The organism is Allobosea lupini (genome assembly GCF_900109525.1).
Taxonomy (GTDB): domain Bacteria; phylum Pseudomonadota; class Alphaproteobacteria; order Rhizobiales; family Beijerinckiaceae; genus Allobosea; species Allobosea lupini.
This window is the reverse complement of record NZ_FOAN01000002.1, coordinates 1-54182: the sequence shown is the minus strand read 5'-3', so window position 1 is coordinate 54182 and position 54182 is coordinate 1. Positions and strand designations below refer to the sequence as shown.

Here is a 54182-nt window from a genome sequence, read left to right as displayed (position 1 = left end):
CGTGCGCCTTGTCGCATGCACCTTGCCGAGTGCCGGCGGCAACACGCGCTCACGGCTCATGCCATAGACCAGCCGGCTCGCCATCAGCATGTTGATCAGGGCGCTGTTGGCGACCGCGAACATGGTGATGAAGCCGAAGATCCAGATCGGGAAGTTCGGCGCGCCGGCTGCAACGACCTTGAGCAATGGCGTCTCGCCCTCGCCAAGCTGCTCGGGCGCGACCAGTGTGATCGCCGAGATCGAGACCAGCACGTAGATCACGCCGGTGATGACGAGGCCGGCAAGCAGGATCTTCGGGAAAATCCGTGTCGGGTTCTTTGTCTCCTCGGCCATGTTCACCGAGTCCTCGAAGCCGACCATGGCGAAGAAGGCGAGGGTGGTCGCCGCGATCACCGGCCAGAACATGCCGCCGTCCCCTGCCGGCTTGAACTGCGTGATCCGCGAGACGTCGCCCTGGCCCGCAGCGATCGCCCACAGGCCGACGAAGATCACGATCAGCAGGCCGGTCAGCTCGACACAGGTCAGCACGACATTGGCCTTCACGCTCTCGCCCACGCCGCGGAAGTTCACGGCTGCGACGATCGCCATGAAAGCGAGGCCGATGAGGGTGATGCCCATACCGCCAGTGAGGTTCAGCCCGAAAGCCTGGGACATATTGGCGGCGAAGGCGCGCGAGGCCGTTGAGGCCGAGGTTATCCCTGAGCACATCACAGCGAAGGCGACGATGAAGGTGATGAAATGGACGCCGAAGGCCTTGTGCGCATAAAGCGCGGCGCCGGCGGCGCGTGGATATTTGGTGACCAGTTCGAGATAGCTGAAGGCCGTGATCATCGCGACGACGAACGCGACGAGGAAGGGCAGCCAGACGACGCCCCCGACCTGCTTCGCCACCTGGCCGGTGAGCGCATAGATGCCAGTGCCGAGAATGTCGCCGACGATGAAGAGCAGCAGCAGCCAAGGCCCCATCACGCGATGGAGACTGGGCTCGGCGGCGTCGGCTTGCGGTAAGGCGGAAGAGGATAGCGTAGCGTCGCTCATAGGTCGTTCTCGCTCGACAGGCCGCAGGCCCGGTAACGAGAAGAACACAGTCGCGCCATATTTGTTCACGCGCAGCCGAGGCGTACGGCCCCGGCTGCGGCTGGCAGGTCAGTCCTCTGCCGCCTTGAACTTGTTCAGCCCGTTCATCACGAAGGGCGCGACGAGGGCGATGAAGGCGATGCCGAGCAGGGTGGCCGAGATCGGGTTCTCCAGCAGGATCATCGGGTCGCCCAGGCTGATCTGCAGGGCTCGGCGCAATTGCTGTTCCGCCATCGGCCCGAGGATCAGCCCGACCACCATCGGCGCGACCGGATAGTCGTAGCGCCGCATCAGGTAGCCGAGATAGCCGAAGGCGAAGAGCATCATGAGCTCGACCGGTGAGCCGTTGACCGCGAGCGTGCCCATGGTCGCGAAGACCAGGATGCCGGCATAGAGCCAGGGCTGCGGCACGGCGAGCAGCTTCACCCACAGCCCGATCAGCGGCAGGTTCAGGATCACCAGCAGGACGTTGGCGACGAAGAGCGAGGCGATCAGGCCCCAGACCAGGTCGGGCTTCTCGGCGAAGAGCAGCGGGCCGGGGTTGAGCCCGTATTGCTGGAAGCCGGCGAGCATGATCGCGGCGGTCGCCGAGGTCGGCAGGCCGAGGGTCAGGAGCGGCACCAGCGTGCCGGCGGCCGAGGCGTTGTTGGCGGCCTCGGGACCGGCGACGCCCTCGATCGCGCCCTTGCCGAACTCCTCCGGGTATTTGCACAGCCTCTTCTCGGTCGAATAGCTGAGGAAGGTCGGCACCTCGGCGCCGCCGGCCGGCAGCGCGCCGATCGGGAAGCCGAAGGCGGTGCCGCGCAGCCAGGGCGCCCAGGAGCGCTTCCAGTCCTCCTTGCTCATCCAGAGCGACCCCTTGATCGGGATGATCTCCTCAGGCTCGCGGAGGCGCTTGGAGGCGACGTAGAAGGCTTCGCCGACCGCGAACAGGCCGACGGCGAGCGTCGTCACCTCGATGCCGTTGAGCAGCTCCGGCACGCCGAAGGTCAGGCGCGCCTGGCCGGTCAGCTTGTCGATGCCGACCAGGCCGAGCGTGATGCCGAGGAACAGGCTGGTCAGGCCGCGCAGGGGCGAGTCGCCGAAGGTCGCCGATACCGTGACGAAGGCGACGATCATCAGCGCGAAATAGTCCCAAGGCCCGAATTTGACCGCGACCTCGACCAGCCAGGGCGCCAGGAAGGCGAGGCCGATCGTGGCGATCAGGCCGGCGACGAAGGAGCCGATCGCCGACGTTGCGAGCGCCGGACCGCCGCGGCCGGCCTTCGCCATCTTCGAGCCTTCGAGCGCGGTCGCGAGCGAGGCGCTCTCGCCCGGGGCGTTGAGCAGGATCGCCGTGGTCGAGCCGCCATACATGCCGCCATAATAGATGCCGGCGAACATGATCAGCGAGCCGGCGGGGTCGAGCTTGAAGGTGACCGGCAGCAGCAGCGCGACAGTCAGCGCCGGGCCAATGCCGGGGAGCACGCCGACGGCGGTGCCGAGGAAGACGCCGACCAGGCAGAACAGCAGCTTCGAGGGCGCGAGAGCGACGGAAAAGCCGTTCAGCAGGGAGAGGAGAGTGTCCATGATTGACCCGCCTTCGGCGTCAGAGGAAGAGCTGCTCGAACGGCCCTGACGGCAGGATCAGCGTCAGGAGCTTGGCGAAGACCAGGAAAATGATGAGCCCGAGCACGAAGCCGATGGCCGCATCGACGAGGAAGGCGCGGCGGCCGAAGCCGCGGGCGGTGCAGGCGAAGATCAGCGTGGTCGCCAGCACGAAGCCGCCGCCGAGGCCGATCGAGGCGATCAGGCCGACAAGGCCCGCCGCGATCCAGAGCAGGGCGCTCTTGTCGGCCGCTTCCGGCTTGGGCAGGCCCTCCCGGAAGGCGACGAACAGATGCGCCAGACCGAGAAGCACGAGCCCTCCGCAGATCACATAGGGCATCGCCGTCGGCCCAAGGCCGTAATTCGAGGTGATCGTCTGGGTGGAGGCGTCATGGCCGACGATCGCCGCGACGGCGAGCAGCAGCACGCCGACCAGGAGGGCCGGTTTGTCCGGTCGGTGCGCGAGAGGCTCCTGGCTCATCGGATGATCCGTCGTTGCCCGGCATGTCCGGAGCCGGGGAGGGCGAGTGGTAACGAGAGGAAAAAAGGGGGCCGGTTTCCCGGCCCCGCACTCAGCTGTGCCGTGGCCGGCTCACTTGACCAGGCCGACCTCGGTCATGACCTTGGAGACGCGGGCGATCTCTTCCTTCAGGAAGCTGTCGAACGCCGGGCCGGCGAGATAGGCGTCGTCCCAGCCGCGGGCCTTGAGAATGTCCTGCCACTCCTTCGACTTGACCATCTTCTCGGTCGCGTCGATCAGCGCCTTGGTCTGGTCGGCCGACAGGCCCGGAGGGGCGACGACCGAGCGCCAGTTCAGCAGCTCGAGATCGATGCCCTGCTCCTTCAGCGTCGGCGCGTCCGGCGCATTGTCGAGGCGCTTGGCCGAGGAGACGGCGAGCACGCGCAGCTTGCCGGCCTTGATCTGGCCTTCGAACTCGCCATAGCCGGAGACGCCGGCGGTGACGCGCCCGCCGAGCATCGCGGCCAGCGCCTCGCCGCCGCCCGAGAACGGGATGTAGTTGATCTTCTTGGCGTCTGCGCCGACAGCCTGGGCGAACAGAGCCGCCAGGATGTGGTCGGTGCCACCGGCCGAGCCGCCGGCCCAGGTCACCTTGGCCGGGTCGGCCTTGAGGCGCTCGGCGAGGTCCTTCGCCGACTTCAGCGGGGAATCGGTCGGAACGACGATGACCTCTGCTTCGGCGGTCAGGCGCGCGATCGGTGTCACCTGGGTCAGGTTCACCGGCGACTTGTTGAGCAGGATGGCGCCGACCATGACGAAGCCGTTGACCATCAGCTGGTGGCCGTCGCCCTTGGCGCCGATGAGCTGGGCGAGGCCGATCGTGCCGCCGGCGCCGGTGACGTTGTTGACCTGGACGCTCTTGGAGATGCCTGCAGCCATCAGCGCCTGCTGCATCGAGCGCGCCGTGCCGTCCCAGCCGCCGCCGGGCGCGGCCGGGGCCATGATCTTCAGTTCCATCTGCGCGAAGGCGGCCGTGGTGAGGCCGGCGAGGGCGACGGCGGCCACGGCCCCGCGCTTGAAGAAGGACGTGAGCATTGTTACCTCCCGAGTGGCGTGTTTGGCACGCCGATTGTCGACGCTCGCCCTGTGGCACCGCATCGGACCACGGATCAATTGCGCCTGATTGCATAATCACAAGTCAAGATGTTTCGCTTCCGGGGCGTGTGCACGCAGGAAAATTCGACGAGAGGCAGCTGGTGAGATCGCCTAAGGTCGTAGGTCCTGGTGGGGCTGGACCAGCTCGGGACGGGTTCGGACGATCTCGTTCGGAGCATGTCCGGCTTCCCTTCTGCCTCTAGGCGACACTTCCCGCATCGCGTAAGCCGCAGCGCATGAGTCAGATCTTTCCGTCAGCCAGCTCGACTGCCTCGAATGCTCTGCGCGATGCTCCGTCGGCACGGGCGAGCGAGCCCGCGGCGGTTCGGGCTCTTCGTATCGCCGGTGTGGTCTGCCTGGTCTTGCTGCCGCTCGCCATGTGGCTGGCGAACCGCTCGGCTCCGCTGATGCTGGGCCTTGCCGCCGCGGCTTTCCTGGGGGCGGGACTGCTGGCCGAGCCGGCCGCGGCGAGCATCGCCCGCCTGCGTGCCCTGTTGGCCACGCCTTTGGCCCTGGCGATCGCCGCATTCCTCGCCTGGGCGCTGGTTTCGATCGGCTGGAGCAACAAAGCCTCCGTCTCCCTGCAGGCCTGGGCGGAATTGGTCCTGCCGATCGTGTTCGCGCTGGCGATCGCGACCTCCGGGCAATGGCGGCCGACGCCGCTGTTCCTACGCGCGCTCGCCCTGATGATCCTCGCTGCGGCCATCCTTTCGATGATCGAGCTCGCCTCGGGCCTCTCGCAGCGTGCCGCGCTGGGCACCGGCAAGATGATGGCCTTCGTCTTCAATCGTCCGGCGATCACCTGCTTCCTCCTCGCAGTGCCGACGGTCTACGCGCTCTGGTCGCGACCGGGCGCTCATTGGTCAGACCGGCTGCTGGCCGTGCTGCTCGCGGTTGTGGTCGCCGTCTTCGCCGTTCGTTCAGAGAGCGCCTCGGTGCGGCTCGGCCTCGCGGTCCTGGTGCTGTGCTGGGCTTGCGCCGCGCTCGCCCCGCGCTTTGCGCTGACGGCGGTGGCGCTCGCCTTCGTTACCACCATGGCGCTCGCTCCCGTGCTGGGCGTGACGGCGCAGCGCTGGCTGCCTTCCATGATCCTCGATCGCTTCAATAGCATGACCGGACAGGCGCGCATCGACATCTGGCAGAGCTTCGGCGAGGTCGTCTGGGTCCGCCCGGTTGCCGGCACCGGCTTCGGTACGTCCGCCGTCATGCGTGAGCACCCCGTCGCGGCTGAGGTTCCCGCTGCGGAGCGGGAGCTGCTGGGTGTCGGCCATCCGCACGATATGCCGCTGCAGGCCTGGGCCGAAACCGGCGTGATCGGGGCGGGGGTGCTGACGCTCGCCGGGCTGCTGCTGCTCGCGCGACTGCGGCGCCTGCCGCCGGCCGAGCTGGCGCCGCGCTTGGCCCTGTTCACCGCGGCCTTCTCGATCGCCGTTGTCGGGCATGGCGCCTGGCAGGGCTGGTGGATCGCCGCGCTCGGCGCTGCCATTCTCTGGTTTGGGACAGATGCCGCCTCGCGGCGGGGGGATGATCATGGCTGAGTTCGACGTCGACCTCTTCGTCATCGGAGCCGGTTCGGGTGGCACGCGCGCCGCCCGCATCGCCGCAGGCCATGGTGCCCGCGTGATGATCGCCGAGGAGGACCGCATCGGCGGCACCTGCGTCATCCGCGGCTGCGTGCCCAAGAAGCTCTTCGTCTATGCCAGCCGCTTCGCCGACGAGTTCGAGGACGCCACCGGCTTCGGCTGGAGCGTCGGCAAGCCGGAGTTCGACTGGCCGACCCTGCGCGATGCCGTCGCCGGAGAGGTGACGCGGCTCTCCGGCCTCTATCGCAAGGGCCTGGACGGCGCCGGCGTCGAAATCCGCGAGGAGCGCGCAGTCGTCACCGCGCCGCACGAGGTCAGGCTGCTAAAGAGCGGTCAGACGATCCGGGCCCGCCACATCCTTGTTGCGACTGGCGGCCATCCCGCCTTCGATCCGCCGATCCCTGGCGGCGAGCTCGGCATCTCCTCGAACGAGGTCTTCCATCTGCCGAGCCTGCCCGGGCGCATGCTGGTTATCGGCGGCGGCTATATCGCGCTCGAATTCGCCAGCGTCTTTGCCCGGCTCGGTGTCGCCGTCACGCTGCTGCATCGCGGCGACAATGTCCTGCGCGGCTTCGACGAGGATTTGCGCACCCGGCTGCGCGATGCGCTCGGCCATGCCGGCATCACCTTGCGCCTCGGCTGCACGGTCGATCGCATCGAATTGCTGCCGGATGGCACGCGCCGGGCCCATTGCGCCCATGGCGCGCCGATCGATGCCGATGTCGTGCTGGTCGCGACCGGCCGCCGCCCGAACACGGCTGGGCTTGGCCTCGAAGCCGCCGGCGTCAAGCTCGGCCCGATCGGCCAGGTCCTGGTCGATGCCGGCTCGCTCTCCAATGTCCGGTCGATCGCGGCTGTGGGCGACGTCACCGATCGCGTCAACCTGACCCCGGTGGCGATCCGCGAGGGCCATGCCTTCGCCGACTCGACCTTTGGCGGCAAGCCGTGGACGGTCGATCACGCCCTCGTCGCCTCCGCCGTGTTCACGACGCCGGAGCTCGGCAGCGTCGGCCTCACCGAGCAGCAGGCGCTGGCGACAGGCCGCGAGCTGCGCATCTTCGAGACCGGCTTCCGGCCGATGAAGGCGACCATCTCCGGCCGCGACGAGCGCATCTACATGAAGCTGGTCGTCGACGCGGAGACCGACAAGGTGCTCGGCGTCCACATCCTCGGCCACGATGCCGGCGAGATCATCCAGTCGGTGGCGATCGCCGTCACCATGGGCGCGACCAAGGCCGATTTCGACCGCACCGTCGCCTTGCACCCGAGCGCGGCCGAAGAACTCGTCACCATGCGCACGCCGCGCAAGAGCGCTCTCTGACGGGCATCAGCCGCCGCGATCGGAGCGGCGGCTGTCATAAATCAGGCTTGCGTCACTGAGCCCGATGTCGCGCGCCATATGGGTGCTGAGGCCCTCCTGGTCGAGGCGGTCGTCGAGTGCGACCACGCGATTGCGCTGGAACCGGCGAATGCGCGCGAGAACCGCACGCAGCGCTGGCATCAGGCTGACATATCCATTATTTCTGCTGACTTCGGCCGACATGATGCGGCTCCCGAGGTGGATGTCGATTGCGCCAAGGGATGCTCTCGATCGGCCTTGCGGACAAACTGGATTCGACGCGACATACATAAGGTCAGCTGATGAATGATCTGGCGACGGGCCTGCCGCCGCTCAGCGCGATCCGCGCTTTCGAGGCGGCGGCGCGCCATGGCAGCTTCACCCGCGCCGCGGCCGAGCTCGGCATGACGCAGGCTGCGGTGAGCTATCAGATCAAGCTGCTGGAGGAGCGGCTCGGCCTGCCGCTGTTCCAGCGCCAGGCGCGACGCGTCGTCTTGACCGAGGCGGGCGAGCGCCTTGCGTCGTCGGTGATGGATTCCTTTGACGGCCTGCGCGCGGCCTTTGCCGCGGTCACGCAGACGGCGGAAGGCGTGCTCTCGATCCAGGCGCTGCCGACCATCGCGTCGAATTGGCTGGTGCCGCGCCTAGGCCTGTTCCAATGCGCCAATCCGGGGCTGGCGGTGCGGATGACCACGAAGGTCGGACTCAGTGACCCGCAGGCCGACGACTGCGACGTAGCCATCCGGCGCGGCAGCGGCCAATGGCCGGGGCTGGAGGCGCACTGGGTGATGAAGAGCGAGTTCACGCCGCTGTGCGGGCCGAATCTGTTCCGCGATCTTGGCCGGCCTCCGCAACCCTCGGACCTTTTGCACGTGAAGCGCATCGGCAAGACCGAGGCGTGGGATCGCTGGTTCGCTGCCGCGGGGGTCAATTCCGAGGCGACCCCGGTGGAGGCGGGCTTCGACCTCGCCGTACAGCAGCTTGAAGTCACGGCCGCGCTCGCCGGCAATGGCGCGGCCATGTGCTCGCCGATCTTCTTCCGGCGCGAGCTTTGCGAAGGGCTGCTGGTCCAGCCCTTCGACCTGATGCTTCCCGGCGGCTACGACTACTGGCTGACCTACCCGGCAAGGCGCCGGACCGCGCGCAAGATCAGCCTGTTCCGCGACTGGCTGCTGGAGCAGGCGCGCGAGCCCGCGCCTATTTCGTCAGCCCCTTCTTCGCCAGCCAGTCCTGGATCAGCTGCGCGACATCCAGATTATTCTTGTCCATCATGAGCATGTGCGAGTTGCCGGTGATGCCGACGGCGGGCAGGTTGACGACATCGACCGAGCCACCGGCCGCGGTGATCTTGTCGCCGAAATCGGTCGCGGTCTTGCGGATGGTCGGCCAGCGCGCGTCCTGCTCGATATAGTCGCCGAAGACCATCAGCACCGGGATGTCCTTCAGCGCCGCCGCCTTGGCCGGATCGCCGATGCCGGCAGGCTCGACCGCGATCAGCGCCTTGACCTTGTCGGGCCGTGCCTGCGCCACCTTGAAGCCGAACTGGCCGGACTGGCTGTGGAACGAGATCACGCAGGGGCAGACCTTGTCGACCTCGGCGATATAGGCGTCGATGATCATCTGGTCGGTCGAGGTCCAGCGCGGCACGATCTGCTTGACGAAATTGTCGTAGCCCTCGGCCGGGAACTGGCTGCCCGGCAGGTATTTGCGCTTGGCCGGGTCGGCGTCGTAGCCGCCGCCTGCGCCGATGCGGAAGCGCTCGAACGGGTTCGCCGTGGTCAGGAACAGAGGCTCGCCGGGGATGACGTCGGGGTACATCGCCCAGCTCGAGCGTCCGCGCTCGACCGCGTCGGAATTGTAGACCGACCAGCCCTTGCGCAGGAAGAATTCGAGCCAGCCCTGACGGCCGTCCGGCGTCGTCTCGTAATTGACGCCGGTCATGCCGCCGCCATGCCAGAGCAGGAGCGGGACGGAGCCCTTCTCGTTCTGCGGCAGGAAGTACTGCACATACATCTGCCCGGTCTGGTAGGTGCCGTTCGGGTCGACGCGGGCGGGCGTGCCGCCGGGAGTGAACACCACGTCCTTGACCGGCCGGCCCGAGATCTCGACCAGCTTGCCGCCGACATGGAAGGAGCCCATGCCGCGCAGCGTGATCGGCTCCTGCACCTGCTGGGCCTGCGCTGCACCGAGGCCGCAGGCCAGGCCGAAAGCGGCCGCCAGAATGTGACGTCTCATGGTTCCTCCCATCGCCGCGACCGGCGTTGTTGATTGCACGGCCATCTTCGGACACGCCGCGCGAGGCAGACAATGGCCTTTGCCGCCAGGTGTGAAATGCAAATGCCGGGGAGATTGATGCGGTTAGCGGATCAAATAGAGCATGATTGCGACTTGCAGGGCAGAAGGGTGAAGCCTAAATTCTAGAAAGCTTGGCTGCGGTTCTAGAATGAGGCGGGCTGTCAGCCCGGATGGGTATGGGGTTGAGCATCAAGAACGATGCCGTCGAGATGTTGGCGCGTGATCTCGCTCGGCGCCACGGCACGGGGGTGACCGAGATCATCCACCGGGCGCTGAAGGAGAAGGCCGAGCGGGACGCGGCGGGGCCGACGCTGTGGGAAAAGCTCCGGCCACTCCACGAGAAGTTGCGAGCCTTGCCGGACAGTGGGCCGGCGCCCGACAGGGATTTCTATGACGAGCTGAGCGGCGAACGGCGGTGATCGTCCTCGATGCGTCCGCGATCGTCTCCATCATGCTGGAGGAGGCCGACGCTTCGATGCTGTCGGAGCGGCTCGACACGTACGAGACGATGCGTTTCGCCTCGGCCGTGACGATCTGGGAAGCTGCTTGCGCGGTCGCACGGAGAAAGGCGGTGGCGCGAACGAGAGGTCTGGCTCTCGTTCAAGAGTTTGTGCAGACGGCTGGCATCGAGCCCGTCGCGCCCGATATGGGGATCACCGCTCTCGCCATCGAGGCCGCCGACCGCTACGGTATCGGTCCTGGCTATCCCGGCATCCTCAATCTCGGCGACTGCTTCTCCTATGCGACGGCGAAGTATCTTCGTGCCGCTCTGCTGTTCAAGGGTGACGATTTCGGCCGGACCGACGTCACGCCGGCCTGAACGTAAAGCGTGGCCGCCGCTTCGCATGATTCAAAATCTGAGCCGGCTGAATCGCTAGTGCAGGGTCTTGAATCGGCGTCTTAACGCCTGGAATCCGTTTGACAGCCGACCATGCCAAGCGCTTGACGGGATTCGTGCTTTCGGGCCGCGGCCTCTCGTCCTTGCCGTAACGGTGGCCAGAGGCAGCTTGCGGGTGTATAGGCCGCCGTTCGCGCCAAGATGAGGTTAACGCAGGCGCGATGCGTGAAATCAGGAGCAAGACCCATGTCCGAGCGGTGGACGCCCGAGAGCTGGAGGGCAAAGCCCGTCCAGCAGATGCCGGAATATCCGGATCAGGCAGCCTTGAAGGCGGTCGAGCAGCAGCTCGCCGGCTTTCCGCCGCTGGTTTTTGCGGGCGAGGCGCGCAAGCTCAAGCGGGCGTTGAGCAAGGTCGCGGCCGGCGAGGCCTTCCTGCTTCAGGGCGGCGATTGCGCTGAGAGTTTCGCCGAGCATTCGGCCGACAACATCCGTGATTTCTTCCGGCTTTTCCTGCAGATGGCGGTGGTGCTGACCTTCGCCGGTGGCTCGCCGGTGGTGAAAGTCGGCCGCATCGCCGGCCAGTTCGCCAAGCCGCGCTCGGCGCCGAACGAGAAGATCGGCGATGTCGAACTGCCGAGCTACAAGGGCGACATCATCAACGACAACGAGTTCACGGCGGAGTCGCGGATTCCCGACCCGCGCCGGCAGATCGAGGCTTACCGGCAGTCGGCGGCGACGCTCAACCTGATCCGCGCCTTCGCCACCGGCGGCTACGCCAATCTCGACAACGCGCATCGCTGGATGCTCGGCTTCGTCAAGGACAGCCCTCAGTCGCATCGCTACCAGGAGCTGGGCGACCGTATCACCGAGTCGCTCGACTTCATGCGCGCCATCGGCGTCGATCCCGAGACGCATCCCGAGATGCGCACGACGGATTTCTACACCAGCCACGAGGCGCTGCTGCTCGGCTACGAGCAGGCGCTGACCCGCGTCGACTCGACCACCGGCGACTGGTACGCCACCTCCGGCCACATGGTCTGGATCGGTGACCGCACCCGCCAGCTCGACCACGCCCATGTCGAATACTTCCGCGGCATCAAGAACCCGATCGGCCTGAAATGCGGCCCGTCGCTCAAGCCGGACGAGCTGCTCAAGCTGATCGACGCGCTCGATCCGCAGAACCAGGCCGGCCGCCTCGTCCTGATCGGCCGCTTCGGCGCCGACAAGGTCTTCGACCACCTGCCGGCTCTGGTGCGCGCCACCAAGCGGGAAGGGCGCAACGTCGTCTGGTCCTGCGATCCGATGCACGGCAACACGGTCAAGGCGGCGAGCGGCTACAAGACCCGGCCGTTCGACCTGATCCTGACCGAGGTGAAGAACTTCTTCGCCGTCCATCAGGCTGAAGGCACGCATGCCGGCGGCCTGCATCTCGAGATGACCGGCAAGAACGTCACCGAGTGCACCGGGGGCGCCCGCGGCATGACCGACGCCGATCTCAACGACCGCTACCACACGGTCTGCGATCCGCGCCTCAATGCCGAGCAGGCGCTGGAGCTCGCCTTCCTCGTCGCCGAGCTGGTCAAGCGCGAGCGCGCCGGCCGGGCCCGGCCCGAGGTCGAAGCGGCCGAGTGATCCCGGCAGCACCGCCAAAGAAACAGGGCCGCAGCAGCGCTGCGGCCCTTGCCGTTTGGAGGATCGCGGTCGTCAGAACTTCAGCGCGGCGGCGATGCGGCCGGTGTTGACCGTCGTCGTCGTGCCCTCGACCTCGGCGAAGCGGACGATCTGGTACTCGGCCCGCAGGAACAGATTGTCGGTCAGGGCCCAGTCGACGCCGACGCCGCCGGACAGGCCGAAGGCGTAGGTGTTCTTGCGGATGCTCCCGACGCGCAGCGGATAACCGTCGGCGCGATTGCGGGTTTCATTGGCTTGGTTGGCATTGTTGACGATCAGGATATCTGCGTCGATCGTCGAGGTCGTGTTGAAACGGCCGAGCGCCGCGCCGATCGTCGCGAAAGGCATGATCCGGCCATAGGCCCAGCCCATGCGCAGGCGCAGCGTGGCATAGTCGTTGAGCTTGGCCGCCTGGTCGGTCGCCATCGCCCAATCATAGACGCGGCCGCTCGACATGGTGCTGCGCCGGGAGATGTAGTCGGTCACCCGGTATTCGTGTCCCGAGCGGGTGTAGTCCGCCTCGAGGCCGAGGACGACATCGTCGAAGAGATAATTGTAGCCGGCGATGCCGAAGAACTGCGTGCCGCTGTCGCGCTTGTCCGGCAGGTCGTTGATGAACGAGCCCATGTCGCGTTCGGCGACGAGATCGGTGTTGCGGAAGGCGGAATTCGCCAGGGCGCGCAGGCCTTCGCCCGGCTTGAACTTGGTCTCGCTCACGCCCGCGCCGCCGCCGAAATAGAAGCCGGACCAGTCGAAGCGGCCTCCGCCGAACATCGGCGGTGCTTCCACTGGCTGCTCGATCTGCGAGCCCCTGAGATAGTCGGCGCCCAGCGCCGCCTGCGGCAGCGCCAGCGTGCAGGCCATCGCGACGACGGGGGCGAGGGCGGCGATTGATGCAGCACGCATCGCGTGTCTCTCCGAGCAGCGGCCGAAGCAGCAGTTGCAACGGCCCGGAGACGATTCATGCGCGGTTAACCCTAATGTCGGGTTAATGCGACTGCCGATCCCGCCGGCTTCTGAAGAGATCGCCCGCGTCGAAGGCCGGGCAGGGTAGCCGGAGGAGCACGGATGATCCGGCATATCGCTTTCTTGACGGTCAAGCACGCCGAGGATTTCGACAGGACCAGGCGCCTGCTGAACCGGCTGTGCGAAATCCCGCATGCGCTCGCCTTCGAGGTCGCTGCCAACGCCAGGATCGATCCGATCGGCGATGCCGCCGACATCGTCGTCTACGGCGAGTGCGCCGACGAGGCCGCGCTCACCGCCTGGAAGGCAAATCCGATCTACGACGAGACGACGCAGGTCGTGCGCCCCTTGCGCGAACGGCGCTGGTCCGCCGATTTCCGCTCGGCGCTGAGCTGACCCGACCTTGCGAAAACGCAGGGGCGGGCAGGACGCCGGCCCGTTGCTGGCGCGCGGGCCGCAAGCTACATCCAGAGCATGACCGCAACCTCTCTCCGCCTGGCGCTCGCCCAGCTCAACCCGATCGTCGGCGACGTCGCCGGCAATGCGCAGAAGGTGCGCGCCGCCCGCCGCGAGGCGGCTGCCGGCGGCGCCGAGCTCGTGATGTTCCCGGAGCTCTTCCTCTCGGCCTATCCGCCGGAGGACCTGGTGCTGAAGCCGGCCTTCCAGGACGCCTGCCGCAAGGCCTGCGAAGACCTCGCCCGCGAGACTGCCGATGGCGGCCCGGCCGTGCTCGTCGGACTGCCCTGGCTCGAGGACGGCAAGCTCTACAACGCCTATGCGCTGCTCGACGGCGGCCTGATCCAGTCGGTGCGCTTCAAGGTCGATCTGCCCAATTACGGCGTCTTCGACGAGAAGCGCGTGTTCGAGCCGGGGCCGCTGCCCGGCCCGGTCGTCTTCCGCAACCATGTCCGCCTGGGCATTCCGATCTGCGAGGACATCTGGGGCGAGGAGGTCGTCGAGTGCATCGCCGAGACCGGCGGCGAGATCCTGCTGGTCCCGAATGGCTCGCCCTTCCGTCGCGGCGTGATCGAGGAGCGGCTCAACGTCGCCGTCGCCCGCGTCGTCGAGAGCGGCCTGCCCATGGTCTATCTCAACCAGCTCGGCGGCCAGGACGAGCTCGTCTTCGAGGGCGCCTCCTTCGTCCTCAATGCCGACCGCAGCTTTGCCCACCAGCTTCCAGCCTTCCGCGAAGCCATCCGCATCACGGATTGGGAGCGCGGGCCCGATGGCTGGCGCTGCCTGCCGGGCGAGGTCGCCCCGGTCGAGGCCGGCGACGAGGCCGACTACGCCGCGTGCGTGCTGGGCCTGCGCGACTATGTCGAGAAGAACCGCTTTCCTGGCGTCGTGCTCGGCCTCTCCGGCGGCATCGACTCCGCGATCTGCGCCGCCATGGCGGTCGATGCGCTGGGCGCCGAGCGCGTGCGCTGCGTGATGATGCCCTATCGCTTCACCTCGCAGGAGAGCCTCGACGACGCCAAGACATGCGCCGACGCGCTTGGCGTACGCTATGAGATCGTGCCGATCGCCGATCCCGTTGAGGGTTTCGAGGCGGCGCTGGCCGAGCTCTTCGCCGGCACCAATCGCGGCATCACCGAGGAGAACCTTCAGAGCCGGGTGCGCGGCACGCTGCTGATGTCGATCTCGAACAAGTTCGGGCCGATGGTGGTGACGACCGGCAACAAGTCGGAGATGTCCTGCGGCTACGCCACGCTCTATGGCGACATGAACGGCGGCTACAACCCGATCAAGGACCTCTACAAGACCGAGGTCTTCAGGCTGAGCGCCTTGCGCAATCGCTGGAAGCCGGCGGGCGCGCTCGGGCCGGACGGCGAGGTGATTCCCGAGAACATCATCGTCAAGCCGCCCTCGGCGGAGCTGCGCGAGAACCAGAAAGATCAGGATTCGCTGCCGCCCTATGACGTGCTCGACGACATCCTCGCCTGCCTGATCGAGCACGAGATGCGCCTGTCCGACATCGTCGCCCGCGGCCACGACCTCGAGACGGTCCAGAAGGTCGAGCGGCTGCTCTATCTCGCCGAGTACAAGCGCCGGCAGGCTGCGCCGGGCGTCAAGGTCACCCGCAAGAACTTCGGCCGCGACCGGCGCTACCCGATCGTCAACCGCTTCCGCGATCCCGGCGAGCCGGCGCATGAGCCGGACCGGTCACTGGTCAAGGGCGTCGGCAAGGCCGGGGCTGAGAGCTTCGATTTCTAGAGCCAGAACCCGCCGATCTGGTTCGCTGTCGGATTGGCGATGCAGGCCGTCATCCGGTCGAGCCAGATGCGCTGGTATTTGGCATTGGCGCCATGCTGGGTGTCGACGTCGTAACGGCGCTGGATCAGCTTGACGCGGCGCTTGATGTGCAGGTCGACGAGGCTGTTGAGCTGCGTGATCAGCCCGCCGATCGTCGGAGCGCGCGCGATGGTGAGCTGGTGCGCCAGCGCGCGGCAGACGACGAAGCCGACATCGTAGTGGAACTGTTCGTGAGCGAGCAGGCCCGGGTCCAGCGTCACGCCGATCCGGACCTGCGCATTCGGCCAGACTTCGATGTCATTGGGCACTCCGAAGGCAAAATCGGTCCCGACCATGCGGGCGCCCTTGTCGAAAATCTCGTATTCGAAGGCGGTGTAGGCGTCCTGCACCGTCCCGTCGGCCGGGTCCATCACCACCGGCACCTGCAGGAAGTCGCTGGCCTTGAGCTTGATCGGCAGGCGCGAGGCGCTGACCACCACGTCCGCCGGCGCCGGATTATTGGCCATGTGCAGGACAGTCTTGCCGCCCGGGTCGACGCGCGAATCCGGGCTCGTCATCTTGAGGAAGACCTGCTGGTAGCGCTTGATCGCGCCCCGGGTGAGCGGTCCGCATTTGCCGTCGACCTCAAGCAGATCGATGCCCAGCGCCTTGAAATGCGGGTTGATGCTCGCCTGGATCAGGCGCGTATCCACAACGGTGTTCTTGCCTCCCAGACCGACTGAAGCCGTGATGCTCATCCTCGCCTCCCAGCGCAGAGATCGACATCCCCGTCGCCATCTAACCTTGCGTCAATCCGAGCGCTTGTCGATCTCCTTCAGCCCAGCTTCTGCGATGCCCTTGCCCTCGCGCCGTTCCCGCGCGACAAGCGGCCGGTCATGACCACTCCTTTCGTCCGCACCGCCCCGTCGCCGACCGGCTATCTCCACATCGGCAATGCCCGCTCGCTGATGTTCAACTGGCTGTTCGCCAAGCGGCATGTCGGGCGCTTCCTGCTGCGCTATGACGATACCGACCAGGCGCGCTCGAAGCCGGAATTCGCTGACGCCATCGCCGAGGACCTTGCCTGGCTCGGCGTCGTTCCCGACGCCAGCGTCAAGCAGTCTGAACGGATCGCGCTCTACGATGGCGCGGCAGACAAGCTGCGCGCCGCCGGGCGCCTCTACCCCTGCTATGAGAGCGCCGACGAGCTCGATCGCAAGCGCAAGCGCCAGCTCGCCCGCGGTCTGCCCCCCGTCTACGACCGCACCGGCCTGAAGCTGACGGCCGAGGAGCGCGCCAGGCTCGAAGCGGAAGGCCGCAAGCCGCATTGGCGCTTTCTGCTCGACTGGGAGGAGGTCGGCTGGGACGATCTCGTCCGCGGCCCCTCGCATGTCGACTGCGCCTCGCTCTCCGATCCCGTGCTCGTGCGCGAGGACGGCACCTATCCCTATACGCTGCCCTCGGTCGTCGACGATCTCGACATGGGCATCACCCATGTCATCCGCGGCGAGGACCACGTCACCAACACCGCCGTGCAGATCCAGATCATGCAGGCATTGGGCGGGGCGCTGCCGGCCTTCGGCCATCACAACCTGCTGACCACCGCGAGCGGCGAGGGGCTGTCGAAGCGCCTCGGCCATCTCTCGCTGCGGGGCCTGCGCGAATCCGGCATCGAATCGCTGGCGGTGGCGGCGCTCGCGGTGCTCACAGGCTCGTCGGAGGCGGTTCGGCCGGTGTCGAGCCTCGACGAACTCGCCGGGCTGGTGGATCTCGCCCATGTCTCGCGTGCGCCGGCCAAGTTCGACGAGCACGAGCTGGAGACGCTGTCCGCCCGCACCCTGCACCAGCTCGACTTCGCCACCGTCGAGGAGCGGCTGAAAGATCTCGGCATTCCCGCCAGCGAGCCGTTCTGGCTCGCCGTGCGCGGCAATCTCGCCCGGCTGTCGGACGCCAGGGACTGGTGGACGATCGTCGAGGGGCCGATCGAGACGCAGGTTGCCGATCCGTCATTCGCTGCGGCTGCGGCTTCGCTGCTGCCGGCGGAACCGTTCGATCACACGACCTGGAAGAGCTGGACGCAGGCCGTGGCGGCTGAGACCGGCGCAAAGGGCAAGGCGCTGTTCATGCCGCTACGCCAGGCGCTGACCGGCCGCGATCATGGCCCGGAACTCGCGGCGCTGCTGCCGCTGATCGGGCGCGAGAAGGCGCTGAAGCGACTCGCAGGCGAAGCGGCGTAGGCTGTACCGCCATCGCGAAGGCTCGTGAGCCGAGCCCCTCACGCGTGCCGGTCCATCGCCGTCTCGTGTTTGGTGTCGCGCATGGTCGAATAGACCAGCAGCGAGATGAAGATCACCGCCGAGAGGTAGTAGTAGAACCACTGCTCGTGGCCCTGCTGCTTGAAGAACAGGGCGATTGCCGGCGCGGTGCCGCCGAAGATCGAGACGGTCAGGGCATAGGGCACGGCGACGCCGGTGGCGCGGATCGAGGTCGGGAACAGTTCCGCCTTCACCACCGCGTTGATCGAGGTGTAGCCGGCGACGAAGAGCCAGGCGCCGGAGATCAGCAGGAAGGCGACCCATGGCGACTTGGTCTGCGCCAGCGTCGTCAGGATCGGCACGGTGAGCAAGGTCCCGGCGAGGCCGAAGAAGATCAGCAGCGGCTTGCGGCCGATCCGGTCGGAGATCAGCCCGTAGATCGGCTGCAGGATCGAGGCGAAGATCAGCGATCCCGCGATCACATAGGTGGTGGTGATGTCGGAAAGGCCGACGGTCTGCTTCACGAAGGTCTGCATATAGGTGGTGAAGGTATAGAACGCGGCGGTGCCGCCGGCGGTCAGCCCGACCACGATAGCGACCTCGCGCGGATATTTCAGCAGGCCGCGCAGCGAGCTTTCCTGTTTCTTGATCTTGTTGGCCTCGGCGAAGGCCTCTGTCTCGTGCATGTGCCGGCGCATGAACATGGCGGTGACGGCCAGCATCGCGCCGATCACGAAGGGGATGCGCCAGCCCCAGTCGACCAGTTGCTCATGCGTCAGGAAGACGTTCTGCAGGAGCAGCAGCACCAGAATGGCAGTGAGCTGCCCGCCGATCAGCGTCACATACTGGAAGCTCGAATAGAAGCCGCGATGGTCGGGATGGGCGATCTCGGTGAGATAGGTCGCGCTCGCCCCGTATTCGCCGCCGAGGCTCAGCCCCTCAATGATCCGGGCCAGCGCCAGCAGCACCGGCGCGGCGAAACCGATCGTCTCATAGGTCGGCGTCAGGGCGATGATCAGCGAGCCGAAGCACATCATCAGCACCGAGACGGTCAGTGACAGCCGCCGCCCGTAGCGGTCGGCGATATGGCCGAAGAGCCAGCCGCCGATCGGACGCACGATGAAGCCGGCGGCGAAAAGTGTCGCTGCGTTGAGCTGCACCACCACCGGGTCATGCGAGGGGAAGAACTTCGGCGCGAAATAGAGCGCGAAGGCGGTGTAGGCGTAGAAATCATACCATTCGACGAGGTTGCCGACCGAGCCGATGAAGATCGCCTTCAGGCGTCGCGCCGTATCGGCGACGTCGAGGCCCTGAGGGGCAGGCGTTGCGGTTGCTGGATTGGACATGGCTCGCTCCGCTTTCGAGGGCGGCGCGAGCAGCAGCGGGCGCCGGCAGCAGAACTCAGGTCTACGCCTTGCGTTCCTGGCCTGTCAGCGACGGAAGATTTGAGCAGGCTTGCTTCCAGCGCATGACGGCACTGTTCCGCTGGCCAGTTCTGACAACCTCAGCCCTCATCCTGAGGAGCCGCCAAGCGGCGCCTCGAAGGATGCTTGAGGAGGTGCCGGAACAGGCTGGCGCATCCTTCGAGACGCAGGCCGTTGCCGGCTCCTCGGGGTGAGAGCCGAGGAACTTTCAGCTTGCCGCGCTACGGCCGTGCGGTTGCTCCGACGCCTAGATTGGGCGCGAGGTTCGGCGCGACGATCCGCACGGTGCGGCGCTCGCCGGTGACGCTCTTGCTCTCGCGCTTCAGCCCGTCGCCCTGCTGCAAGGTCTTCTCGCCGTCGATCCGCTGTGGGCCGACGCCGGCGGATTCGGTGCTGGCAGTCGGGACATTGGCATCCGGCGTCGGCTCGTCGCCGGGTGCGGCCTGAAGCGTGGTCGGCGCCGGGGTGGCCGGCTTGGCCTCAGCCGCAGGCGCATTGGCAGCACCCTTCTTGCCGCGCTGCGGCTGCTCGGGCTTGGGCCGCGACATCTCCTGCGAGCGCTGCTCGGTGACGATGATGTCGCCTTTGCGCTGCTCGAGCATCTGCTCGGCGTTCGCCAGCGCCTGGGCCCAGCTCTGGCCGGGGCCCCGGCAGGTGCAGGCGGCGTCGAAGCTGCGGGTGTACTTCAGCGCGTTCGGCAGAGAGGTATAGGGCTGCCCGGTCGAGCGTGCCACGGCGTTCTGGATGTCGCCGCCGCTGCTCATGCCATAGGCGCGCGTCTCGGTGCCGGGGCAGAGCGACTGGCACATCTCGTCCTGCCCTTCGCGTCCGCTCGGGCTGTTGGCGAGCGGGAAGAAGAAGCCGTCGCAGCTGCGTACGCAGACCGTATAAGGCCCGCCCTGGCGTCCACCGCCTTCCGTCGGCTCGGACGGCTGATCCGGGTCGAGCTCGGGCAAGGTGGAATCGATCTCGCCGCGGCGCGGCTCGATGCCGAAGATCGTCTCGAAGAAGCCGCGCTGCTGCGGCGCCCGGCAATTATTGTTGATCAGCGCGGCGAGCTGGGCACGGCGCTGCTCGATGCCGCCGCCCTGGGCCTGCTGTTGAAGCTGGGCATATTGCTGCTGGAGCGCGCCCAACTGGGCGCGGATGCCGCCGCATTGCGGCGGGGGGGCGTCGCCGAAGAAGAGGAAGCCGCCGCGATCGCAGCCCATCGCCCGATATTGGTTGGAGAGCTGCCCCAGCTGGCCGGCGACGCGCTGCGCCGCCTGGGCGGCGCGGGGATCGCCGCCGCGCTGGCCCTGCAGGCTGGAGAGCTCGGCGCGCCAGTTGTCGCAAGCCGGCGACTGCGCCACGGCTGCGCTCGTCAGCGCGGCGAAAGCCAGCGCCGGAGCGAGAACGCGTCGGAGCGAAGCGAAAATCATCGAAGGCAGAGTGCTATCCCTGTAACTCGTCCGGTGCAGGCCGTGATCGCCCGCACAGACAGAGCACATGCTAGAAACGCGACGGAACTAAGGAGGCGCGCGTCAGCCGGGTCGAAACGGCGATTCGACGCACCGTCTATTCGCCTCAGCGCATCGCATATCGCGCCCCGGGCGGCAAATCAGCTCTCGATAACGCTTGCGCGATCAGGCTTCCTCTGTCTGGTACGCGCCGGCGAGATGGCGACCGCGCTCGGTCAGCACTGCCAGAACGCGCTCGAAGACGCGCAGCTCTTCCGGCGCGATCCCCTCGATCCAGCGTTCTTCGAAAGCGAGTGCCAGCGGCACGATCTGGGCGTAGAGGCGTTGGCCGGCGGCCGTGAGGGCGACGAAGGCCTCGCGCCGGTCGGCCCGATTCTCGGCTCGCGTCACCAGCCCGCGCTTGTCTAGCTCCGAGACGGCCCGCGAGACCTTGGTCTTGTGCATCTGCGAGAGCTCGCCGATGTCGCGCGAGGTCAATTGCCCAAATTCGCCGAGCTGCGCGATCACTCGCCATTCCGGGATGCCGATGCCGAAGCGCGTGCCGTAGACGCGGCCGAGCGCGCGGCTGGCGAAAAAGCCGACGACGTTGAGCCGATAGGGCAGGAACTGCTCGAGATGCAGGGCGCGGTCTTCAGGCTTTTGCTTCGTTGACATTAGTTGCGCTTGTAACTAACTGGGGTGAGAGAATGCCGCAGCGGCTGCGGCACGCATCATTACCGAACGGCAGCACCTGTCAAAGCCGCCGCCATGGGAGGGACGACGATGAGCTTGCAGCCCGCGGTTCGTCCAGGTTTCCGCCGGCGGATCGGGACTGTGCCTGTCCATGCGTGAGCCGGGCGTCTCCCGGCGAGGCCATCGGCCCCGGAGGCGCGCCGTCGGCACGCTCCGGAGCGATGGTTGTCGGTCAGCGCGAGCGCAGCCGGTTCATGAAGGCGTCGTAGGAGAGCTCCGCCACCTGCCACCAGAGCAGGTTCTCGCCGCGGAAGGCGACCATCGACTCGTAGCCTTTCTTGAAGGCTTCGCTCTTGGCCGAGGTCTCGGCGTAGTACTCCTCCGCCGCCTTGAGCGAGGCTTCCATGATCGGCTGCGGGAAGGCCTTGAGCTGCGCGCCCTGGGCGATCAGCTTGCGCAGGCCGCCCGGATTGACGAAGTCGTACTTCGCCAGCATCCAGTTGTTGGCCGCTTCGCAGGCATTCTGCACGATCGCCTGGTAGTGCTTGGGCAGCTTGTTCCACTGATCCTGATTGATCACGAGGTGCAGCATGGCGCCGCCCTCCCACCAGCCGGGATAGTAGTAATAGGGCGCGACCTTCACGAAGCCGAGCTTCTCGTCGTCATAGGGGCCGACGAACTCGGCCGCGTCGATGGTGCCGCGCTCCAGCGCCGGATAGACGTCGCCGGCCGCGATCTGGGTCGGCACCACGCCGAGCTTGGCCAGCACTGCCCCGCCCATGCCGCCGATGCGGAACTTCAGGCCCTTGAGGTCGTCGAGCGTCTTGAGCTCCTTGCGGAAGAAGCCGCCCATCTGGCAGCCGGAATTGCCGCAAGGGATCGAGTAGGCGTTGAACTTGGCCAGCGCGGCGTTGACGATCTGCTCGCCGCCGCCGAAATACCACCAGCTATGCTGCTGGCGGGCGTTGAGGCCGAAGGGGATGCCGGTGCCGAGCCCGAGCGCCGGCTCCTTGCCGACGTAGAAATAAGTCGGCGTGTGGGCGCATTCGACAGTGCCGGAGGTGACGGCGTCGAGCGCCTGCAGGCCGGGCACGATCTCGCCGGCCGAGAAGGTCTGGATCTGGAACTTGCCGTCCGTGGCGTCGGACATGAACTTCGCGAACTGCTGGGCGGTGCCGTAGATCGTGTCGAGCTGCTTGGGGAAGCTCGACGTCAACCGCCATTTCACTTCGGGCATCGATTGCGCGATCGCGGGCATCGCGATCGGCGCGGCGGCTGCGGCGAGCGCGCCCGTCTTCAAAAACATACGGCGTTGCATGGACTTTCCTCCCGGGGACAGATTTGCTGCCATCATCACTGTTCGGCGAGGATTGAAAAGAGATGAAACTAGCATCCCTCATGCACGGCCGGGATGGCCGCCTCGTCATCGTCTCCGGCGACCTGACCCGCGCCACCGATGCCTTCCCGGTCGTCGCGACGCTGCAGGGCGCGCTCGACGACTGGGATCGCTGCGCGCCGCGCCTCGCCGATCTCGCCGAGAGCCTGGAGCACGGCTCGGTACCGTCCTTCCGTTTCCACGAGCATGACTGCGCCTCGCCGCTGCCGCGTGCCTATCAGTGGGTCGATGGCTCGGCCTATGTGAACCATGTCGAGCTGGTCCGGAAGGCGAGGGGCGCCGAGATGCCCGAGAGCTTCTGGACCGACCCGCTGATGTATCAGGGCGGCTCCGATTCCTTCCTCGGTCCGCGTGAGGCAGTGAAGCTCGCGAGCGAGGATTACGGCATCGATCTCGAAGCCGAGATCGCGGTCGTCACCGGCGACGTGCCGATGGGCGTCATGCCCGAGGAGGCGAGGGGGCTGATCCGCCTCGTCATGCTCGTCAATGACGTGAGCTTGCGGAATCTGATTCCGAACGAATTGGCGAAAGGCTTTGGTTTCCTTCAATCAAAGCCGTCCTCGGCCTTCTCGCCGGCGGCGGTGACGCCGGACGAACTCGGCCCGGCCTGGAAGGACGGCAAGCTCAACCTGCCGCTGCTCGCCCAGGTCAACGGCAAGCCCTTCGGCAAGCCGCAGGCCGGCGTCGACATGACCTTCGATTTCGGCGTGCTGATCGCCCATGCCGCCAAGACCCGCCCGCTCGTCGCCGGCACCATCGTCGGCTCCGGCACGGTTTCGAACCGCGATGCCGACGGCGGCCCTGGCCGGCCGGTCGCGGAAGGCGGGCTCGGTTACGCCTGCATCGCCGAGCAGCGCATGGTCGAGACGATCCGGCACGGCGCGCCGAAGACGCCGTTCCTGCGCTTCGGAGACAGTGTCCGCATCGAGATGAAAGACGCTGCCGGCCATTCGATCTTCGGCGCGATCGAGCAGGAGATCCTGCCGTATGCGTAGCCCGCACCGTCATTCTCGGGCGAAGCGAAGCGCCGATCCGAGAATCTCCTGGCGAGTAGGGCCCGGACTGGAGCCTCTCGCGGCCTGAGATGCTCGGGTCAAGCCCGAGCATGACGTCAGTATCAACACGTTTACGAGGTTGCCCAATGTCCTCCCCCGCTTTCGCCTCCACCGCCGATCTCGGCGAAAAGACCGTATCGTTCGAGGAGATCGGCAAGGGCGTTTACGCCTATACCGCCGAGGGCGACCCCAATAGCGGCATCGTCGTCGGCGACGACAGCGTGCTCGTCTTCGACGCGCAGGCGACGCCGACCATGGCCGAGCGCGTCATCGGAAAAGTGCGCGAGGTCACCGACAAGCCGGTCAGCCATGTCGTGCTATCGCATTACCACGCCGTGCGCGTCCTCGGTGCGCCCGCCTATGGCGCGAAGGAGATCGTCTGCTCGGACGCGGCACGGGCGATGATCGTCGAGCGCGGCGAGGAGGACAAGGCGAGCGAGATCGGCCGCTTCCCGCGGCTGTTCCAGGGCGCCGATTCGATCCGCCCCGGCTTGACCTGGCCGACCACGACCTTCTCGCACAACGCCTCGATCTGGCTCGGCAAGCGCGAGGTCCGGCTGATGAAGCTCGGCCGCGGCCACACCGCCGGCGACATCGTCGCCTGGATGCCCGACACCAATGTGATCTTCGCCGGCGACCTCGTCGAATACGGCGCTACGCCCTATTGCGGCGACGCTCATTTCACCGACTGGCCGACGACGCTGGACGCGCTCGCCGCCTTCGCTCCCGCTGCGATGGTGCCGGGCCGCGGCGCGGCGCTGACCAACCGGGCGATGGTCGCCGACGGCATCAAGGGCACGCGCGCCTTCCTCACCGACCTGTACGAGGCGGTGAAGAGCCATGTCGCCGCCGGCCGCTCGCTGCGCGAAACCTTCGAGCGGGTCCACGAAACGCTGAAGCCGGCCTATGGCGACTGGGTGATCTTCGAGCACTGCCTGCCCTTCAACGTCACCCGCGCCTATGACGAGGCAGGCGGCCTCGACCATCCGCGCATCTGGACCGACGAGCGCGACCGCCAGATGTGGTTGGACCTCAGGGGCTGAGGCGTCAGCGCATGCAGCCGTTCCGCCAGTTCGCCTATCGCCGCAGCGCGGATCAGGACGCGGCAACGCCCGCCCGGCATCCGGTCGTCATCGTCGGTGCCGGCCCGGTCGGGCTGACCTTGGCGCTCGATCTGGCACGCCGGCAGGTCCCGGTCGTGCTGATCGACGATGCCGATCGGATCGGCGAGGGCTCGCGCGCCATCTGCTTCGCCAAGCGCACGCTCGAGATCTTCGATCGGCTCGGACTGGCGCAGGCGATGGTCGAAAAGGGTGTCACCTGGCAGAAGGGCAGGGTCTTCCGCGGGCAGGCCGAGCTCTACGAGTTCGACCTCCTGCCCGAGGGCGGCCACAAGCAGCCGGCCTTCATCAATCTCCAGCAATTCTACGTCGAGGCGGCACTGGTCGACGCCGTTCTGGCGGAACCGCTGGTCGATCTGCGCTGGAGCAACCGCCTGGCCGGCCTCGACAACCGCGAGGACGGGGCGCGGATCACCATCGCCACCCCGGAAGGCGATTATTCCCTGCACGCCGACTGGCTCGTCGCCTGCGACGGCGCGCGCTCGCCGACGCGCGGCCTGCTCGGCCTGGAATTCCGCGGCGAGGCTTTCGAGGACCGCTTCCTCATCGCCGATGTGAAGATGACCGCGCCGTTCCCGACAGAGCGCTGGTTCTGGTTCGATCCGCCCTTTCATTCCGGCCAGTCGGCGCTGCTGCACAAGCAGCCTGACGATATCTGGCGCATCGACCTCCAGCTCGGCCCCGATGCCGACCCGGATCATGAGAAGCAGCCGGAGATCGTGCGGCCCCGGATCGAGCGCATGCTCGGCCATGCCGATTTCGCGCTGGAATGGGTCTCGGTCTACCGCTTCCAGTGCCGCCGGCTCGACAGATTCCTGCACGGCCGCGTGGTCTTCGCCGGCGACGCCGCCCATCAGGTCTCGCCCTTCGGCGCGCGCGGTGCCAATTCCGGCATCCAGGACGCCGATAATCTCGGCTGGAAGCTCGCGCTGATCGTGCAGGGCAGCAGCCCTACCTCGTTGCTCGACAGCTATGACAGCGAGCGCGTCGCCGCCGCCGACGAGAACATCCTGAACTCGACGCGGGCGACCGACTTCATCGCGCCGCGCTCCCCCGGCGAGCGGCTGCTGCGCGAGGCGGCGCTTTCGCTCGCGCCCCTGACCGGCTTCGCCAAGCGCTTCGTCAATTCCGGCCGGCTTTCCGTGGCCAGCGCCTATGCCGGCTCGGCACTGTCGAGTGACGAAGAGGACTGGGACGACGGCCTGCTGCCGGGTGCGCCCTTCCTCGATGCGCCGCTGGCCGATGGTTCCCATACTTGGCTGAGCGAGGCCTTTGCGGCCGGGCAGGCGATCCTGATCGGTGAGGGCGCGGCAGAGATTGCGCCCGCCAGGGTCCTCGCGATCGAGCCGGCTGCCAGCGATGGCACCCTGCGCCAGCGCTATGCCCTGGAGCAGGGTGCAGCCGCGCTGCTGCGGCCGGACGGGCATGTCGCTGCTCGGTTCCGCGAGCCGAATCGGGCCGCGATCGAAGCCGCGCTCGCGCGGATGGAGGGCAGGGGATGAATGCAGCGGCCACCATGGCGCCAGCGAGCAGGCTCGCGCGCGAATCGCGCTTCGCCGATCCCGACGCCGCCTTTCGCCTGCTCGCCCAGGCGCATCGCGACCTCGATGAGCGTGCAAGCGCCGCGCTCAATGCCCGCCTCGTCCTGATCCTTGCCAACCAGATCGGCGACGAGCAGGTGCTGCGCGAAGCCGTGGCGCTGGCGCGCGAGGCGAGCTAGGTTGGGCGCACGACGCCGGAGCGAGCCATGATGGAAGACCTTCCGACCTTCTACTCCACCCTGATTCCGCTCGGCTTCTTCTTCTGGGGGCCGGCGCTGGTGGTGCTGACGCTGCTGCTCTCCTGGCTCTGGGCGCGCAGCCTCAAGGTCGACCGGGCGCTGGAGAGCGATCTCGACGGTTTCACCAAGGACGACGTCGAGAAGCTGTTCTCGCTCTATGGTCCCGAGCGCCGCGCCATTTATCGCAACAAGCTGCTCCCGGCCGACCTTGCCTTCGCGCTTGTCTATACGGTCGTCGGCGCGTTGATCATCACCGGCCTGTCGATGCGCGGCTATCCCTGGTGGGTGGCGGCGCTGTGCGGCGGCGGCTGGCTCTTCGGCGGGCTCTGCGACATCGTCGAAAACCTCGCCATTGCGCGCCTCCTCGATCGGTTTCCGACCCTCGACGACGGCACCGTTGCCATCGCCAGCGGCTTCACCCGGCTGAAGCTCGTCCTGACAGGGCTTGGCTTCATCGGCGCGATCGCGGCCTACTACCTGGCGTTCAGGCCGATCGTGGCCTGAGCGGCTTTTCGCCAGGCGGCCCGATCCTGGCGGAAGCAGGCGGCCGATACCGCTGGATCGCCGATGCTCGGCGCGTCCCGCGTCTTGTCGGCTTCGAAGCCGAGCCGAGCGGCGAGTTGCAGCGAAGCGACGTTCTGCGGATGCGTGACCACGAGGGTCTCGGGCAGCTCGAGCGTCTCGAAGGCATGGCGGAGCAGCCGGCTGACTGCCTCCCGGGCGAAACCCTGTCCCCAATGGCGCGTGGCGAAACGATAGCTGACCTGCGCCTGCTCCGGGTCGTCGCCATCTGGAATGAGCCCGACATAGCCGAGCGGTCCGCTTTCGTCGGTACGGGCGAACACTGTCCAGTAGCCGAGCCCGCGCTCGATATGCAGGAAGCTGCGCGCTGCGACACCCTCGCGCCCCATCGCGGGGTCCCCGATTGCCGCGATATGGCGCATCACCTGAGGGTCGGCGTTGAGCGCGGCGATGAAGTCGAGATCGGTCGCGGTTCGCGGCTTCAGCAGGAGGCGCTCCGTTTCCAGCACCGGCAGCATGGTGGTCGCCCTGTCGTGTGGTTCGAGGATTGCTGACGCCTGCACTGGTGCGGGACCGCGCGCCATCCCATATCCTGCCCGCCGTCCCTCGGGAACGCTCTGGGAGAATCTGGATGAGCTTTCGTCATTGTCTTCTCGCCCTCTCGTCTCTTCTCGCGCTCGCCGGCGTCGCTGCGCCGGCCGTGGCGCAGGAGGACCTGATCTTCAGGAAGTCGACGGTCTGGAAGATGCTGACCCCGGACGACAAGCTCGCGGTCTACGGCGTCGACGACCCGGTCGTCGAGGGCGTCGCCTGCCATTACACCGTTCCTGAGAAGGGCGGCGTTTCCGGCATGTTCGGCGTTGCCGAGGAGGTCTCGGAGGTCTCGCTCGCCTGCCGCCAGGTCGGTCCGGTGAAGATCAAGGAGAAGTTCTCGCAGGGCGACGTCGTCTTCCGCGAGCGCCGCTCGCTGATCTGGAAGAAGATGCAGATCGTGCGTGGATGCGATACCAAGCGCAACGTGCTGATCTACATGGTCTACACCGACAAGCTGATCGACGGCTCGCCGCAGAACTCGACCTCGAGCGTGCCGATCATGCCCTGGGGCGGGATGGGCGACGTACCGAAATGCTCCGAATGGGTGAAGTGAGGCGGGTTTGACCCGTCTAAACTAACGAGGCGTGTAGGTGCCGGTGTAGTTGCAGTTCGCGCCGTGGAACGGTGTGCAGGCGCCGCTTTCCGTCACCGTGAGGGCGCGGCCCCTGCGGCGAATCTCGAGGCGGCAGATCTCACCATATTCCGTTGCTTCGGCGACGAGCCGGTCACCCTGGGGCCGGCCGCGAGCCGAGATGACGCCGACGCAGCTCCGGCTGCCGATCTCGGCATCGACCTTGAGCATGCCGGCGCCGGCCGGGCGGATCGTCATGCTGCCGCCAAGCATCCGATAGCGGCCTTCGAAAGCTTCGGCCGGCAGCAGTGTCGCCAAGGCGAAGATGGCGATGAGCGCTGGACGGATCATGGGCCGGTGATCCCCGATGCAGCCGGGGAACATCCACGGCGGCCAAGCATACGGCTTGCGTCAATCCGGGAAAATCTCGCCCGTCGGGGTTAGCCCCCGCAGGTGATCGCCAGCGGCTGCTCGGCCACGGGCGCGCTGGCTTGGCGCGGCGTCGAGCCGGTGAAGTCTTCCGGCTTGGCGAGACCATAGGCGGTGGCGGCACGATGACCTTGCGACTCGCACCAGGCGTCGGCGACGATCTGGCCGCATTCGGACTTGCTGGAAATGCAATCGGCGACGCCGTAGCCGTCTCCGGCCGGGATCAGATAGGTGCGCTCGGCCTTGGGGGCGGCGACGGTTCCGGTCGCAGGCAGCAGCGCCAGCGACATCCCCGCACCGATGATTCCGAAGAGCCCGACCAGAGCGACGGCGCGGCGCATGATATTGTCCCTGAGACCCGACCGGGGCTGAACCTTCGACATGTCAAATAGGTTCCAAATGGTTAAGACTGCGTGAACCTCGGCAATCTTGGTTGCGCGCAAACCGTCTTCCGCTTGTGGCGGCATTGCGGCGATGAGGGCAGGAATCGCGGGAGGGCAGGGCGATGGCGCGCAGGCGTTGCCAAGCTGCCACTTGACGTAAGCGTACATGACAGGCATCACGGCAGGATGACGCGAGCCCTCGCCATTACCTGCATTATTTGCCGCTAGCTTTCGCTGGCCGGCTGCTCACGTCCTCGTCCCCACGAAAAGACAGACAGCGCCCCGGCCAGCGGCCAGGATAAGCCGTTTTTGTCGCCTTCTCGTCAGGATACCACTTCGATGCAGCCGCCCCTCAGGCTCTACAACACGCTCACGCGGACGAAGGAGGTCTTTACCCCCGTCGATCCCCAGAACGTGCGCATGTATGTCTGCGGCCCGACGGTCTATGACTATGCTCATATCGGCAATGCCCGGCCGGTCATCGTCTTCGACGTGCTCTACCGGCTGCTGCGGCACGTCTATGGCGAGGGTCATGTCCGCTATGCGCGCAACCTCACCGACGTCGATGACAAGATCAACGCCCGCGCCGCGCGCGATTTTCCCGACCTGCCGCTGAACGAGGCGATCGCGAAGGTCACGCAGACGACGACGGCGCAGTTTCACGCCGATGTCGATGCGCTCGGCAACCTGCGCCCCGACGACGAGCCGCGCGCCACCGGCCATATTGAGGAGATGAAGGCGATCATCGAGCGCCTGATCGCCCGCGGTGTCGCCTATGTCGCCGAGGAGCATGTGCTCTTCCATGTCCCGGCCGTCGCCGGGCTGAAGGACGCGCCGCGCTACGGCTCGCTCGCCCGCCGCTCGCTCGACGAGATGGTGGCTGGAGCACGAGTGGATGTCGCTCCCTACAAAAGGGATCCGATGGATTTCGTGCTGTGGAAGCCCAGCCGCGCCGGCATTGATCCGGGCTGGCCATCGCCGGCCGGCATCGCCACACCCGGCCGCCCCGGCTGGCACATCGAGTGCTCGGCCATGTCGATGAAGGCGCTGCTCGAGCCGTTCGGCGGCGGCCTGCAATGCGACGATCCCGCCCGGAACGTCTTCGACATCCATGGCGGCGGGATCGATCTCGTCTTCCCGCATCACGAGAACGAGCTCGCCCAGAGCTGCTGCGCTTTCGGTGCGGCCGGCGGTGCTGCGCGCATGGCAAACTACTGGATGCACAACGGCTTCCTGCAGGTCGAAGGCGAGAAGATGTCGAAGTCGCTCGGCAACTTCGTCACCATCAACGAGCTGCTGGCGACCGAGAGCTTCGGCGGGCGGACATGGCCCGGCGAGGTGCTGCGTCTCGCCATGCTCAAGACCCATTACCGCCAGCCGATCGACTGGACGGTGAAGGCGCTGGAGGAGGCGGAAAGGACGCTGGCCGACTGGGCCGTGGCTGCAGGAGACGCTGAAGCAGGGCAGGTTCCTGCCGGCGTGATCGAAGCGCTGGCGGATGATCTCAACACCTCGCAGGTGCTCGCCGAACTGCATGCCCTGCGCAAGGCCGGTGATCACGCCAGCCTGAAAGCGAGCCTCGCGCTGCTCGGCATCGGCTTGCCGGAGCTGCCCGTGGCCGCGATCGATGATGCCTTGCGCACGAAGGTCGAGGCCTTGATCGCCGCCCGCCTCGCTGCCCGCAAGGCGAAGAACTTCGCCGAATCCGATCGCCTTCGCGACGAGCTTGTGGCGATGGGCATCGTGCTCATGGACGGCAAGGACCCGGCGACCGGCGAGTTGACGACCAGCTGGGAGGTGAAGCGGTGATGACTCCCGCCTCACGTGAGCCGATCATCATTGCCGATGCGGGGCCGGTCCTGCGTCTGGCTGCGGCTGGGCTGCTCGCCATGCTGCCGCGGCTGAACCGCCGCATCGTGCTGGTCGATCGTGTCGAGGACGAGCTGGTCGGCGATGAGACCAAACCCTTCGCGATCGAGATCCGCAACTGGATCGAGAGCGAAGGCATGGCACTCCTGCGCGTGCCGACCGTGATCGGCGAAGGCATCCGTTCGCTCAGGGCGCGCGAGCGCTCGCTCGAGGAGGAGGCACGTCTAAAGGCGAGCCTGCGCAATTCCGGCGAGCTTGCGCTGCGCGAATTCGTCGACTTCTGGCGGCCCGACGAAACCTCCTCGGCGATCGTGCTCTACGAGGATCGCAAGGTCCCGAACCTGTTCCTTGAAGTCGACTACCCGGTCACCTTGATGACGACCCGCGCCTTTGCACGGACCATGGCGTTATGGGGCGTCCATCTCGATGCCCCGGCCGCGCTCGAAGCCATTGCCGGCATCTATGATCTCAAGCCGGCGATGATCGGCGAGATCGACCCCGATACGCCTGTCGACCTGCGACCCCTGCCGGCTGTTTTGAAAGAAGACCAAGAACAATGACCACCGAGGCTCCGAAGATCCGCAAGCGTGGTTCGCTCTCGATCGCGATGAAGCTCGTCATGCTCGCCATGGTGATGCCGAAGGTGTTGCGTTACCGGTTGCGGGTGAGGCGATGAGCGCCGCAGCCCCCGCTCCAGTAGCCGAAGCCGCGCCGCGCAAGGCTGGCGAGGCGACGCTCGCCCGCATCCACCTTTTCGACACGACGCTGCGCGACGGCGCCCAGACCACGGGCGTCGACTTCTCGCTCGACGACAAGCGCGCCGTCGCGGCGATGCTCGACAAGCTCGGCATCGACTATGTCGAGGGTGGTTACCCCGGCGCCAACCCGCTCGACACGGCCTTCTTCGCGAACAAGCCGACGAAGCACGCGAAATTTGCCGCCTTCGGCATGACCAAGCGGGCAGGGCGCTCGGCCTCCAACGATCCCGGCATCGCCGCGCTGCTAGAGGCCAAGGCCGACGCGATCGTCTTCGTCGCCAAGAGCTGGGACTATCACGTCCATGTCGCGCTCGAGATCTCCTTGGAGGACAATCTCGACGGCATCCGCGACAGCGTCGCCACCGCGAGGGCGGCCGGCCGCGAGGTGATGCTCGATTGCGAGCACTTCTTCGACGGCTACAAGGCCAATCCCGACTATGCGCTCGCCTGCGCCCGCACGGCCTATGAGGCCGGCGCGCGCTGGGTCGTGCTCTGCGACACCAATGGCGGCACGCTGCCGGACGAGGTCGGACGGATCGTCGCCGAGGTCGCGAAGGTTGTTCCAGGCGATCATCTCGGCATCCACGCCCATGACGATTGCGGCTGCGCCGTCGCCAACTCGCTCGCTGCGGTCGAGGCCGGCGTTCGCCAGATCCAGGGCACACTGAACGGGCTCGGCGAGCGCTGCGGCAACGCCAATCTCGTCACGCTGATCGGCGCGCTGAAGCTAAAGGAGCGCTACAACCGCCGCTTCGCGCTCGGTGTCGGCGAGGCCGAGCTCGGCGAGCTCACCCATGTCTCGCGCGCCCTCGACGAGATGCTGAACCGCGCGCCCAACCGCCATGCCCCCTTCGTCGGCGCCTCGGCCTTCGCCACCAAGGCCGGCATCCACGCCTCGGCCGTGTTGAAGGACCCGCGCACCTACGAGCATGTCGCGCCCGATCTGGTCGGCAATGTCCGGAAAGTCCTGGTTTCCGACCAGGGCGGCAAGTCGAACCTCGTCGCCGAGCTGGAGCGCATCGGCGTCACCATCGGCCGCGACGATCCGCGCCTGTCGCGCGTGCTGGAGGAGCTGAAGGAGAAGGAGGCACAGGGTTATGCCTTCGAGGGCGCCGACGCCTCGTTCTACCTGCTTGCCAAGCGCATCCTCGGCGAATTGCCTGATTATTTCGAGATCGAGCGCTTCACCGCCAATGTCGAGCGCCGCTACAACGCGCTGGGCGAGCTCGTCACCTTCTCGGAGGCGATCGTCAAGGTGAAGGTCGGCGAGGAATCGCTGATCTCGGTCGCCGAAAGCGCGCTCGGCCCGGTCAACGCGCTCGACCTCGCCTTGCGCAAGGATCTCGGCCGCTACCAGTCGCTGATCGGTGGCCTGAGGCTGGTCGACTACAAGGTCCGCGTCTTTCAGGGCGGCACCGACGCTGTCACCCGCGTCCTGATCGAATCCGCCGACGAGACCGGCGAGCGCTGGACCACGGTCGGCGTCAGCGCCAACATCATCGATGCCTCGTTCCAGGCACTGGTCGATTCGATCACTTACAAGCTGATGCGCGAAGGCGCGACGGCGTAGTCAGCCTCCTTCTGCCCCCGGGGGAGAAGGTCCGGCAGGGGATGAGGGCGGTTCGACTGGGTGAGCCGGTTGTCGACCGGCCCTTTCCTTCCCTCATCCGTCAGCGCTTCGCGCTGCCACCTTCTCCCCCGAGGGAGAAGGTGAAGGGTCACTCCGTCAGGCGCAGCGACTTCTCCTTGCAGAGGTCGATGCCGTCATTGTCGCTCTCGCTCTCGTCGCTGAACTTGCCGAGCAGATAGTAGCTGCAGCCGGCCGGCTTGTTGAGCTTGACCATGGCGCTCTTGCCGGGAGCCAGCGGCTTGGCGAGCTTGCCGACGAGCCGGGCCTGCTCACCCGTGGTGGTGATCTCCAGCGACTCGAGCGGCACGGTACGGGCATTGGTGATCTTGATCTGTGCCGGCGGGCGCGATTGCGCCAGCGCCGGCACGATCGGCAGCAGCGCGAATGCGCAAGCGGCGGGAAGAATGCGTCGAAGCATCATGGGCGTCTTCTCCAGGCTTCAGCCCTTAAAGGCTTTAGGCCAGTCTGACATCGCAGTTGCGACGAGAACAAGGCCTGATCGGTGCCTGTTCATGGCGCCGGCGTCCGGTTGCAGACGGCGCGGACGTCGCCGATCCTGCGGCGGGGGAGCGGAGATTCCGGGCTTGTGACCATGCAAACTGCCGAAGATGTCGCTGCCAGGATCGTCGAGCGGGCCGGTGACCGGCGCCGCGTCGTCGTTGGGCTCGCCGGTGCTCCGGGGGCTGGCAAGTCGACGTTGAGCGAGCGTCTGCTCGCAGCGCTGCCAGCCGGCGAAGCGGCGCTGGTGCCGATGGACGGCTTTCATTTCGACAATGCCGTGCTCGACGCGATGGGATTGCGCCAGCGCAAGGGCGCGCCTGAAACCTTCGACTGCGCCGGGCTTGCGGCGACGCTCCGGCGCATTCGCTCGGGCGAGGGGGATGTGGCGGTGCCGGTCTTCGATCGCCAGGCCGATCTTGCCCGCGCTGGCGCGGCCATCATTCCGGCCGATGCGCGTTTCGTACTGGTCGAGGGCAACTACCTTCTGGTCGACCGAGCGCCATGGTCGGAGCTCGCGCCGCTCTTCGAGCTGACCATCTTCATCGACGTGCCGATCGCCGAACTAGAGCGCCGTCTGCTCGCGCGCTGGACCGATCTCGGTCGCAGCGAGGAAGCCGCGCGCGCCTGGGTCGAGGGCAACGACCTGCCCAATGCGCGGCTGGTTGTCGAAGGCAGTCGCTCAGCCGATATCATCTGGAAGAATGGCTTCGCCACACGCTGATCGGCTTCAAGATCAAGCGCTGGTCGTCCCGGACGCAGCGAAGCGGAGATCCGGGGCGACAGCATCATCGCAAAAGCGACTTCGGTAATTTCATCTCCCGCCCCCTGCATTCCCCGGAGAATCCGCCTATATCGGCGGTTCCATTTGGAAGCATTTCAATGTCCTCGCCTGCTACGCCGGTTCCGGCGCCCCTCGCGCGCCAAGCCGTGCTCCAGCCCGGCTCCGGCTTCATCGCAACGTTCCAGGCGCTCTGGCCCTATCTCTGGCCGCCGGAGCGGGCCGATCTGCGCCAGCGCGTCGTCGCTGCCTTCGTGCTGCTGGTGATCGGTCGGCTCGTGCTGATGGGCGTGCCCTTCACCTTCAAGTGGGCGACGGATGCGCTCGCCAACAACCCGACCTCGCTGTCGAACTGGCTGCCCTTCCTCGTCGGCGCACCGCTGGCGCTGACGGTGATCTACGGTTTTGCCCGCGTCGGCTCGGCCGCCTTCGTGCAGCTGCGCGACGCGATCTTCGCGCCGGTCTTCATGCATGCGGTGCGAACGCTGGCGCTGCAGACCTTCGGCCATCTCCACCATCTCTCGCTGCGCTTCCATCTCGAGCGCAAGACCGGCGGCCTGACGCGGGTGCTCGAGCGCGGCCGCAACGGCATCGAGGAGATGGTCCGCCTCGGCCTGAACCAGCTCGTGCCGGTGATCATCGAGGTCACGCTGATCATCACCGTACTGCTCTGGCTGTTCGACTGGCGCTATGTCGTCGTGCTGGTCGTGATGGTGGTGGGCTACATGGCCTACACCATCAAGGCCACCGAATGGCGCATCGCCATCCGCGCCCAGATGAACGAGTCCGATACCGACGCCAACGCCAAGGCGATCGACTCGCTGCTCAACTACGAGACGGTGAAGTATTTCGGCGCCGAGGCGCGCGAGACGGCGCGCTACGATCTCTCCATGGCGCGCTATGAGCGCAACTCGATCAAGGCCTACACCTCGCTCGCCTGGCTGAACTTCGGCCAGGCCGCGATCTTCGCGGCGGGCCTCACCATCTCGATGGTGATGTGCGTGCGCGGCTTCCAGGCCGGCACCAACACGGTCGGCGATTTCGTGCTGATCAACGCCATGCTGATCCAGCTCTATATACCCCTGAATTTCATGGGCACCGTCTACCGCGAGATCAAGCAGGCGACGCTCGACATCGAGCAGATGTTCTCGCTGATCGGCCGCGATCCGGAGATCCAGGATCGGCCGGGGGCTCCGGCGCTCGACGTCCACGCCGGCACCGTCACCTTCGAGGATGTCCATTTCGCCTATGTGCCGGAGCGGCCGATCCTGCGCGGGGTCTCCTTCGAGGTGCCCGCCGGCAAGACCATCGCGATCGTCGGCCCCTCGGGCGCCGGCAAGTCGACGATCTCGCGCCTGCTGTTCCGCTTCTACGAGCCGCAACGCGGCCGCATCCTCATCGACGGCCAGGACATCGCCGCGGTGCAGCAGGTCAGCCTGCGCTCGGCGATCGGCATGGTCCCTCAGGACACGGTGCTGTTCAACGACACTATCGAATACAATCTGCGCTATGGCCGGCCCGAAGCGACTCAAGGCGAGATCGAGGAGGCCGCGCGCCTCGCCCAGATTGACCGCTTCATCAAGTCGCTGCCGGAAGGCTACCAGACCTCGGTCGGCGAGCGCGGCCTCAAGCTCTCGGGCGGCGAGAAGCAGCGCGTCGCCATCGCCCGCACCATCCTGAAAGGGCCTCCGGTGCTGGTGCTCGACGAGGCGACCTCGGCGCTCGATTCCTTCACCGAAAAGGAGATCCAGGACGCGCTCGACCGGGTCAGCGAGGGCCGCACCACGCTGGTGATCGCCCACCGGCTCTCGACCGTGGTCAACGCCGACGAGATCATCGTCCTCGACAAGGGCGTGATCGTCGAGCGCGGCCATCACCGCGACCTGCTCGCCGCCGACGGCGTCTACGCCGCGCTTTGGAACCGCCAGCGCCAGGTGGACGAGGCCAAGGCGACGCTGCAGCGCGCGACCCAGGAAGAGGGCGAGAGCGTCCGGGTCAGCCTGACGCAGTGAGGTTCTAACGCCGCGCGAAGGAAATTTGCGCGGCGTCGTTGATTCCTGCCCAGAATGACGCATATCGAATTTACGACGCTAGCATAGGCCGGGGCGCCCCGGCCGAGGTGGCCTTCGGGTCGTCGCTTGCTTCTTTCCGGCGTGCACGCCGCTACGGCGTCGCAGCTCCTTTCTCCGTCCCATTCCGCAATCCAGGCGCACGCAGCGCCCGACATACGAGGCGCGCGGCCCCAATCCCGGAGCCCGACCATGATCATCGCCGGCTACGCCCTTCTGGCGCTCGGCTACACGCTTCTGGCCATCGCCACCCTGAGCGGCATCGGCCACTGAAGAAGACCCCGCCCCGGAGCTAAGGCTCCGGGGCGGCGGCTTCCGGAAAGAGCGCTGTCGGTTGTGGACGATCGATCAAGCGACCGGCTGAAGCCGATGATATGCACGGGACTTTCGCGGGAGGAGCCGGGGCATGTCGCTTGCCGACAAGGCGCTTTGGGTGATGGAGCGCAATTCCAGCCGGGAACTGACGCTGGGCTCGATCGCGGCGGCTTGCAACGTCTCGCGCTCGCACCTCGCCAATGCCTTCGGGACGGCGAGCGGCTGGCCGGTGATGGCCTATCTGCGGGCCCGGCGATTGAGCGAGGCCGCCAAGCGCCTTGCCGCTGGCGCGCCCGACATCCTCTCGGTCGCACTTGAGTTCGGCTATGGCTCGCACGAGGCTTTCACCCGCGCTTTTCGTGACCAGTTCGGCACCACGCCGGAGGAGATTCGCAACACTGGCAGCACCGAGCGGATCGACCTCGTCGCACCGCTGCGGTTGACCAACGGACGCGCCAGGACTCCGGTCCCGACTGTTCGGGAGCTGGGTCGGCTGCGCCTCGTCGGCCTGTCAGCCCCGTGCTCCTATGAATCGGCGATCGGGATACCGGCGCAATGGCAGTCATTCATGTGCGACCACTATGCCGATATCCCCGACAAGGCTCCGGGCATACCGATCGGCGTCTGCCGCGCGCCCGATGAGGATGGCTGCTTCGAGTACATGTGCGCCACGGAGGTGAGCTCGGCCGCTCCGCCGCGAAAGCCGCTGGCCTATCTGGAGACCGAGCCCCGAACCTATGCCGTTTTCGAGCATCGCGACCACGTCTCGACGATCTTCGACACCTACACGGCGATCTGGAACGAGGCGCTGCCCGCCGCCGGGCTCAATGCGGCGAACGGCCCCGTCCTAGAATTCCACAACGACGCCTTCGATCCGAGCACCGGGCTCGGCGGCCTGCAGATCTGGATCCCCCTGGAGCGCGAGGGAGGTGGGAGATGAGTGCGCCGGAAACGGTCAAGGAGGCGGTACAAGCGAGCCGCACGGCTTCCAACAGCTCGACCCTCGCCGGCTATGAAGGCTGTGCCGACGACTACGCGGCAACAACGGCGCCCAAGCCGCGGGCTGACGACCAGCCGGCGCTTGTCGAACTGCTGAAGCTCGTCCCGCCGGGCAGCCATCTGCTCGAGATCGGCTCAGGTCCGGGCTGGGATGCCGACTGGCTCGAGGAGCGGGAGCTTGCCGTCAGGCGCACCGATGGAGCGCAGTCCTTCGTGCAGTTGCAGGCGGGGCGCGGCCGCCGAGCCGATCTCCTCGACGTTATCCGCGATCCACTCGGCGGCCCTTATGACGGCGTCGTGGCGCTGTACGTGCTCCAGCACGTCGAGCGCGAGATCCTGCCTTCGGTCCTCGCCAGGATCGCGGAGGCGATCCGCGAGGGCGGCGTCTTCCTGCTCGCGCTTCGGGAAGGGCAGGGCGAGAGCGTCGAAATCGGCACGAAGGGCAACGCGTATTACGTCGCCCTGTGGCCGCGTTCCGAGATCATCGCGATTCTCGCAGCACTCGGGCTCGGCTTGCACTGGTCGCACTCGTTCGAGGGCCGCGACGGCCGCTGGCTGACTGCGCTGTTCTGGAAAGGCACGCTGGCATGAGCCGGAAAGCCTGGCTGCTGTTCCTCGCCCTCGGCGTGATCTGGGGCGTGCCCTATCTGCTGATCCGGATCGCCGTCGCCGATTACCACCCGGTCATCGTCGCCTTCGGCCGCGCTGCCATCGGCGCGCTGGTGCTGCTGCCCTTCGCGCTGCGCGGCAAGGGCATCATGTCGGGCTTCCGCCGGCCCGGCTGGCTGATCCTCTACACGCTCGTCGAGATCAGCGGCCCGTGGTTCCTGATCGGCTTCGCCGAGACGCGGGTGACGAGCTCGCTGGCAGGCCTGATCATCGCGCTGACGCCGATCATCGCCGCGGTCCTGGGCGTCGTGCTCTCGCAGGAGCGGCTCGGGATCGGGCGGCTTGCCGGGCTCGGCCTCGGCCTGGCCGGTGTCGTCGCACTGCTCGGCTTCGACGAGCAGCCGGTCGAGCTCTGGCCGGCGCTGGCGCTGGGGCTGAGCGCGCTCGGCTATGCCATCGGCCCGATCATTGTCGTGCGCAAGCTCGCCGAGGCGGAGGCGAGCGCGGTGGTGGTCGTTTCACTGATCGTCGCTGCGATCCTCTATCTCCCTTTCGTTCCGGCTCTTTGGCCTGCCCGGATCACGCTCGATGCGAGCCTTGCGGTGGTAGCCCTCGCCGTCGTCTGCACGGCGCTGGCCTTCCAGCTGTTGTTTGCGCTCATCGCCGAGGTCGGCGCGGCCCGAGCGACCGTGATCGCCTATCTCAATCCCGCGGTGGCGGTGCTGCTCGGAGTGCTTGTGCTAGGCGAGCCACTGTCCGCCGCCTTATTGGTCGGGTTCCTGCTGATCCTCGCCGGTTCTTACTTCGCCACGGCCCGCCAACAGCGCACCAGTGCGCCTGCTGTGGCTGCGGAGCCATTCAGTTGAGAACTTTTCCATAAGCCTCTCGCCAGCACGCCCCACGATTGGCAGTATGGCTTGCAGAGCCTGGCTGTGGGCTCGCTGCGGTTGAAGCGGGGGGCTTTGCCATGTTCGTGCTCGATCCAACCACGCTGGTGGGCTTCCATACCTGGCTCAGCCTGATCGCGATCGTCGCCGGGTTCCCGATGACGGCCGCCCTGCTGAAGGGCCATCTCAGCCCGCGCTGGAATGGCATCTATCTCTCGACTGCCTTCGCGTGCAGTGCCACCGGCTACGCCTTCCCCTTCGACAGGGTGCTGCCCTCGCATATCGTCGGCGCGGTGTCGCTTGTGCTGATCGTGCTTGCGGGGCTGGCGCTCTACGCCTTCGCCCTGCGCGATGTCTGGCGGCGGATTTACGCGATCACCGCGGTGCTCTCGTTCTATCTGCTGATCTTCGTGCTGATCGCCCAGCTCTTCCTCAAGGTGAACGTCTTGCACGATATGGCGCCGACGCAGAGCGAGCCGCCCTTCGCGATCGCCCAGGTGCTGGCGCTGATCGTCTTCCTGATCCTGACCCTGCTCGCGGCGCGCCGTTTCGGCGCGGGCGTGGCTGCGGCGAGAACGGCATAAAAAAGGGCGGCCCGGAGGCCGCCCAAGTTCTCACCATGCTGGTCTTCTGATGCTGCCTCAGTTGCGGTCGACGTCGACGATCTCGCCGCGCGCGTTGATTTCGACTCGCAACTCTTCGCCGCGCCTGTCGGAGCCGTCGATGACCCAGACATTGCCGCTCCAGCGGGCCTGGTCGATCTCGGAAACGCCGTTGCGGCGCGCGATCCTGATCGCCTCGCGTTGCGAGATCATTTCGTAGCGCGCGCTACCATAGCTGCCCCGGTCATAGCCTTGGCGATAATCGTCCGGCTTGTACGTGCCGCCCCGATGGGGTGCATTGTCGTAGCTTGTCGGCCCGCGCTCATATTTCGGAACGCTGTTCTCCGGCCTCAGGTCGACACCTTGCGCCATCGCCGCGACAGACGATAGCGCCAACGCGCCAGCCACCAATCCAGTCTTCAGAGGTTTCATACTCATCCTCCACGGGTCGATGATGTGTACTGATATAGAAACCGCCGTGCTTGTCAGACGTTCCAAGATCTTTCGTGACGTTTCTGAGGCAAATATTTAATCCGCCCGATAAACTAGCCATGCCCGCCGATGATCGGCAGGATTTCGCCGGTGATGTAGCTCGAGCAGTGTGGTGAGGCGAGGAAGACATAGGCCGGGGCGATCTCCTCGGGCTGGGCCGGCCGCTTCATCGGCACTTTCGAACCGAATTCTGCCACGGCGTCGGCCGGCCGATCCGACGGGTTGAGCGGCGTCCATACCGGGCCGGGCGCGACGGCGTTGACCCTGATCCCGCGCGGCAGCAGATGCGCCGCCAGCGACCGGGTGAAGGCATGAATGCCACCCTTGGTCGTGGCGTAGTCGATCAACTCCTTGCTCCCCTCCAGCCCGACGACCGAGCCGGTGTTGACGATGGCGCAGCCCTTGCCGAGATGCGGCAATGCCGCCTGCGTCAGATGGAAATAGCCGTGCAGATTCGTGCGGATCGTCGTGTCGAAATGCTCTTCGCTTAAGTCCTCGAAGCGGGGGGAGTGCACTTGGAAAGCAGCGTTGTTGACGAGGATATCGAGCCCGCCGAGCGCCTTCACCGTCTTCGCCACGGCATCGCGGCAGAAGGCTGAATCGCGGATGTCGCCGGAGATGGCGATGCCCTTGCGGCCCTCCTTCTCGATCGCGGCGAGCGTTTCTCTCGCATCGGCGTTCTCGCCAAGATGCAGGATCGCGACATCGGCGCCCTCGCGGGCGAACAGCACTGCCACCGCCCGGCCGATGCCGGAATCGCCGCCGCTGATCAGCGCGACCTTGCCGTCGAGCTTTCCAGAGCCCTTGTAGAAGGGCGCATCGTACATCGGTGCCGGATCGAGCGCCGACTCCGAGCCGGGCTTGGCCTGGTGCTGGGGCTTGAACGGCGGCGCGGGATAGACTCTGGCGCCGGCTTGCACCGCGCCATCCTTCTGCTTCGATGGCCGAGCGTCGGCGCGGGCGATGTCCTTCTGGATTCGCCGCTGCTGCTTGGCGGCGGTTTTCACCGATTTGGGCGCCTTGTCGTCTTTGCGCTTCGCGGCGGTCTTGGCCATCCGAGCCTCCTTGCGTGCTTTCCCTGTTGCTTTGGGCAACGTGTCGCTGCCGGCTCTGTTCCGCGCGCCGCGGCATCCAACGCCCTTGCGGCCAAGCGACTTCTGGGCAAGCTCGACCGCAACCGGAATCCGGCGGCAGGGAGGGGGCATGGCGCTCGAGGCGGATGTGGTCATTGTCGGGGCCGGCCTTGCCGGCCTCGTCGCCGCGGCCGAATTGGCGGATGCCGGCCGCAGGGTCGTCATCGTCGACCAGGAGCCGCGGGCCTCGCTCGGCGGCCAGGCGCACTGGTCCTTCGGCGGGCTCTTCCTGATCGATTCGCCCGAGCAGCGGCGCCTGCGGATCAGGGATTCGCTCGACCTCGCCCGTCAGGACTGGTTCGGCTCGGCCGGCTTCGATCGCGACGACGACCATTGGCCGAAGCAATGGGCGGACGCCTATCTCGACTTCGCCGCCGGCGAGAAGCGCAGCTGGCTGCACCGGCAGGGCATGCGTTGGTTCCCGGTCGTCGGCTGGGCCGAGCGCGGCGGCTATCTCGCCACCGGCCATGGCAACTCCGTGCCGCGCTTCCACGTCACCTGGGGTACGGGCCCGGGCGTGCTCGAGCCCTTCCTGCGCCGCGTCGCGGATGCTGAGAAGAACGGGCTGATCAAGCTTTGCTTCCGCCACCGCGTCACCGGCCTGACGCACAGCGGCGGCGCCATCGACGGCGTCGAGGGCGAGGTGCTGGAGGAGAGCGCGGTCGAACGCGGGCAGGCGAGCTCCCGGACGGTGACCGGCACTTTCGCGATCAAAACGCAGGCCGTGATCGTCGCCTCCGGCGGCATCGGCGGCAATCACGATCTCGTCCGCCGCAACTGGCCGCAACGCCTTGGCGAGCCGCCAAAACACATGCTCTCCGGCGTGCCTGCCCATGTCGACGGCAAGATGCTCGGTGTGGCCGAGGCGGCTGGCGGCCGCCTGATCAATGGCGACCGGATGTGGCATTATGTCGAGGGCATCGCCAACTGGGCGCCGATCTGGCCGGCGCATGCGATCCGCATCCTGCCCGGCCCGTCCTCGCTCTGGTTCGATGCCCGGGGAAACCGCCTGCCGGCGCCGCTCTTCCCGGGCTTCGACACGCTCGGCACGCTGGAGCATCTGCGTCGGACCGGCTTCGACCATTCCTGGTTCGTCACCAGCCGCAGCATCGTCGCCAAGGAGTTCGCGCTCTCGGGCTCGGAGCAGAACCCGGACCTCACCGGGAAGAGCTGGCGCCAGGTGATCCAGCGTGCCCGGGCCGGCATGCCGGCGCCGGTCCAGGCCTTCCTCGACAAGGGCGAGGACTTCATCGTCGAGGCCGACTTCTCGCGACTGGTCTCCAGGATAAACGATCTCGGTGGCGCCGGGCTGATCGACGAGACGCATCTGCGGGCACAGATCGAGGCGCGCGACCGCGATGCGCAGAACCCCTATGGCAAGGATCTGCAGGTCACGGCGTTGCGGGGCGCCCGCGCCTATCTCGGCGATCGGCTGATCCGCACGGCAAAACCGCATCGCATCCTCGACCCGGCCCACGGCCCGCTGGTCGCGGTCCGCCTCAACATCCTGACGCGCAAATCGCTGGGCGGGCTGATGACCGATCTCTCGGCGCGCGTGCTGGGGCAGGGCGGCGAGCCGGTGCCGGGACTCTACGCGGTCGGCGAAGCCGCCGGCTTCGGCGGCGGCGGCCTGCACGGCTATCGCGCGCTGGAGGGCACCTTCCTCGGCGGCTGCATCTTCTCGGGACGCGTGGCGGGGAGGGCGGCGGCGAAGGCGGTTGGATAGGATCGATTGTCGCGCGGTCCCCGCGCCTCTTTCGCAAAAGCCCGCAAAAGCCTAAACAGCTACGCCGTCTTGCGGCCTCAACCCCGCCGCGAAGGCGCTGCCAGATGCGCGCGCCGCGCCAACAAGAGCAACAGGACTTTACGCCCATGTCTCTCGTCGACTCCGTCCGCCGGACGATCGTGCCGATCCACAAGGAAGGCTATGTCTTCATCGCCATCGGCGTGGTGGCGACGCTGGTGCTCGGCCAGCTCTGGGGACCCTTCGGCTGGATCGGCACGCTGATCACGCTGTGGATCTGCTATTTCTTCCGCGACCCCGTCCGCATTGTGCCTCAACGCGAGGGGCTGGTGATCTCGCCGGCCGATGGCCGCATCAGCCAGATCGCCACCGCGGTGCCGCCGCCGGAGCTGGAGCTGCCGGCCGAGCCGATGACGCGCATCTCGGTGTTCATGAACGTCTTCGACTGCCATGTGAACCGCAGCCCCGTCGCCGGCCGCCTCACCAAGATGGCCTATACGCCCGGCCTCTTCCTCAATGCCGAGCTCGACAAGGCGAGCGAGGACAATGAGCGCAACGCGCTGGCGATCGAGACGCCAGCCGGCACCATCGCGGTCGTCCAGATCGCCGGGCTTATCGCCCGCCGCATCGTCCCCTTCGTCAAGGAAGGCGACCCGCTCGGCCAGGGCGAGCGCTTCGGCCTGATTCGCTTCGGCTCGCGCGTCGACGTCTATCTGCCGCAGGGCGTCGTCCCGCTGGTCGGCGAGGGCCAGACCGCGATCGCCGGCGAGACCGTGCTGGCGGATTTCTCGGGCAACGACATCGGCCGGGCGTTCCGGGGTATTTGAGTTTCGAGGAAGGGCGCGGGAAGCCCTCTCTCGTGTGGGAGAAGGGTAGGGATGAGGGCCTGCCCCAGCCGTAGAAATTGCGGCGGCAGCCACCTCACCCTGACAGTCAGCGGTGGTCCCTCACCCGTACCCCTCTCCCACACGGGAGAGGGAAACCCGCGCCTGCCCATTCCCTCTCACCTTAAAACCGCGTATTCCCGCTGATATGAGCGACCTCTTTCCGCCTTTCGAACCCGAGCGCGTCGAATCGAAGCGGACCCGCTTCAAGGCGATCCCGTTCCGGCTGATCGCGCCCAATGTCGTGACGCTGATCGCCCTTTGCCTGGGCCTGACCGCAATGCGTCTCGCCGTCGACGGCAAGTTCGAATCGGCGACAATCTGCATCCTGGTCGCGGCCCTGCTCGATGGCATCGACGGGCGCCTTGCGCGCCTGCTCAAGGGCACGTCGCGCTTCGGTGCCGAGCTCGATTCGCTCTCGGACTTCGTCTGCTTCGGCGTCGCCACCGGCTTCGTGCTCTGGACCTTCGTCCTGCACGATCTGCGCTCCTTCGGCTGGATCATCGTGCTGACGCTGGCCTGTGCCATGGCGCTCAGGCTGGCGCGCTTCAACGTGATGATCGACGATCCCAACCGGCCGGAATGGCAGAAGAACTTCTTCGTCGGCATGCCGGCCCCAGCCGGCGCGATCACCGCCATGCTGCCGTTCTACCTGGAGTTCGTCGGCATGCCGGTGAGGGAGTACGGCGCTCCCTTCGTCGGCCTCTACATCCTGTTCATCGCCTTCCTGACGATCTCGCGCATCCCTTGCTATGCCGGCAAGACGCTCGGCACCCGCGTTCCGCGCGATCAGGTGCTGCCGATCTTCGTCGCCGTCGTCGTCATCGCCGGCCTGCTCTTCGCTTATCCGTTCGAGATGCTGGCGCTGGTCGTCGCGGCCTACCTCGCGCTGATCCCAGTCAGCGTGGCACGCTATCGCAAGCTGGAGCGCGAGTACGACGCCACGGCAGCGCTGCCGACGGTCGCCGAGCCGGTGCTTGAGACGGGCTCAGAACCCAAGGCTTAACGACGCTTCGACAGCCGGCTGGCATTGGCGCGGGTGCGCCGCGAGAACGGCTCCAGCGTGCTGTGGACGGCCTTGGCCGTCGCTTCGCCGAGCCCGTTCGGGGTCAGCGGGTTGAGCGCCATGCTCCACCAGAACAGGGTCGCGGCATGGCCGATGGCGAAGCTGCTCTCGGCCAGGGCCGCGGCCTTCTCGACCACCGCCTTGCTGGCCTCGCGCTGGCCCCTAGCGTCGCCGAGGGCGCCCTTGGCCAGGATCGGCATCCGCATGGCAATGGTGAGCCCGGCATCGACCTGCATCGCGACCATCTGGGCAAGGACGCTTTGCGCGTCCGCCGCCAGAGCGACGGTCGAGGCAGATCCAGTTCGTGACGCCATGGCGAAAGCTCTCCGGTGACGAGAAGGGGGCCGTGTAGGCCGAGCCTTGCGGGTCGCCGCCACGCCCGCTTGTCTGATGTGGCAAGCTAAACGGGTTAGTGCAATCCGGAACCATGCATGGCGACGCTCAAATTCTGCGCATTGCACAGGAGATGCGGCCACCCCACGCGCGAGCGGCAGGACAACCAGTTGGCCGGGCTTCCGCGGAGAGGGTCTGGACATAGAGGGCTTGGGATATTCCGCAACTGGCTCTAAAGCCTTGCGGGAAATCGTCCCGGACGCGCAGCGAGCCGACACTTGAATCTCTTCAGCTCCCAGAAGCCGCCGGGCTGGCGCCCGAAGCTGGTCCTGGCCTCGGCCTCGCCGCGGCGCCTTGCCCTGCTCGAACAGGCCGGACTCAAGCCCGACGCACTGTTGCCCTCCGATCTCGACGAGAGCCCGCTCAAGGGCGAGCGCCCGCGCGATCTCGCCCGCCGGCTCGCCCGCGCCAAGGCCGAGGCCGGGCTTGCCGGGCTGAAAGGGCGGCCCGATCTCGAAAGTGCCTATATCCTCGCCGCCGACACCGTGGTCGCTGTCGGCCGGCGTATCCTGCCCAAGGCCGAGATCGTCGACGAGGCCGCAGCGTGCCTGCGCCTGCTCTCGGGTCGGGCGCACCGGGTCTATACCGGTGTCGCGCTGGCGACGCCGGCGGGCACGATCCGCGAGCGCATCGTCGAGACGCGGCTGCGCTTCAAGCGACTCTCGAACGAGGATATCGAGAACTACCTCGCCTCGGGCGAATGGCGCGGCAAGGCCGGCGCCTATGCCATCCAGGGCATCGCCGGCTCCTTCGTCGTCAAGCTCGTCGGCTCCTATACCGGCGTTGTTGGCCTGCCGCTCTACGAGACGGTCAATCTGCTCGGCGGCGAGGGCTTCCCGATCCGCCTCGGCTGGCTGAATGTCGGCTGAGCGGGCGTAGGCCAGGCGATCATGGTTCTGGTCTGGCTGTCGCCGCTGATCCTCTTCCTCGGATTGATCCTGTCCGGGCGTTCGGCGCTGACCGCCGGGCTGGCCGGCACGCTCTGCGCCGCGCTCGTCGCCTACATCGCTGGCCCCAGCCAGCCCGACGCCGCTGCGATCATCGGGCATTTCGCCGCCGGAGCCTGGATCGGCCTGCCGGCGACACTGGTCATCATCGCGGGGCTCGCCTTTTCCCTCAGCCTGGAGAAGGCAAGCGATAACGCCGACCCGGCCCTGCCCGAACATGGCGCGCTCGCCGAGGCCTGCCTGCTGCGCGGGCCGTTCCTGGAGACCGCGACCGGCTTCGGCGTCGGCTATGTCGTCGCCGTTTCCGGCGCCCGGCGCCTCGGCGTCGACAAGGCGCCGGCACTGGCGCTCGCCACCTTCAGCCAGATCCTGGTGCCCTGGGGTGCGCTCGGCATCGGCACCAGGATCAGCGCCGATATCGCCGGAGTCCCGCTCGCGGCATTGATCTGGCGGATCGCGCTGGCGACGGCGCTGCTCGGGGCGGTGCTGCTGCCGCTGTTCTGGCGCCTGTCGCGGCAGGCCAGGCTGCCGCCCGCGCTCTCCGACCGCCTCGAATGGGCCGGCCTGATCGCGTTGCTGATGGCCCTGCTCGTCGCCGCGAATCTCACTCTGCCGCTGGAACTCGCTGCCATCGCGGCGCTGGCGCCGGTGATGCTGCTGCGTGTCCTGCGCGTGAAGGGCTGGGCCGGGCTCGATCGGGCACTGCTGGCGCGTTTGTCGCCCTATATCGCTCTTGTCGTCGCACTGGCGCTGATGCGGCTGGTGCCGGCGGTCCATGACCGGCTCGAGCATCCGTCCTTCAAGCCGTTCGCCGACGCCTCGACCTTCGCGCCGCTGCTCTCGCCGGCGCTGCCGCTGCTCGTCATCGCGCTCGTGGTCGCCCTGCGCCGGGGCGGGGCGAAGCAGGCGACCACCCTGATGAAGCTGACGCTGCGGCGTTCGGGGCGGGCGGCGCTGCTGACCTTCCTGCTCGTCGGCATGGCCTGGATCATGGTCGGCTCCGGCCTTGCCGGCGGCATCGGGCTCGCCGTCAGCAGCGTGCTCGGTTCCTGGTCGGCCGGGATCGTCCCGGTCGCGGGGGCGCTCGGCGGCTATCTCACCGGCTCGAACACCGGCGCCGGCGCGGTCTCGATGCCGCTCGCGACCGCGCTCGTCCCGGCCGGTGAAGCGAGACTGGCGGTGATCGCCGCCGCGGTCGTCGCCGGCAGCCTGCTCACGGCAGTCAGCCCGGTCCGCGTCACCATGGGCCAGGTCCTGATCAAGGCGACGACGCCTGAGACCGGGCAGGCAATGCGCGCGCTCTGGCCCTGGTTCGTGCTGGTCGTCGGCCTCACCACCGCCATCGCGCTCGCGGCCGCGCAACTCGCCTGAGCGCTGTCCACGCGCATGCCGGCTTGCATGCCATGCGCTTGCTCCGGCCGCGGCGAGTGCCGATGGTGGCGCCAACGGCAAGCAAGCGTGCAGGGCAGGGAACATCGCCATGACGAAACGTCTCGAAGGCAAGGTCGCGATCGTCGCCGGCGCGGGCTCGATCGGCCCGGGCTGGGGCAATGGCAAGGCGACGGCGACGGTGTTCGCCCGCGAGGGCGCCAGGGTCGTCTGCGCCGACCGCAACCTCGAGGCTGCGCAGGAGACCGCGAACATCATCGCCAGCGAAGGCGGCGAGGCCTTCGCGATCCGCACCGATGTCACCAGCGAGGACGATCTGCGTGCGCTGGTCGAGGCGACATTGGGCCGTTACGGCCGCATCGACGTGCTCGACAACAATGTCGGCATCGCCGAGGTCGGCAGCGTCGTCGACCTGCCGCTGGAGACCTGGGAGCGCGTCTTCAAGGTCAACCTGACCGGCTGCTTCCTGGCGATGAAACATGTGATCCCGGTGATGCAGCGCCAGTTCGCCGAGGGCGGGCAGGGCGGCTCGATCATCAACATCTCCTCGATCGCCTCGATCCGCCACACCGGCGTGCCCTATGCCAGCTATGGCGCCAGCAAGGCGGCGATGAACCAGCTCACCCGCACCACGGCGGCCCAGTACGCTCCGCAGAAGATCCGCGTGAACGCCGTGCTGCCCGGGCTGATGAAGACGCCGATGGTCGAGCATTCGGCCGGGCTCGCCCAGACCTATGGCAAGGGCGACGTCGCAGCGATGTGGGCCAAGCGAGACTCGCAGGTTCCGATGGGCCACATGGGCGAGGCCTGGGACGTCGCCTGGGCGGCGCTCTTCCTCGCCAGCGACGAAGCGCGCTATGTCACCGGCATCGAGCTTCCAGTCGATGGCGGAGTGACCTTGCAATATGGCGCCTGAACAACCCGAGAATCCGGCCCCGCCTGCGCGGCCTTGCCCGATCTGCGGCAAGGAGGCCGTGCAGCGCTTCAAGCCGTTCTGCTCGTCCCGCTGCGCCGATATCGACCTCGGCCGCTGGCTCAAGGGCAACTACGTGATCCCAGGCGACCCGCTGGAGGAGACCGAGGAAGCACCGACGCGGCAGGGCGAGGACAGCTAGAGCATTTTCGAGCGAAGTGGACGCCGGTTCGCGGGAAGAAAATGCGATAAGACAAAGATGTAGAGCAGTTCCGCGATTCGGAGAATTGCGGAACCGCTCTAATGGAAAGGCCCGGCGTTTCCCTCTCGGGAGGACGCCGGGCCATTCGCTGACCGGCCGCGCGACGGGTCAGGACTTTTCGGTGGGCTCATCGCCCTGAATTCCGCCTCCCGCGCGATCGAACTGCCGGTACATCCGCGGCGTGCTCGAGATCGGCGGTAGGCACGGCGCCATCGCTGGCGCCGCCGCATCAACCCGACTACCGCGCTTTGGTTCCGGGGCTTGTCAGCATCTGCGTTGCCGCGTTCGCGGCCAGCCTGGCGCGAAGCGGCGTTCAGGCCGCGCGCAGTGAAAAGAGGCCGTCTCAGCCCCGATTTTCGATCCCCTTGCCGGAGAGGTCGAAATTTTCCCACCGGCAGGATCGTTTGTCGGCTGGACAGCCCATGCCCATGCCTCTATATCGCCTCCACCAACCGAAGCGCGGCGCGCTTCGCGGGACGCCCAGGTAGCTCAGTTGGTAGAGCATGCGACTGAAAATCGCAGTGTCGCTGGTTCGATTCCAGCCCTGGGCACCATTCTTCCTTCGAGCAGTTTCGATGGCGCCCAAATTGCCAGGGCTTTCAGTGCGTAATGGCGCATACTGTGGGCTGGGTTACTAAGTTCATCGATATCAATGCGGAAGTCGGCCAAGCTTGCCTTCGCTTCCTGTGTTTATTCTCATAATGTTCTATTGAGCGGCGAACATGTCAGGATTCGCCGCCTTCCCCCAACCGCGCTCATCGAAGATCGGCTCCACGATCTCCTGATGCGCGGCCGACAACTGCTGCAATCGCCCGATCGGACGAAACGACAGCTGGCCCTGCTATTCCTTCTAAGCGGCGAACGCCTCGCTAGCGATCGGGTAGTCGGCCGAGGCAGCGATGGCTGTTGTGCTCACCTCCTCGACAAATCGCACGACGCCCACTGCGCCACTCACCGCCCACTCGTCGGCCTGGCCGCCCCAGCCGGATCGGTGGCGAGCGGTGCGGTATGGTGGCCGGGCAGCACGACGGTGTTGCCGGCAGCGTAGAGCAAGCAGGAGCCGGTCGCTCCGTCGCGGGCCGGATCGTCGTTGCAGACCTTCAAGGCCTCGGTCTCGGCCGCGAGGGCGCTGGCCGCCCCGGTCCTGACGAAGATGCGGCCGAGCGGGTGGATCGCCATCGCCTTCGGTTCGCGCGCCCGGCCATAGCCGGCGATGTCGGCTTCCTTGCGCCGTTCCGCCGTGATCGCCGGCACCTTGTCGGGGCGATAGGGGCCCTCGTGGCGCAGCCGCTCCATGTCCCGGCGCGGCCACTCCCCGCCCTGTTGCGGCGTGCGGAACGCCTCGTTCACGGCGAACAGGACGCAGGGCTCGTCGTTGCGAAGCTGGCAGCGTTCCAGGGCCAGTTCCTCGGCCGCAGCGGCTGAGGGGCTCTCGGCGACGCGAAAGCTCCGCTGCTGCTTCGGCGAGATGGCGATGGCGCGGTGCTGCTTGCTCTCCTGGTAGGCCTGCAAGGCGCGCACCTGCGCTTCGAGGCGCCCGCGGGGAACCGTGCGGTCGAGGCTCAGGACGCTGAGCAGCAGCGCCTCGCGCCCCTCGGGCGTTGCCGGATCGAGCGCTGTCGCGCTGCTTGCGTCGGGGCGGCGCAGGTCGGGCGAGCGATTGCGCTCCATCTCCTCCAGCCGGTTGCGCGCCAGCGAAGCGAAGACGCCGGCCGGGAAGCGCGCCAGATAGGCGCGCAGATCGGCCGGGTTGCGGCTGCTGCGCACGCTTTCCCAGAACACCGTCTCGGCGCCGGGCACTGCTGTGCCTGGGGCCTGAGCGGCAGCGGAAGGGGCTGCCGCCGGAGCCGGCGTAGAGGCGGCTGCGGCGCGGAAATAGAAACTGCCTTCCAGGGCGGAGTTCTCCCACGGCACCTGGCGCCCCTGCGTCGCCTCGCGGACCTCGCGCCTGACCTCGGCCATGAGCTGGCGAATCTCCAGCCCCGGCGTCTCGATGCGCTTCAGCAGGGCGGTGGTGAAGGGGCTGTTCCGGCCGCGACCGTCATCGGCCACCGTGCCGGGCGCGGTGGCGAAAGCGAGCAGCGTCCCGACCGTTGCACTCGCCTGGCCGAGCCCGGAGGCAGCCGGCGCGCCGCGACCCGAGGCCTGCAGGCGCTTGCGGAAGGGATTGTCGCGGCAGGCATCGAGAACGAGGATCGAAAGCCGCGCCGCGCCGTCGAGCTGTTCGAGCACGCTGTCGACATCGAGCGCCTCGAAGCGCAAATCGCGGTCGCTGCGGATCTCCGCCGGCGCGGGCAGGAGCCAGTTGCGCCCGGACGCCTCGAGTCCGTGGCCGGCGAAGAAGAAGAACGCTGCATCGGCGCCGCGGGCCCGCTGGCCGAGGCGCCTGACCCCTGCTTCCAGTGCCAGCCGATCAGGGTCGACCAGCGTTTCCGTCTCGAAGCCGAGGCGGTCGAGCACCGCGCCGAGGTCCCGCGCATCGTTCGGCGGGTTGGGGAGCGCGGGCACGTTGCGATAGGCGCCGACGCCGACGATCAGAGCAACGCGGCGCTCTTGCTGCGCGACGGCGGCCGAGGCCGTGAGAAGCAATCCGAAGACGAACAGAGACAGCCGGTGACAGGCCTCCCGGCGGCGCCACAGTCCCGTCAGCCCATTGCCGAACCGCATGGCGCGACCCCAGCTCGCAACCTTTCCGCCAGAGTCGCATTTCGGCAGGCGGGCCGCAACACGCGATGTCCCGGGCCTCCTAGAGCAACTCCAGCTGAAGTGTGGAGCGGTCTTGCGTCCGGAATTGCGAGGAAGCGAAGCGGTAGAGAATTCGCGAGCGAAGCGGCCACCGGATCGCGCGAAGAAAATGCGATGAAACAAAGGCTTGGAACAAGTCCGTGACTCGAAGACTTGCGGAGTTGCTCCAGGCTGTCAGGAGAGGCGCCTGTCCTGCAACTCGGCGATGCGCTCGATCATGTCGCGGTGCTCGGCCAGCAGCTCCTGCAGCGGACCGATCGGCCGGAACGCCCGCTGGTCCTGCTCTTCCTCGCCTTGCTCGGCCCAGGTGGCGATCGCCTCGTCGGCGGCGGCGAGATGGTCGACCGACAAAACGAGCGGTATGGCGCCTGCCTCCTCGGCGAGGCGTCTCGCGATCTGACGGCGCAGCTCCTCCTCGCGTTGGAGCATCGGCTCGAGCGGGTCGGTATAGGGCATCTATCGAACCTTGCTTGGATGCGGTGGTCTTGGCGGCAGGAACTACGCGTGGCAACAGCTTGCTCTCTCGCGCGTTCAGGCCGCACGGGCAATCGTCACGCGGAGGGGAACCATGAGCCTCGATGAGCTGAGTTTCGACATCTGGGCCGAGGTCGACCTCCTGCTGCGCCTGCTGGCCGGGATGGCGGCCGGGATCGTCGTCGGCTGGGAGCGGACCGGCAGGCAGAGCGCCGCCGGCATTCGCACCTTCGGGCTCGTCGGCCTCGGCACGGCTGCTGCCGCGACCATCTTCAGCGAACCGCAGCAGATCGACGCCGCCAGCCGCGTGGTGCAGGGGATCCTCACCGGCATCGGCTTCCTCGGCGCCGGCGTGATCGTACTGCGCAAGGGCCACTCCGCGCCGCAGGGCCTGACCACGGCGGCGGCGATCTGGGTTACCGCGGCGCTTGGCTGCGCTGCCGGGCTCGGCGATCATGCCGTCGTGGCGTCGGCGACCGTGCTCGCGCTGGGGCTGCTGATCGTGGATCATTCGATCGAGCGCCGGGCCGGCCGGCCAGATCGCGTGCAGGGCAGTGGCGACGGAGTTGCGTGATCGGGCTGAAACCGCCCAGCCGACCGCTTTGGCTTGCTGTCAAATTGGAGAATTTTTTAAGTAAAATCAATATTTTAAGGGAAAATACTCACTTCGCGCGCAATGGCGCGCGTCGCGGATGCTGTCGACGGGGCGCGTTCAGCCTTGCTTCGGTCGTCCGAATCTCCCGTCATTTCTCATCACAGAATCGCCTTCTTTCTTAAGCAAAGGCGCCCATCCTTCCGACTGCCGATCCCGCGCTCTCCCCTTAGCAAGGCGGACCATGATGTGGTTTCGACCATGACGATGCCTGCCTTCATCACGGCATGGGCGGGCGTTGTCGCTCTGCTCGCCGGAAGCGTGCCGAGCGCTGCCAGGGCCGATCAGCTCGCGGCGCGGACCCGCGGGCCGGCGTCGCCGCCGCCGGCATTCCTCGATTTCTGCGCCAGGAACCCGGTGGAATGCCGCCGATCCGGCGTTCTGACGCGGCAGGTTGTGCTGACGCCGGAGCGCCAGCGCGACCTGCAGGAGGTCAATGCGCGGGTAAACGCCGCGATATGGGAAATCTCCGACCGGGAGCATCATGGCCGTGAGGATGTCTGGAGCATCCCGGCCGACGGGCAGGGCGATTGCGAAGATTTCGCGCTGTTGAAGCGCAAGCACCTGATCGAGCGCGGCTGGCCGTCATCGGCCCTGCTGATCGCGGTCGTCGGCACGCCCGCTGGCGAGGGACACGCGGTGCTGATGGCGATAACCTCCGAGGGGGATCTCGTTCTCGACAACAAGACCTCCCGCCTGCTGCCCTGGACGCAAACCGGATATCTGTTCTTCACCCGCATGTCGCAGTCCAATCCCCGCGCCTGGGAAGCGATCGATGGCGGCACTATCGCCGTGACCGCCGCGACCCGCCGCTCGTATCGTCCCTGAGCGGGCCGCTCGCCGAGAATGCCCCGTCCGGTAAGACGGGGCATGTCATGACGTGTGCGCTCCGATCCGCGCCGGCTGCCGGCCGAAGGCGCTCGCATCGTTCGCCTGGGAACGCGCACGATCCGGCCGGGCTGGCACACGGCCCGGCCGAATGGAGCTGCCGCGTCAGCGGCTGAGGCCGCCACCGTGGCCACCACCACCGCCACCGCCGCCGTGGCCACCACCACCGCCGCCGTGGCCACCGCCACCGCCACCATGGCCACCGCCACCGCCACCGCCGCCAAGGCCGCCGCCGCCGTTGCCACCGTGGCCTCCGCCGTTGCCGCCACCGTTACCGCCGTGACCTCCACCTCCGCCATTGCCGCCGTGGCCTCCGCC

The 54182-nt window shown here is 67.1% G+C and carries 56 protein-coding genes and 1 tRNA gene (1 of these 57 running past the window's edge); 36 read left to right on the top strand and 21 right to left on the bottom strand.

The genetic code is table 11. The features are described from left to right. From BMZ21_RS05665 to BMZ21_RS05650, 4 genes are all read right to left on the bottom strand, one after another. On the bottom strand, positions 1-1038 hold the 5' portion of the coding sequence (locus BMZ21_RS05665; protein WP_091830763.1) for an APC family permease. Its footprint begins 390 nt before the window's first position; only the first 1038 of its 1428 coding nucleotides appear in the window; its start codon is at positions 1036-1038; the stop codon falls past the left edge of the window. A gap of 108 nt (positions 1039-1146) precedes the next feature. Further along, a complete protein-coding gene (locus BMZ21_RS05660; protein WP_091830759.1) occupies positions 1147-2646 on the bottom strand; it encodes a tripartite tricarboxylate transporter permease in 1500 nt (499 codons plus the stop codon). Between the two features lie 19 nt (positions 2647-2665). Then, positions 2666-3145, bottom strand: coding sequence for a tripartite tricarboxylate transporter TctB family protein (locus BMZ21_RS05655; RefSeq protein WP_091830757.1), 480 nt, complete (start codon positions 3143-3145; stop codon positions 2666-2668). Between the two features lie 111 nt (positions 3146-3256). Further along, complete coding sequence (locus BMZ21_RS05650; RefSeq protein WP_091830755.1) at positions 3257-4219, bottom strand: Bug family tripartite tricarboxylate transporter substrate binding protein; 963 nt, start codon at positions 4217-4219, stop codon at positions 3257-3259. Between the two features lie 296 nt (positions 4220-4515). On the opposite strand from BMZ21_RS05650, the gene BMZ21_RS05645 reads away from it, so the two are divergent. Together BMZ21_RS05645 and gor are read left to right on the top strand one after the other, a co-directional pair. Continuing rightward, the gene (locus BMZ21_RS05645; protein WP_091830753.1) at positions 4516-5817 is read left to right on the top strand and encodes an O-antigen ligase family protein; all 1302 of its coding nucleotides are present in this window, start codon (positions 4516-4518) and stop codon (positions 5815-5817) included. Next, entirely contained in the window at positions 5810-7183 is a 1374-nt protein-coding gene (gene gor / locus BMZ21_RS05640; RefSeq protein ID WP_091830751.1) for a glutathione-disulfide reductase, read from the top strand. The genes BMZ21_RS05645 and gor overlap by 8 nt, the downstream gene beginning before the upstream one ends. A 6-nt stretch (positions 7184-7189) precedes the next feature. On the opposite strand, the gene BMZ21_RS05635 is transcribed toward gor, so the two are convergent. Beyond that, a complete protein-coding gene (locus tag BMZ21_RS05635; RefSeq protein WP_091830749.1) occupies positions 7190-7405 on the bottom strand; it encodes a hypothetical protein in 216 nt (71 codons plus the stop codon). A 107-nt stretch (positions 7406-7512) separates the two neighbouring features. On the opposite strand from BMZ21_RS05635, the gene BMZ21_RS05630 reads away from it, so the two are divergent. Next, entirely contained in the window at positions 7513-8475 is a 963-nt protein-coding gene (locus BMZ21_RS05630) for a LysR substrate-binding domain-containing protein (protein WP_483065111.1), read from the top strand. Here BMZ21_RS05630 and BMZ21_RS05625 read toward each other — a convergent pair. Beyond that, positions 8399-9436: an alpha/beta hydrolase gene (locus BMZ21_RS05625; RefSeq protein WP_091830744.1), complete on the bottom strand. Its 1038-nt coding sequence runs from the start codon at positions 9434-9436 to the stop codon at positions 8399-8401. The two genes, BMZ21_RS05630 and BMZ21_RS05625, sit on opposite strands and share 77 nt — an antisense overlap. Positions 9437-9678: 242 nt before the next feature. Between BMZ21_RS05625 and BMZ21_RS05620 the strand changes: the two genes are divergently transcribed. From BMZ21_RS05620 to BMZ21_RS05610, 3 genes are all read left to right on the top strand, one after another. Next, positions 9679-9915, top strand: a complete 237-nt coding sequence (locus BMZ21_RS05620) for a type II toxin-antitoxin system VapB family antitoxin (RefSeq protein ID WP_167561543.1) — start codon at positions 9679-9681, stop codon at positions 9913-9915. Next, a complete protein-coding gene (locus BMZ21_RS05615; protein ID WP_091830740.1) occupies positions 9912-10316 on the top strand; it encodes a type II toxin-antitoxin system VapC family toxin in 405 nt (134 codons plus the stop codon). Before BMZ21_RS05620 ends, BMZ21_RS05615 begins: the two co-directional genes overlap by 4 nt. Positions 10317-10580: 264 nt before the next feature. Beyond that, positions 10581-11966, top strand: coding sequence for a class II 3-deoxy-7-phosphoheptulonate synthase (locus BMZ21_RS05610; protein WP_091830738.1), 1386 nt, complete (start codon positions 10581-10583; stop codon positions 11964-11966). Between the two features lie 72 nt (positions 11967-12038). On the opposite strand, the gene BMZ21_RS05605 is transcribed toward BMZ21_RS05610, so the two are convergent. Beyond that, positions 12039-12911: an outer membrane protein gene (locus BMZ21_RS05605; protein WP_158673617.1), complete on the bottom strand. Its 873-nt coding sequence runs from the start codon at positions 12909-12911 to the stop codon at positions 12039-12041. 162 nt (positions 12912-13073) lie between these two features. Here BMZ21_RS05605 and BMZ21_RS05600 point away from each other — a divergent pair, with 162 nt between their 5' ends. Beyond that, positions 13074-13367 carry a Dabb family protein gene (locus tag BMZ21_RS05600; RefSeq protein WP_091832278.1) on the top strand — a complete coding sequence of 98 codons (294 nt, stop codon included), beginning with the start codon at positions 13074-13076 and terminating at the stop codon, positions 13365-13367. A gap of 78 nt (positions 13368-13445) precedes the next feature. Continuing rightward, the gene (locus BMZ21_RS05595; RefSeq protein ID WP_091830734.1) at positions 13446-15185 is read left to right on the top strand and encodes an NAD+ synthase; all 1740 of its coding nucleotides are present in this window, start codon (positions 13446-13448) and stop codon (positions 15183-15185) included. On the opposite strand, the gene BMZ21_RS05590 is transcribed toward BMZ21_RS05595, so the two are convergent. Beyond that, a complete protein-coding gene (locus BMZ21_RS05590) occupies positions 15182-15961 on the bottom strand; it encodes a peptidoglycan-binding domain-containing protein (RefSeq protein ID WP_091830732.1) in 780 nt (259 codons plus the stop codon). The genes BMZ21_RS05595 and BMZ21_RS05590 overlap by 4 nt on opposite strands. A 138-nt stretch (positions 15962-16099) precedes the next feature. Here BMZ21_RS05590 and gltX point away from each other — a divergent pair, with 138 nt between their 5' ends. Further along, positions 16100-17440, top strand: a complete 1341-nt coding sequence (gltX, locus tag BMZ21_RS05585) for a glutamate--tRNA ligase (protein ID WP_091830730.1) — start codon at positions 16100-16102, stop codon at positions 17438-17440. Between the two features lie 38 nt (positions 17441-17478). Here the strand turns inward: gltX and BMZ21_RS05580 are convergent, their stop codons facing one another. The 4 genes from BMZ21_RS05580 to BMZ21_RS05565 form a co-directional block, all read right to left on the bottom strand. Further along, the gene (locus tag BMZ21_RS05580) at positions 17479-18804 is read right to left on the bottom strand and encodes an MFS transporter (RefSeq protein ID WP_091830728.1); all 1326 of its coding nucleotides are present in this window, start codon (positions 18802-18804) and stop codon (positions 17479-17481) included. 299 nt (positions 18805-19103) lie between these two features. Next, positions 19104-20234, bottom strand: coding sequence for a DUF2865 domain-containing protein (locus tag BMZ21_RS05575; protein WP_158673616.1), 1131 nt, complete (start codon positions 20232-20234; stop codon positions 19104-19106). 273 nt (positions 20235-20507) lie between these two features. Next, positions 20508-20996: a MarR family winged helix-turn-helix transcriptional regulator gene (locus BMZ21_RS05570; RefSeq protein WP_091830724.1), complete on the bottom strand. Its 489-nt coding sequence runs from the start codon at positions 20994-20996 to the stop codon at positions 20508-20510. A gap of 250 nt (positions 20997-21246) precedes the next feature. Further along, positions 21247-22332: a TRAP transporter substrate-binding protein gene (locus BMZ21_RS05565; RefSeq protein WP_091830722.1), complete on the bottom strand. Its 1086-nt coding sequence runs from the start codon at positions 22330-22332 to the stop codon at positions 21247-21249. A 62-nt stretch (positions 22333-22394) separates the two neighbouring features. Here BMZ21_RS05565 and BMZ21_RS05560 point away from each other — a divergent pair, with 62 nt between their 5' ends. The 5 genes from BMZ21_RS05560 (at position 22395) to BMZ21_RS05540 (ending at position 26870) form a co-directional block, all read left to right on the top strand. Further along, a complete protein-coding gene (locus BMZ21_RS05560) occupies positions 22395-23405 on the top strand; it encodes a fumarylacetoacetate hydrolase family protein (protein WP_091830719.1) in 1011 nt (336 codons plus the stop codon). A gap of 146 nt (positions 23406-23551) precedes the next feature. Beyond that, entirely contained in the window at positions 23552-24508 is a 957-nt protein-coding gene (locus BMZ21_RS05555) for an MBL fold metallo-hydrolase (protein ID WP_091830717.1), read from the top strand. A gap of 11 nt (positions 24509-24519) precedes the next feature. Then, positions 24520-26088 (top strand): FAD-dependent oxidoreductase, encoded by a 1569-nt coding sequence (locus tag BMZ21_RS05550; RefSeq protein ID WP_091830715.1) that lies wholly within the window; start codon positions 24520-24522, stop codon positions 26086-26088. Further along, the gene (locus BMZ21_RS05545; RefSeq protein ID WP_336529454.1) at positions 26085-26306 is read left to right on the top strand and encodes a DUF2783 domain-containing protein; all 222 of its coding nucleotides are present in this window, start codon (positions 26085-26087) and stop codon (positions 26304-26306) included. Before BMZ21_RS05550 ends, BMZ21_RS05545 begins: the two co-directional genes overlap by 4 nt. 27 nt (positions 26307-26333) lie before the next feature. Next, positions 26334-26870, top strand: a complete 537-nt coding sequence (locus BMZ21_RS05540) for a hypothetical protein (RefSeq protein ID WP_091830713.1) — start codon at positions 26334-26336, stop codon at positions 26868-26870. On the opposite strand, the gene BMZ21_RS05535 is transcribed toward BMZ21_RS05540, so the two are convergent. Continuing rightward, positions 26840-27472 (bottom strand): GNAT family N-acetyltransferase, encoded by a 633-nt coding sequence (locus BMZ21_RS05535; RefSeq protein ID WP_091830711.1) that lies wholly within the window; start codon positions 27470-27472, stop codon positions 26840-26842. The two genes, BMZ21_RS05540 and BMZ21_RS05535, sit on opposite strands and share 31 nt — an antisense overlap. 47 nt (positions 27473-27519) lie before the next feature. Here BMZ21_RS05535 and BMZ21_RS05530 point away from each other — a divergent pair, with 47 nt between their 5' ends. After that, on the top strand, positions 27520-28035 hold the full coding sequence (locus BMZ21_RS05530; RefSeq protein WP_091830708.1) for a CreA family protein: 516 nt from the start codon (positions 27520-27522) through the stop codon (positions 28033-28035). 21 nt (positions 28036-28056) lie between these two features. Here BMZ21_RS05530 and BMZ21_RS05525 read toward each other — a convergent pair whose 3' ends face one another. Next, positions 28057-28404 (bottom strand): hypothetical protein, encoded by a 348-nt coding sequence (locus tag BMZ21_RS05525; protein ID WP_091830707.1) that lies wholly within the window; start codon positions 28402-28404, stop codon positions 28057-28059. A gap of 89 nt (positions 28405-28493) precedes the next feature. Beyond that, positions 28494-29033, bottom strand: a complete 540-nt coding sequence (locus BMZ21_RS30755; protein WP_244543719.1) for a hypothetical protein — start codon at positions 29031-29033, stop codon at positions 28494-28496. 171 nt (positions 29034-29204) lie between these two features. Here BMZ21_RS30755 and cysS point away from each other — a divergent pair, with 171 nt between their 5' ends. The 3 genes from cysS to cimA all read left to right on the top strand — a co-directional run bounded on the left by cysS (position 29205) and on the right by cimA (position 33062). Continuing rightward, positions 29205-30674, top strand: a complete 1470-nt coding sequence (gene cysS / locus BMZ21_RS05515) for a cysteine--tRNA ligase (protein WP_091830705.1) — start codon at positions 29205-29207, stop codon at positions 30672-30674. After that, positions 30674-31294: a hypothetical protein gene (locus BMZ21_RS05510; RefSeq protein WP_091830703.1), complete on the top strand. Its 621-nt coding sequence runs from the start codon at positions 30674-30676 to the stop codon at positions 31292-31294. The genes cysS and BMZ21_RS05510 overlap by 1 nt, the downstream gene beginning before the upstream one ends. 112 nt (positions 31295-31406) lie before the next feature. Then, entirely contained in the window at positions 31407-33062 is a 1656-nt protein-coding gene (gene cimA / locus BMZ21_RS05505; RefSeq protein WP_091830701.1) for a citramalate synthase, read from the top strand. A gap of 148 nt (positions 33063-33210) precedes the next feature. Here the strand turns inward: cimA and BMZ21_RS05500 are convergent, their stop codons facing one another. Then, on the bottom strand, positions 33211-33543 hold the full coding sequence (locus tag BMZ21_RS05500; RefSeq protein ID WP_091830699.1) for a hypothetical protein: 333 nt from the start codon (positions 33541-33543) through the stop codon (positions 33211-33213). A gap of 171 nt (positions 33544-33714) precedes the next feature. Between BMZ21_RS05500 and BMZ21_RS05495 the strand changes: the two genes are divergently transcribed. From BMZ21_RS05495 to BMZ21_RS05470, 7 genes are all read left to right on the top strand, one after another. Continuing rightward, complete coding sequence (locus tag BMZ21_RS05495) at positions 33715-34344, top strand: nucleoside triphosphate hydrolase (protein ID WP_091830697.1); 630 nt, start codon at positions 33715-33717, stop codon at positions 34342-34344. A 158-nt stretch (positions 34345-34502) separates the two neighbouring features. Beyond that, positions 34503-36413 (top strand): ABCB family ABC transporter ATP-binding protein/permease, encoded by a 1911-nt coding sequence (locus BMZ21_RS05490; RefSeq protein WP_091830695.1) that lies wholly within the window; start codon positions 34503-34505, stop codon positions 36411-36413. Between the two features lie 126 nt (positions 36414-36539). Continuing rightward, complete coding sequence (locus BMZ21_RS29850) at positions 36540-36743, top strand: hypothetical protein (protein ID WP_143079657.1); 204 nt, start codon at positions 36540-36542, stop codon at positions 36741-36743. Positions 36744-36876: 133 nt separating this feature from the next. Then, on the top strand, positions 36877-37725 hold the full coding sequence (locus BMZ21_RS05485) for an AraC family transcriptional regulator (RefSeq protein ID WP_091830693.1): 849 nt from the start codon (positions 36877-36879) through the stop codon (positions 37723-37725). Continuing rightward, positions 37722-38375 carry a class I SAM-dependent methyltransferase gene (locus tag BMZ21_RS05480; RefSeq protein ID WP_091830691.1) on the top strand — a complete coding sequence of 218 codons (654 nt, stop codon included), beginning with the start codon at positions 37722-37724 and terminating at the stop codon, positions 38373-38375. The genes BMZ21_RS05485 and BMZ21_RS05480 overlap by 4 nt, the downstream gene beginning before the upstream one ends. Next, positions 38372-39259, top strand: a complete 888-nt coding sequence (locus BMZ21_RS05475; protein WP_091830688.1) for a DMT family transporter — start codon at positions 38372-38374, stop codon at positions 39257-39259. Before BMZ21_RS05480 ends, BMZ21_RS05475 begins: the two co-directional genes overlap by 4 nt. A 101-nt stretch (positions 39260-39360) precedes the next feature. Continuing rightward, the gene (locus BMZ21_RS05470; RefSeq protein ID WP_091830686.1) at positions 39361-39864 is read left to right on the top strand and encodes a hypothetical protein; all 504 of its coding nucleotides are present in this window, start codon (positions 39361-39363) and stop codon (positions 39862-39864) included. Positions 39865-39921: 57 nt separating this feature from the next. Here BMZ21_RS05470 and BMZ21_RS05465 read toward each other — a convergent pair whose 3' ends face one another. Continuing rightward, positions 39922-40380 carry a hypothetical protein gene (locus BMZ21_RS05465; protein WP_167561542.1) on the bottom strand — a complete coding sequence of 153 codons (459 nt, stop codon included), beginning with the start codon at positions 40378-40380 and terminating at the stop codon, positions 39922-39924. Between the two features lie 47 nt (positions 40381-40427). Then, positions 40428-41429 carry an SDR family oxidoreductase gene (locus BMZ21_RS05460; RefSeq protein ID WP_091830682.1) on the bottom strand — a complete coding sequence of 334 codons (1002 nt, stop codon included), beginning with the start codon at positions 41427-41429 and terminating at the stop codon, positions 40428-40430. A gap of 148 nt (positions 41430-41577) precedes the next feature. On the opposite strand from BMZ21_RS05460, the gene BMZ21_RS05455 reads away from it, so the two are divergent. From BMZ21_RS05455 to BMZ21_RS05445, 3 genes are all read left to right on the top strand, one after another. Further along, complete coding sequence (locus tag BMZ21_RS05455; RefSeq protein ID WP_091830680.1) at positions 41578-43233, top strand: FAD-binding dehydrogenase; 1656 nt, start codon at positions 41578-41580, stop codon at positions 43231-43233. Positions 43234-43337: 104 nt separating this feature from the next. Beyond that, positions 43338-44078 carry a phosphatidylserine decarboxylase gene (locus BMZ21_RS05450; protein WP_091830678.1) on the top strand — a complete coding sequence of 247 codons (741 nt, stop codon included), beginning with the start codon at positions 43338-43340 and terminating at the stop codon, positions 44076-44078. 205 nt (positions 44079-44283) lie between these two features. Next, entirely contained in the window at positions 44284-45141 is an 858-nt protein-coding gene (locus tag BMZ21_RS05445; protein ID WP_091830675.1) for a CDP-alcohol phosphatidyltransferase family protein, read from the top strand. Here BMZ21_RS05445 and BMZ21_RS05440 read toward each other — a convergent pair. Beyond that, complete coding sequence (locus BMZ21_RS05440) at positions 45138-45515, bottom strand: hypothetical protein (RefSeq protein WP_143079655.1); 378 nt, start codon at positions 45513-45515, stop codon at positions 45138-45140. The two genes, BMZ21_RS05445 and BMZ21_RS05440, sit on opposite strands and share 4 nt — an antisense overlap. A gap of 297 nt (positions 45516-45812) precedes the next feature. Between BMZ21_RS05440 and BMZ21_RS05435 the strand changes: the two genes are divergently transcribed. The 5 genes from BMZ21_RS05435 (at position 45813) to BMZ21_RS05415 (ending at position 49659) form a co-directional block, all read left to right on the top strand. Next, positions 45813-46463: a Maf-like protein gene (locus BMZ21_RS05435; protein WP_091830671.1), complete on the top strand. Its 651-nt coding sequence runs from the start codon at positions 45813-45815 to the stop codon at positions 46461-46463. A 21-nt stretch (positions 46464-46484) separates the two neighbouring features. After that, positions 46485-47912, top strand: a complete 1428-nt coding sequence (locus BMZ21_RS05430; protein ID WP_091830669.1) for an L-lactate permease — start codon at positions 46485-46487, stop codon at positions 47910-47912. Positions 47913-48021: 109 nt separating this feature from the next. Next, the gene (locus tag BMZ21_RS05425) at positions 48022-48846 is read left to right on the top strand and encodes an SDR family NAD(P)-dependent oxidoreductase (protein WP_091830667.1); all 825 of its coding nucleotides are present in this window, start codon (positions 48022-48024) and stop codon (positions 48844-48846) included. Then, on the top strand, positions 48836-49045 hold the full coding sequence (gene yacG / locus BMZ21_RS05420) for a DNA gyrase inhibitor YacG (RefSeq protein WP_091830665.1): 210 nt from the start codon (positions 48836-48838) through the stop codon (positions 49043-49045). Before BMZ21_RS05425 ends, yacG begins: the two co-directional genes overlap by 11 nt. A 538-nt stretch (positions 49046-49583) precedes the next feature. After that, positions 49584-49659 (top strand) — tRNA-Phe (locus tag BMZ21_RS05415). 397 nt (positions 49660-50056) lie between these two features. Here BMZ21_RS05415 and BMZ21_RS05410 read toward each other — a convergent pair. Beyond that, positions 50057-51772 carry a caspase family protein gene (locus BMZ21_RS05410; protein ID WP_091830662.1) on the bottom strand — a complete coding sequence of 572 codons (1716 nt, stop codon included), beginning with the start codon at positions 51770-51772 and terminating at the stop codon, positions 50057-50059. 252 nt (positions 51773-52024) lie between these two features. Continuing rightward, entirely contained in the window at positions 52025-52306 is a 282-nt protein-coding gene (locus tag BMZ21_RS05405) for a hypothetical protein (protein WP_091830660.1), read from the bottom strand. Between the two features lie 112 nt (positions 52307-52418). On the opposite strand from BMZ21_RS05405, the gene BMZ21_RS05400 reads away from it, so the two are divergent. From BMZ21_RS05400 to BMZ21_RS30565, 3 genes are all read left to right on the top strand, one after another. Continuing rightward, on the top strand, positions 52419-52898 hold the full coding sequence (locus BMZ21_RS05400; RefSeq protein ID WP_091830658.1) for an MgtC/SapB family protein: 480 nt from the start codon (positions 52419-52421) through the stop codon (positions 52896-52898). A 102-nt stretch (positions 52899-53000) separates the two neighbouring features. Next, positions 53001-53804 (top strand): transglutaminase-like cysteine peptidase, encoded by an 804-nt coding sequence (locus tag BMZ21_RS05395; protein WP_244543717.1) that lies wholly within the window; start codon positions 53001-53003, stop codon positions 53802-53804. A 186-nt stretch (positions 53805-53990) separates the two neighbouring features. Beyond that, positions 53991-54182: hypothetical protein (locus tag BMZ21_RS30565; RefSeq protein WP_208862227.1), on the top strand; the 192-nt coding region annotated here is incomplete at its 3' end.

Excerpts from the sequence above, each read along its gene's own strand:
- BMZ21_RS05405 (WP_091830660.1), bottom strand. The coding sequence starts at position 52,306 with ATGCCCTATACCGACCCGCTCGAGCCGATGCTCCAACGCGAGGAGGAG.
- BMZ21_RS05625 (WP_091830744.1), bottom strand. The coding sequence starts at position 9,436 with ATGAGACGTCACATTCTGGCGGCCGCTTTCGGCCTGGCCTGCGGCCTC.
- BMZ21_RS05550 (WP_091830715.1), top strand. The coding sequence starts at position 24,520 with ATGCAGCCGTTCCGCCAGTTCGCCTATCGCCGCAGCGCGGATCAGGAC.
- BMZ21_RS30755 (WP_244543719.1), bottom strand. The coding sequence starts at position 29,033 with ATGTACGCTTACGTCAAGTGGCAGCTTGGCAACGCCTGCGCGCCATCG.
- BMZ21_RS05400 (WP_091830658.1), top strand. The coding sequence starts at position 52,419 with ATGAGCCTCGATGAGCTGAGTTTCGACATCTGGGCCGAGGTCGACCTC.
- BMZ21_RS05440 (WP_143079655.1), bottom strand. The coding sequence starts at position 45,515 with ATGGCGTCACGAACTGGATCTGCCTCGACCGTCGCTCTGGCGGCGGAC.
- BMZ21_RS05595 (WP_091830734.1), top strand. The coding sequence starts at position 13,446 with ATGACCGCAACCTCTCTCCGCCTGGCGCTCGCCCAGCTCAACCCGATC.
- BMZ21_RS05590 (WP_091830732.1), bottom strand. The coding sequence starts at position 15,961 with ATGAGCATCACGGCTTCAGTCGGTCTGGGAGGCAAGAACACCGTTGTG.
- BMZ21_RS05535 (WP_091830711.1), bottom strand. The coding sequence starts at position 27,472 with ATGGCGCGCGGTCCCGCACCAGTGCAGGCGTCAGCAATCCTCGAACCA.
- BMZ21_RS05545 (WP_336529454.1), top strand. The coding sequence starts at position 26,085 with ATGAATGCAGCGGCCACCATGGCGCCAGCGAGCAGGCTCGCGCGCGAA.
- BMZ21_RS05460 (WP_091830682.1), bottom strand. The coding sequence starts at position 41,429 with ATGGCCAAGACCGCCGCGAAGCGCAAAGACGACAAGGCGCCCAAATCG.
- BMZ21_RS05490 (WP_091830695.1), top strand. The coding sequence starts at position 34,503 with ATGTCCTCGCCTGCTACGCCGGTTCCGGCGCCCCTCGCGCGCCAAGCC.
- BMZ21_RS05395 (WP_244543717.1), top strand. The coding sequence starts at position 53,001 with ATGGCGCGCGTCGCGGATGCTGTCGACGGGGCGCGTTCAGCCTTGCTT.
- BMZ21_RS05565 (WP_091830722.1), bottom strand. The coding sequence starts at position 22,332 with ATGCAACGCCGTATGTTTTTGAAGACGGGCGCGCTCGCCGCAGCCGCC.
- BMZ21_RS05430 (WP_091830669.1), top strand. The coding sequence starts at position 46,485 with ATGGTTCTGGTCTGGCTGTCGCCGCTGATCCTCTTCCTCGGATTGATC.
- BMZ21_RS05635 (WP_091830749.1), bottom strand. The coding sequence starts at position 7,405 with ATGTCGGCCGAAGTCAGCAGAAATAATGGATATGTCAGCCTGATGCCA.
- yacG (WP_091830665.1), top strand. The coding sequence starts at position 48,836 with ATGGCGCCTGAACAACCCGAGAATCCGGCCCCGCCTGCGCGGCCTTGC.
- BMZ21_RS05445 (WP_091830675.1), top strand. The coding sequence starts at position 44,284 with ATGAGCGACCTCTTTCCGCCTTTCGAACCCGAGCGCGTCGAATCGAAG.
- cimA (WP_091830701.1), top strand. The coding sequence starts at position 31,407 with ATGAGCGCCGCAGCCCCCGCTCCAGTAGCCGAAGCCGCGCCGCGCAAG.
- BMZ21_RS05570 (WP_091830724.1), bottom strand. The coding sequence starts at position 20,996 with ATGTCAACGAAGCAAAAGCCTGAAGACCGCGCCCTGCATCTCGAGCAG.
- BMZ21_RS05600 (WP_091832278.1), top strand. The coding sequence starts at position 13,074 with ATGATCCGGCATATCGCTTTCTTGACGGTCAAGCACGCCGAGGATTTC.
- BMZ21_RS05470 (WP_091830686.1), top strand. The coding sequence starts at position 39,361 with ATGTTCGTGCTCGATCCAACCACGCTGGTGGGCTTCCATACCTGGCTC.
- BMZ21_RS05560 (WP_091830719.1), top strand. The coding sequence starts at position 22,395 with ATGAAACTAGCATCCCTCATGCACGGCCGGGATGGCCGCCTCGTCATC.
- BMZ21_RS05660 (WP_091830759.1), bottom strand. The coding sequence starts at position 2,646 with ATGGACACTCTCCTCTCCCTGCTGAACGGCTTTTCCGTCGCTCTCGCG.
- BMZ21_RS05475 (WP_091830688.1), top strand. The coding sequence starts at position 38,372 with ATGAGCCGGAAAGCCTGGCTGCTGTTCCTCGCCCTCGGCGTGATCTGG.
- BMZ21_RS05555 (WP_091830717.1), top strand. The coding sequence starts at position 23,552 with ATGTCCTCCCCCGCTTTCGCCTCCACCGCCGATCTCGGCGAAAAGACC.
- BMZ21_RS05450 (WP_091830678.1), top strand. The coding sequence starts at position 43,338 with ATGCGCGCGCCGCGCCAACAAGAGCAACAGGACTTTACGCCCATGTCT.
- BMZ21_RS05650 (WP_091830755.1), bottom strand. The coding sequence starts at position 4,219 with ATGCTCACGTCCTTCTTCAAGCGCGGGGCCGTGGCCGCCGTCGCCCTC.
- BMZ21_RS05480 (WP_091830691.1), top strand. The coding sequence starts at position 37,722 with ATGAGTGCGCCGGAAACGGTCAAGGAGGCGGTACAAGCGAGCCGCACG.
- BMZ21_RS05525 (WP_091830707.1), bottom strand. The coding sequence starts at position 28,404 with ATGATCCGTCCAGCGCTCATCGCCATCTTCGCCTTGGCGACACTGCTG.
- BMZ21_RS05530 (WP_091830708.1), top strand. The coding sequence starts at position 27,520 with ATGAGCTTTCGTCATTGTCTTCTCGCCCTCTCGTCTCTTCTCGCGCTC.
- BMZ21_RS05605 (WP_158673617.1), bottom strand. The coding sequence starts at position 12,911 with ATGCGTGCTGCATCAATCGCCGCCCTCGCCCCCGTCGTCGCGATGGCC.
- BMZ21_RS05455 (WP_091830680.1), top strand. The coding sequence starts at position 41,578 with ATGGCGCTCGAGGCGGATGTGGTCATTGTCGGGGCCGGCCTTGCCGGC.
- BMZ21_RS05580 (WP_091830728.1), bottom strand. The coding sequence starts at position 18,804 with ATGTCCAATCCAGCAACCGCAACGCCTGCCCCTCAGGGCCTCGACGTC.
- BMZ21_RS05540 (WP_091830713.1), top strand. The coding sequence starts at position 26,334 with ATGATGGAAGACCTTCCGACCTTCTACTCCACCCTGATTCCGCTCGGC.
- BMZ21_RS05510 (WP_091830703.1), top strand. The coding sequence starts at position 30,674 with ATGACTCCCGCCTCACGTGAGCCGATCATCATTGCCGATGCGGGGCCG.
- BMZ21_RS05610 (WP_091830738.1), top strand. The coding sequence starts at position 10,581 with ATGTCCGAGCGGTGGACGCCCGAGAGCTGGAGGGCAAAGCCCGTCCAG.
- gor (WP_091830751.1), top strand. The coding sequence starts at position 5,810 with ATGGCTGAGTTCGACGTCGACCTCTTCGTCATCGGAGCCGGTTCGGGT.
- cysS (WP_091830705.1), top strand. The coding sequence starts at position 29,205 with ATGCAGCCGCCCCTCAGGCTCTACAACACGCTCACGCGGACGAAGGAG.
- BMZ21_RS05500 (WP_091830699.1), bottom strand. The coding sequence starts at position 33,543 with ATGATGCTTCGACGCATTCTTCCCGCCGCTTGCGCATTCGCGCTGCTG.
- BMZ21_RS05655 (WP_091830757.1), bottom strand. The coding sequence starts at position 3,145 with ATGAGCCAGGAGCCTCTCGCGCACCGACCGGACAAACCGGCCCTCCTG.
- BMZ21_RS05425 (WP_091830667.1), top strand. The coding sequence starts at position 48,022 with ATGACGAAACGTCTCGAAGGCAAGGTCGCGATCGTCGCCGGCGCGGGC.
- BMZ21_RS05645 (WP_091830753.1), top strand. The coding sequence starts at position 4,516 with ATGAGTCAGATCTTTCCGTCAGCCAGCTCGACTGCCTCGAATGCTCTG.
- BMZ21_RS05485 (WP_091830693.1), top strand. The coding sequence starts at position 36,877 with ATGTCGCTTGCCGACAAGGCGCTTTGGGTGATGGAGCGCAATTCCAGC.
- BMZ21_RS05410 (WP_091830662.1), bottom strand. The coding sequence starts at position 51,772 with ATGCGGTTCGGCAATGGGCTGACGGGACTGTGGCGCCGCCGGGAGGCC.
- gltX (WP_091830730.1), top strand. The coding sequence starts at position 16,100 with ATGACCACTCCTTTCGTCCGCACCGCCCCGTCGCCGACCGGCTATCTC.
- BMZ21_RS05495 (WP_091830697.1), top strand. The coding sequence starts at position 33,715 with ATGCAAACTGCCGAAGATGTCGCTGCCAGGATCGTCGAGCGGGCCGGT.